This is a genomic window from Providencia sp. Marseille-Q8014 (assembly GCF_965112055.1).
Genome location: NZ_CBCOPT010000001.1, coordinates 2,883,573 through 2,941,243, shown reverse-complemented (window position 1 = coordinate 2,941,243; position 57,671 = coordinate 2,883,573). Strand labels below are relative to the sequence as shown.

The following is a 57,671-nucleotide window of genomic DNA, read 5'->3' as shown; positions in this document are numbered from 1 at the left end:
TCATCAATGCGCCGTATGATAAGCTCATTAGTACCAATGTGCGCTTTTGGAAGGATAGCGGCATCGCTTTCGATATGTCATCGCAAGGTATTCATGTGGAACTGGGATCAATAGCAACCTTACTTGCTGGTGGGGTTAGTTTTGATGTGCCAGCAGGTTGGGTACCCGGTGAAGGGGTGAAAGAAAATACGGAATTTAAACTCTTTGATAACCAAAGTAGTATCCAAAATTCCCTGTATACCGAGTATCAAGATTTTGTTCTGTTTTTCTCGGATTCAGTAAGAGGTTTACAGCCTGGGGCGCCTGTAGAATTCCGTGGTATCCGTTTAGGTACAGTAGCTCAAGTGCCTTTCTATACTGAAGGTCTTGATCAGAAACTAGATAATGACTTCCGCATTCCGGTATTAATCCATATAGAGCCAGAACGATTCAGGAAAGATGTGGGTGCTGACTTCAATCTGAAAAATGAACTGAAATTAGCGATGAAAGATGGGCTTCGTGCCTCACTGAAATCAGGTAACTTACTGACAGGAGCGCTGTTTGTTGACCTTGATTTCGTGCCTAACGTACCGGATTATAAAGGGCCTGATGTGGTGGCTGGTTATAAAGTGATTCCAACAACCAGTGGTGGTTTGGCGCAAATTCAGCAAAAAGTGATTTCAGTCTTGGATAAAATCAATAGTATGCCGATTGAGCCTATGTTGAATCAAACGACCCAAACACTGGCTGAAGGGCAGAAAACGATTAAAGAAGCGCAGGTGATGCTGGCTGAACTGAATAAAGTCATGGGCAGTAAAGAGTTCCAGAACTTACCTAGAGACTTGCAAAAAACCTTGAACGAGATGAATCGAGCAATGCAAGGGTTCCAACCTGGCTCACCAGCATATAATAAGATGGTTGATAATATGCAGCGTTTAGATCAGGTGCTTAGGGAAGTGCAGCCATTATTACGGACGTTGAATAATAAGAGTAATGCCTTAGTATTCGAGGCCGAGCCGTCGAAGGATCCTGTGCCTAAAGGAGTGAAAAAATAATGAGATATCTGGTATCGATATTTGTTTTAATGCTGGCGGCTTGTAGCAGCACCCCTGAAAAAATGTACTACCAATTGCCGGTAAAAGCGCCGGCAACACAAACAGCGGTAGTGATGGGGCAACAAAATCAAATTTGGCTGCAACGAGTTATGTTGGCTGATGTTTTGACATCAAACGGCATTACTTACCAGACATCGGATGTCAGCTACAGTAATGCAAGCTCACACTTATGGGCTAGTCCACTTGAACAGCAGTTAGGACAATCCATGGTCAGTGAACTATCGTCCGCGTTACCGGGGCGCTTAGTGTCTCTACAGCCGCTACAGAATTCACCTGATACGCTAGATATCACGCTGACCGCGTTTAATGGGCGTTATGATGGGATGGTTTTAGTACAAGGTTTTTGGACATTATCGAATGGTCGTGAAGTGATCCGCCGTAACTTTGATATACAGCTTGAACAAAAAGAAGATGGTTATCCTGATTTGGTGCGCACCTTATCGCAAGGATGGCAGCAAGTGGCAGATGGGATAGCGAAAGAGATCAGCAAACCCTAATTAACACTATGATTACGGATAAATGCGCCTCGTGTTTTCATCAACGGAGGCGCATTTTTTTTGTAAAACTGCTTATAAATCATTCAAATATAAATTATCGTACTATGAACTTCTATAAGGAATATGATATTAATATATTTAATATCAATTAGTTGTCACTTTTTGAATGTATATATCACATTTATAACATTTATGACATTCATATGAAATTCTTTACTTGATTTTCTGACCTGCCAGCGGTATTTCTATACTGTACCTAAATTAAGAGCCCTATGTAGTTTTAGGTTCCTGTCGCTAACAAACTAAGCTATCACCTAGGTTTTCTAGGTGCACACAGAGAACGTCGTTAAGTACAATCTGACTAATGACTTAACTTAAAGCTATTAAGGGTTTTAGGTGCTGTTTTCTTTTCCATTTAAACAATGAGGGAAGTAAGGCATGAAAAGACAGAAGCGAGACCGTTTAGAAAGAGCTTTATCAAGAGGTTATCAAGCAGGTATTGCAGGGCGTTCAAAAGAATTATGCCCTTATCAGTCGGTGGACGCGCGTTCGCATTGGTTGGGAGGCTGGCGAAAGGCCATGGAGGACCGGACGACACTCTCTGCATAGGCAGAGCATAGCACAGCATAACTTACTGATTAGAGAACCTAGATAAACGGTTTTTTAATTCCCTTTAAACCACAATTTTAAACCTCCGCGATTGCGGAGGTTTTAGATCATATAGCGTCAGTCGGTTTAGAAAGCACTTGTGTCTTTAAATAGACCAACTTTCAGGTCATTAGCAACGTAAATGACTTTACCATCAACTAATACTTCGCCATCAGCAAGTCCCATAATCAATTTACGATTAATAACACGTTTAAAATTGATACGGTAAGTCACTTTTTTCGCTGTTGGTAGAACCTGTCCGGTGAATTTAACTTCACCAACGCCCAATGCGCGACCTTTGCCTTCGCCACCCAGCCAACCAAGGTAGAAGCCGACCAACTGCCACATCGCATCCAGACCTAAACAGCCAGGCATAACAGGATCATTCACAAAATGGCAGCCAAAGAACCACAAGTCTGGATTGATATCCAGTTCAGCTTCGACATAGCCTTTATTGAAAGAACCGCCATCTTCAGTCATGGTGATGATGCGATCCATCATCAACATATTGCCAGAAGGTAATGGAGGCCCATTTTCGCCAAATAATTCGCCTCTTCCAGAAGCTTCTAAATCACTTTTTGTGTAGGAACTGCGTTTATCAACCATGTTCTTCTTATAGCCTTAATTAAGTTTAAGGATACAGGATAGCTTACACTTGTACGCTGAACAACTCCGATCTGATATTTTTTTACTCAACCAAGCCATTTCAGAAACCAAGGAAGCTTTGGTTTTTCTGGCGAGTTAGCTTGATTTATCCGTTCTTGAATTAAAGCTAACAAGTGTACGTTGTCACCTTCAGCTTGTTGCTCAAAGTAAGCTTGTTTGGTCAGTAAGGTGATCGCTTGAGCGACATGTTCTACTGGCCATATATGAAATTGACCTTCTTTGACTGCGTCAACAACGGTTTGATTGAGGCACAGATGGCGGACATTCGCCATTGGGATGATGACACCTTGCTGGCCTGTTAAGTGACGTTGAGCACATATATCGAAGAAGCCTTCAATTTTTTCATTCACGCCGCCAATAGGTTGCACATAACCAAATTGATCTACCGCCCCGGTTACCGCTATTTGTTGATCGATAGGCTGTAGTGCTAATGCACTAATGAGGGCGCATAGTTCAGCCAAAGAAGCGCTATCACCATCGACTTCACCATAGGACTGCTCAAAGACAATTGAGGCTGAGAATGGCTGTGGCTGCTCTAATTTTAGTTCATAATTTAAATAAGCTTGCATGATCATCATGCCTTTAGCATGGATATTACCACCAAGCTCTGCTTTTCTTTCAACATCCACAAATTCACCATCACCTAAATGTGCCACACAGGTAATGCGTGAAGGCTCACCTAACGCTTCAGGGTGACCGGGGTACTGTAAAACGGACAAACCATTAATTTGGCCGATAACTTCTCCCTCTGTTCGGATAAAAACCTGTTCCTGTAAGATGTCGTCTTGTGAGCGCTCAGAAAGAAAGCTATGACGCCATAGGCGATTTTCAAGTGCCTGTTTGAATGCTTCATCACCCATCATGTTATCGATTTGGTAATGAGACGCATCGGTTAATTTACGGATGAGCCATTGGCTATCAAGAGGTAAATTAAACTTGTCTTCACAAAACCGCGTAGCTTGTGTAATAAACGTCATCCAGCCATCGGAGGCAATTTCAGGCAAATGATTAGCGTCAATAAGTGATTTGATATAGCGCATCCACAGAACTAATTGTTCTTTATCATCAAAGAACATGATGGGTTCATATTCACCATAGATAGCATTCTCAAATAATTCTGAGTCGATATATTCAAATTCTTCTAACTCCAGCCTATCACCAACGATAATCAATTTTATATCAAGCGGTTGAGCATCAATTTCTATAGGTAGAGGCTGGTTATCAGAAAATGGCAACCATTCAAGTTGGCGACGAGCCACCATATTCTGTAATCTTTGCCACATCAATGGTTGGGCAATCAGTGATGATGCCGATAATATTAGGACACCACCGTTGATTTGATGTAATAATCCAGGAACTAAATGCAGTGAAGCTGTGATATAGCCAAACAATTGTTCTGGTTCTATCCAGTCGCGGTATGCAATCTTAGTCTGGCTAGAAAAGCGTCCGTCAATTTCAGGATGCCATTTAAAAGCGAGTTTATTGTCAGTGAGCTGATAATCACCCTTAATCGGCGAAAATTGGGTCAGTAAAGGGCTGATCGCTTCAGAAAATACCTGTAAATAATGCTCACTTTGCTCAGATTTGATAAACATGAAACGCGTGCGTGAGTTTTCTTTGATAAAACGTTCAATGCTATTAAATAGCCTAGGTTGAATTTCTGACAAAGTAGCAGGGGTCAGGGTATCTGAAGAGACAAAAGTTGCCTGATAAGGTGTTAGGTCAGGTGTTAGGCCTTGCCATGTTAGTTCTTGACTGATCACTATAATTTTTCTGCTATTAAAATGATTATAAGTAAAATGCCTGTTGGTGAGCAGGGCGCGTATGCCTGAATCCTGTTTGAATATTTTACATTGTTTTCAGGTCCATTTATTACCCATTGGGCAAGGTTGCTATATTAGCGTCTGAGCGTCAATCTTGCAGCAATAATTGACGTATAATCGACTAGAATAAAGCAAATAACAGTACAACAGGTAAAGACATTGGCCATGTAACGCCTATAAGTAGTGCACTGAGTAATCTCATAACTATGTTAGGGTCTTTTGTTAGGAGTAGTGTTATTAGAGCAGAGCATACGCCACCTATTCCATAAACGAGGAGTATGCATTCAAATGTGGACATGCTAATTCATTAATTTGTTAACAGATGAGGGCAGATTGTACACTATTTTGTGCTAAGTTGTTATCTTCTTTGTGAAGGGTCGTTTGTTGTTACCGCTGAATTGTGCTTCTTCAGTTAAAATTGCTAATATAAAACTAGATTCGATCTTCGTCGGGAAAAATTATGAAATATCAACAGCTTGAAAATCTAGAATGTGGCTGGAAATGGGATTATCTGGTGAAGAAGTCCAGAAGTGGTGAGGCAATCACTCGATATATTGAAAGAAGTGCAGAAGATGAAGCGATTGCCTTGCTGTTAAAAATGGAGAATCGGCCGACAGATGTTATGAAGTGGATTAATTTACATATGAATCCACAATTAGATAATCGTATGAAACAGAGTATTCGCGCTAGGCGTAAACGCCATTTCAATGCAGAGCATCCGCATACGAGAAAAAAGTCTATTGATCTTGATTTTTCTGTTTGGCAGCGATTATCTAATCTTGCCGTTAAGCGCAATAAAACATTATCGGAAACGATCATTCAGTTGATCGAGGATGCAGAGCATAAGGATAAGTATGAAAGCCAAATGAGCTTATTAAAAGAAGATCTGCAAGCGATTTTAGGTAATTCAAATACTAACAAGCCGTAATATTGATCGTTTGTTGTTATTGAATGATCAACTAAGATCGCGATGCTCTATGAGTAAAAGATGTAATCATTGACGCTTCACTGACTGGGATATAAGCAAAGCCTAGTTGTGACGGGATAAGACTTAGACTATCGCCTGCTTTAAGTGACTTTAGAGATAAAAAAAACCCCATCGAAATGGGGTTTTTTGTGTTCAGATCGAAATTCGACCGAGGAACTTGTTATTAAGCGCCTGGTTGAGTTACAACTTCAGTTGTACCTTGGATTTCGATTTCAACGCGACGGTCTGGTGCCAGACACTCGATCAGAGCAGCACGGCCTTTAACGTTGTCACATTTGTTACCAGTTACTGGATCTTCTTTACCACGACCTTCAGCAGCGATTGCGCTAGCTGGAACGCCTTTAGCTACCAGGTAGTCAACAACTGACTGAGCACGTTTTTGTGACAGTGGCAGGTTGTAGTTTTGTGAACCGATACGGTCTGTGAAACCAACTACCAGTACGCGACCTTGAGTTGGGTCGATGCTGCTCAGTTCGTTATACAGTTCGTTCAGTGCTTGCTGACCTTCTGGCTTCAGAGTTGCTTTGTTGAAGTTGAACAGAACGTCTGAACGCAGAGTGAAACGTTTGTTCTCAACAACTGGAGCTGGCTCAACAACTGGCGCTGGCTCAACAACTGGCGCTGCTTCTTGGTTGAAACGATATGCTAGACCAACGCTCAGCATGCCGTTGTCTGGACGTACGCCCAAGTTATCGTTATCACCGATGTTGCTCACCCACTGGTAGTCTAAACGAGTCGCCCAGTTTGGAGTGATTGCATATTCAACACCCAGTGCGTATACAGGAGAAACGCCAGTGTCGTTTTCTTTGTAATTTGGTTGACCTTCTTGATGTGCTTTAACATCAGTACGCCATACCATACCACCTAAACGAGTGTAAACGTCTAAGTCATCCATTACTGGATAGCTTAGTTTGGTCGTCAGAGAAACACCCATTGATTTCAGGTCGCCGTTGTTACCAGCACCTTTGTATTTCATTTTACCAAACCAGTCATAACCAAGCTCGAAGCCCATGTACTGGTTGTATTGGTAACCTGCGTATGCACCAGCACCGAAAGTATCACGGTCAGTACTGTTACCTACAGTTGCATTACGATCAACTGGAGTAAAGCTTGTGTCTTCATAGTGAGACCAACCCAGTTTAGCACCGGTATACCAAGTGTTGTCTTTTGGAGCTGCCTGCGCAACAGTTGCGAAAGCTGCTACTGCCACTGCTACTGCGATAGCTGTCTTTTTCATTTTTTACGCCTCGTTATCATCCAATATAGGCATGGCTTCAATGAGCCTTATTATTCGCCATTGGTTTAAAATACTTGCTAGGTTTCGCTGACATTATCTACAAAAATTTATAAAAAGTAAAAAATAATGCCATAACCTTAACAAGCTAAAGTCTACAACGAACTTAAAAAGATACAAGTAGAGCAAGCAAAAATCGTTATAAAAAAACATATTTTAGTGGATAAATCAGAGAGATAAACATAACCTAATTTTAGATTGATTATTATCTATCCCATTGATCTCAATTATTTTTTCTACATTTTTTGAGCTTGTTATATCCAAATGTCAAATTTACTAAGAATATTCTTAATCTTGGCTAGTGATAATAGTTAGAGTGAATTTTTAGGTTATTTAGCTGTCCAGAATGGATACTTGCAATATTATGTGTTTTTTGAGGGCGCATAATAAAGCCAATAGAATGACCTTCTTGAGCCGCGCTTTGTAATCGAGCAAAGTCCTGTTCATTTAATTCAGGAAGCCAGCCGAGTACGACACTGTAATTACCACTCTTTAATGCCTTTTCCATTGCATCTATTGTCGTTATTGACGGCATATTACTTAATTGCATGATTTTATTTATAGGTAAACCAGACTGCTCTAGCCAATGGCGACTCAACTTTTTATTTGGACTCAACCAAAGCAACCAGCGAGATTGCACACCAAATTGGCGCAACATTGGCAGTAGGATGTAATCCATAATAGGATGTTTTTCATCATAAACCAGTTCACTCACCATACCATGCTGCATGGCATCATGGATATGTGGTGTTGAAGGCATGACTTGCGTACTGTGGTTAACAGAATGTTCAGTTGCTTTGTTCCAAGAATAGATAGCCATAATTCACCTCACCAATCAAGCTGTATGAATATACAGTAACTGTATATTCATACAATATCAAGCCTATTTTTTCAAAGCGCTTCGCAACTTTGGTGTTTTTATCTGCAATATTCTTGGAGTTTTAGGCTGTTCATCCCAGAATAGGTTTCTGCTAATTGTTTGTAAAATTAGGATATTTATAGTTTCACATACAAGGATGGAAGTAGATGAATACTCATAAGGAGCTTGGGTGTATGTCTTTACTGGAAAAGAATGATCCTCGATTAGATCAGCTATTAAAACGTTTTGGTGAGTTTAAAAAGAAAAACCACTTTGGTGGATATTGTCTAATCATCGATAGTGCCATCATCGGGTTAACATTAGATGGCCTTTTATATTTACGTGGATGTCTTTTTGCAAGAAGCTACTTTGAATCTATTAAACTTAGGCGGCTAGTGTTTAGCAAAAAAGGCATACCGCTAGAACTGCGTTATTATCAGATCCCTGAGCAGATATGGGAAAATGAAGAGTTATTGCTCCATTGTATTGAGTTAGCTTATCGTTCTGCGATTGAAGAACGAAAACAAAAACAATCAGCGGTATTACGTATCAAAGACTTACCGAATATGAATATGTCAGTAGAGAGAGCATTAGGCAAAATCGGCATTCATAAAGTTGATGATTTACGAGCAATAGGTGCGAAAGCTTGCTTTTTGAAGCTAAAACAGTTGGGGCGATTTTCTCCTAGTATTAAATTACTGATTGGATTAGCGGGGGCAATAGAAGGCTATCATAGTGCTGTTTTACCATTACAAATGAAACAAGAATTGATCAATTGGTATAACAGTGTGGGGTAGGGCTAATTAAGGTGAGATAAACGATGAGAGGGGATGTCACTGTTTCGCCACATTTTGACACCCGCTCATCTGTTTTATTTATCGGCTAACTGACTTAATTTTGCTCGTGTACATAATGATTTGCTGACGTATTAATTTGTATGATCATAGCCTTGATTTCAGGAATAAGCTCCAGTAATAATCTTGCTTGTTCCATAATCAGTACTGTTTTTTCATCATCACTGACGGATATGCTATCAATGCGACGCGTAATACTTTCTCGTAACTGTTCTGATTTCTCTTCGGCTTGAGCGTCCAATGTCAGGATTTGCAATGAGGTTTCTACATAGCAAATAGCATCACTTAAAATCGTGAGGTTATCCTTATTTTGCATCTGCTCTCGATGTGCACCAAGGGCGGAAATATAGCTCAGCAATGTATGGTTAAGGCATAGAAGCCTAAATGCCTGTTCTTGGGTGACTTGATAGGACTTCGGGTCTGATGCCATATTCGAAACAATAGAAGCAAATTCTGCATCATTATTATGGGCATCTCGCCGTGCTACTCGGTATTCAAGGCTATTATCTTTACCTTGATAGTACTGTTGCAAAATCGCATCTAAATAACGGCAATTGCTGTCCATGGTTTTTTGTACCACTTGAGGTAATTGGCGAAATTTCCAATCAGGCCATATAAAGCTCACTGCAAGAAAGGCAATAAAACAACCGATTAAAGTATCAATGACCCGAGGAAGAGCAACCTCAAATCCTTCTCCTAATAGGTTAAAACAAAAGAGAACAAGCAAGGTAATAAATAGGGTTGCTTGAGCATATTGGCTGCTACGGAAAACAAAAAATAGCAAACCAGAAATAACGATTAAGGTCAGCTGTCCTTCCATTGAAGGCACAAAATTTAATAAAGGTAACCCAACGAGTATCCCGATGAGGGTACCGATTATCCGTAGTGCGAGTCGTCGTTTGGTTGCACTATAGTTAGGTTGGCAAACAAATAAACTGGTTAATAAAATCCAATATCCTCTTTCTAAATCAAATAACTGGATAATGAGATAGCCTGTACAGAGTAAGAGTGACATTCTAACGGCATGGCGGAAAAGTGCAGACTTAGGCGTTAAATGATGTTTAAAGCGGGCAATAATATCACTGAGACCTGAAGGGGACTCATCTGATAATTGTTCAATTTGTTTATTATGATGTTGCCGTGAATTCTGTTCAAGGCTAAGCCCACGCAATTGCACGTCAATACCTTTCAAGTTTTTGAGTAAGTTATACAACGCTTTTATTTCATGAATCGCTGGGGAGCGTTGCTTAAGTAATTGCAGTGAGTTTTCAAGGTAAGTGAAAGTACCTTCAAAGCGTGGATTATGTTGATATTGTTTACGCCATAGGACTGATTGAGCGACTTGCTGGCAAGCTCTTGCTTGCATACTCAGTAAACGTTGAAAACGGAATAATATATCGCTGTGGCGCAGGGTGCGACTCAGTTGTTGGTATTGAATGTGTGATGAGCTGGCACGTTCATGGATATCTTGCGCCACAAAATAATATTGCAACGTCGTACGGGTGCCTTTTTGTCCGCGATCACCTTTTAGTCGGCTAAGAAGCGCTATTTTTGCTTGATTCATCGTACTGACTAATGTGCTATTAACGAGTGCTAGCTCGTAGACTGACTGCGGGTAGTCATCTTCCAAATCGGGGTCGAATAGGTTAGCTTTAGCATCAAGATAAGCCGCTAATTGCTGATAACATTGCGTAATGGCATCTTGCAACGGCCTAACTGGAAATAGAATATGGCCGATTAAGGTCAAGACGTTATACCAAATAGCACCAATGAGTAGCAAAGCAGGTTGTTGATACCATGTATCAAAAATAGGCACTCCCAGCATGGTATAGATGGCAATTAATAGCGCACCAAAAGCAATCGTAGCATAGCGTTGACCTAATGCGCCCAATAGAATGAATCCACAGGTTGAAATTGCCAGACCAAAGAAGAAAAGTATTGGATGTGGGAATAACAATTCAATAGAGACGGATGCGATAAAAAAGCAACATAGTGTGATAACTAAGTTTTTTAAGCGGCCAGTTAATCTATCATCGAGATCCGTCAGAGCCGCCGCAACCATGCCTAAGGTTAAGGGAATTGTGACTTTGGGCTCTTGGTTTAATAACCAAGGAATGAGAGTCGTCCCTGTCAGGGCGATTAAGATTCGGATATAATATAAAATATGGCTGTTATATAAAACACGACGATAACTGGTAAGCAGCGTTAACACAAAGTACCTCAAAGGCAAACATTCCCTAGTCTATACTCGTCATATTTCAAGTTGCTTAGTTGTTGATGTGTTTTCAACCTGCAAATTTAAGTGCCTATATAATCTAGTTTTCTTTTCAACACATTGTTGAACATTTTCTAGATGCAACTCGAATTATGTAGAGTCTATATAGGATAGCGTGTTTATGAGTAATAAAAAACTGTTTGGAATCAAGCTACCGTTATTTTCATAATTGAACAACTCAGGTGCAGGATGTATGGAACTGAAATCAACACAGATTGGGCAGCGCCTGGCTCAGCATCCCTATAATCGGGTTCGCTTATTGAATGCTGGCATTGAGGTGAGTGGGGAAAAACATCAATACCTTATACCTTTTAATCAGTTAATTGATATCCATTGTAAAAGAGGCATTGTCTGGGGAGAGCTAGAGTTTGAACTCTCTGATGAGCAAGTCGTACGTTTACATGGTACTGAATGGAAGCAAACTCAACGCTTTTATCATTATTTAAATGATAAGTGGCAGCAATGGAGCCTAGAAATGAGTGAAATCAGTGCTGAAGTCCTGACTTCACTCGCAAAATCTATTCAGCAACAAACTCAACAAGATAGTTGGCTCAACTTACGTGAGTTAGCGTCCTTTCGGAAAAAAATTAGCGAAAAATTTTCGTCTCTCCCTTTGCCATTGGCTCGTGTTAGCCAATTTGAAAACTGTGCTGCCGCTTATCGTTATTGCTTACAGTGGCTAGAAGATGGCGAACGCTGTCGACAGCATATTAATCAACAATGGAGTGAATCAATATTGTCACGCTATGGTGACTTTTTTCAACATGTTGAAACATCACCACTGAACCCCAGCCAATCTCTGGCAGTGATTAATGGCGAAGAAAATATTTTGGTGCTGGCTGGTGCGGGGAGCGGAAAAACATCGGTACTTGTTGCCAGAGCAGGTTGGTTGCTTTTAAGAGGACTCGCTAAGCCTGAGCAAATCTTATTATTGGCTTTTGGGCGTAAAGCGGCTCAAGAAATGAATGAGCGCATTCATGAGCGCTTGCAACAAGAGGATATTGAGGCAAAAACCTTTCATGCATTAGCGCTACAGATTATTCGTGAAGGTAGTAACAAATCACCAGTTATCAGTGAATTAGAAATAAATTCACAAAAACGCAGTGAATTATTACTTAATGAATGGCGCGAACAGTGTAGTAGTAAAAAAGCACAAGCCAAGGGGTGGCGTGAGTGGTTAACCGATGAATTACAGTGGGATGTTCCTGAAGGTGAGTTTTGGCAAGATGAAAAAATCAGTAAACGGGTCGTTACTCGGTTAGATCGTTGGTTAAGCTTAATGCGTATGCATGGTGGCAGCCAAAAAGAGATGATCGAGGCCGCAGATGAACAGCAACAAAGCCTATTTCAAAAACGTATTCGTCTTATGTCGCCTCTTTTAAAAGCATGGAAGAGTGCGTTAAAAGAGGAAGGGGCTATTGATTTTTCGGGACTCATTCACCAAGCAATTAATTTATTGGAGAAAGGGCGTTTTATCAGTCCTTGGAAGCATATTTTAGTTGATGAGTTCCAAGATATCTCACCATTAAGAGCAAAGTTGTTACAAGCATTACGTCAGCAAAATAAGCAGACCTCACTCTTTGCAGTTGGTGATGATTGGCAAGCGATTTATCGTTTTAGTGGTGCAGAATTAGATCTCACAACATCTTTTGAACAAAATTTTGGGCAAGGAGCGCTATGCGCTTTAGATACAACTTATCGATTTAATGAACGTATTGGCGAAATAGCTAATCGCTTCATATTACAAAATCCGACTCAACTCGATAAACCGCTCAATAGCTTAGTGAAAGGCAGTAAGAAATCGGTCATTTTGCTCGATGAAAATGCACTAGAGCGTTTATTAGACAAAATGAGTGGCTACGTTACAGATAATGAAACTATTTTGTGTTTAGCACGTTACCATTACTTAAGACCCGAAATTTTAAATAAAGCTAAAACACGCTGGCCGAAGTTGAATATCGAGTTTATGACTATTCATGCTTCAAAAGGCAAACAAGCGGACCATGTCATTATTTGTGGGCTTAATAGTGGGAAAGATAGTTTTCCAGCGGTGGCGAGAGAATCTATCATGGAACAGGTTTTGCTACCGAAACACGAAGAGTTCGAGTATGCGGAAGAGCGACGATTATTATATGTTGCAATGACGCGTGCTAAACAGCAGGTATGGCTACTTTACCATCCTGATGAGCCTTCAGAGTTTGTGGATATCTTAAAGCAGTTAGGTGTTCCTAAACAGAAAAAACCATAATGGATGATAGGTGCCGGACACGAACTATCCGGCACTGATTCGTTATTTGGTGCGCTCTTGCAAGTATCGTTGATAATCAGGAATAACGACATCAATTTCACCATCAAAGTATGGTGAGGTAATGATAAAGTCTGCTGTTGCGGGGTTGGTCGCAACGGGGATATTCCAGACTGTTGCTAAGCGTAATAGGGCTTTAACATCGGGATCATGAGGAACCGCATTGAGTGGATCCCAGAAAAATATCATCACATCGATCTTTTGTTCAGCGATCATTGCGCCAATTTGTTGGTCACCTCCCATCGGGCCACTCAGCATACCGGTGACATTAAGACCAGTATGGTGACTAATTAGACTGGCTGTCGTTCCTGTCCCAAACAGTTTATGAGGCTTTAGCTGCTCACTATTTTTTGTCGCCCATGCTAATAGCGAGGATTTGCAGTGGTCATGGGCAACCAGTGCTATATTTTTCGGGGTTTTTATTCTACGAGTTGTTGATTCCATGATGTTCCCTTAAAAGTCGCGTGATATCACGCTAAGAGCATTAATAATACTTATTTACCTGTTGTGGCTGGTTGTTATGGAAATAATTAGGGAAATCAATTTATTATTTTATAACAAATGGTTAAAGTGGAATAAATACGTTTTCCCGTATTGCCAGCAACCTTAGCGTGATGGCCTATAATAGAGAAATTGAGTGATCACGCAGGACAAGGTATATCATATTGTGAGTTAATAGTTTACTGATTTTGGGAGATATTTTGATGGATAGTCAAGAAATTGCTGAAATATTACGGCGTGTTAACACGATTGCATTGGTCGGAGCAAGTGATAAACAAAATCGCCCAAGTTATGAAGTGATGGCATATCTATTAGAGCAGGGGTACACCGTGATTCCGGTTAGTCCTAAACTATCGGGTCAAACATTATTAGGGCAAAAAGTATATGAAAAGCTGAGCGATATTCCCCAACCTATAGATATGGTAGATGTGTTCCGTAATGCCGATGCTGCCGTTGGCGTCGCACGGGAAGCCGTAGACGTTAAAGCAAAAGTGTTATGGCTACAAAAAGGCGTTATCAGTGAAGAAGCTCAACAAATCGCTTTGTCTGCTGGTATGAAATTTGTCATGGATAAGTGTCCAAAACAAGAAATTCCGGCATTAGGCTTAGAAAAATAAGCGCCATAACGTAGTAAAGCAGCTAACGCGCTGCTTTACTGTGGATGAACGATAAAGGATTAGTTACGTAGGCGTGGTGCTTGTAATTGTGAACGAATAGATTCAGCTAATTCGTCCATAGAGGGTTGTTCTGGATGGTCATCAGCGGTTTCATAAGTAATTTGAGCTTCTGCCAAATAAGTATGAATAGCTTCGCCATTATCGTCTTCCATAACAACGTGATACCAAGGCAAATCACGTAATGTGCTGTTTGCAGCAATATCATCATCGTCATGCGGTTGTTCGAGCGAGTATTCAGCATCAACATCTACTACAACGCCTAGGTAGCCGAGTAATTTATGTCTAACTTGTTGCCCGATCCCATATTTACTGGTGATCATCATAGCCACCTCCTAAAAGCCTTGCTTATGCTATAACTTTATATCTGGGCAGTGTTCCGCGTTTTCAAGCCAATGTATGGACAATTATTCATAACGCAATACACTGTCTTATATGTAACATGAAAAGCAGTGCCTCGATCTCAGATTATCTGTTCAACGCATAAAACACAACTGTAATAAATAGGTTATTTATAAATAATCTACTGATAAAGGGGGCTAAAAATGACAAAAGCAGCCGGACGTTTGTTTTATATTTATGGCCGTGTACAAGGGGTTGGTTTTCGCTATCAAACATATCATTGGGCTAATCAGAATGGAATAAAAGGATATGTTTGTAATCGCGAAGATGGCAGCGTTGCGCTAGGCATTTACGGCTCAGAGCAAGATATCTGCTTTGTAGAGGAATGGCTTAATGCAGGTGGTCCCCCTGGAGCAAAAATCGACCATTATTTTAGCGAAAACTGGGCAACTGAAAAAATAGCGGATTTTTCAGTCCGCTATTAATTTTAGGGTAATGAGTTAAATGCATTTGACAGGTTTTGGTAACCCAGCAAGTTTCGTGGCTTGCTTTGCGGGACCTTTAGGGAATAGTCGATACAAGTAGCGGCTATTTCCTTTCTCCTCTCCAAATTGCTGTGAAACCGCTTTTACCAGCATACGAATAGCGGGTGAGGTGTTAAACTCTTCGTAAAAGGCACGAACAAAGCGAACAATTTCAAGGTGCTCTTCTGTCAGCGTAATATTTTCTTGCTCAGCGAGAAGAGGGATAAGCGCCTCGCTCCATTGTTGGCTATCAATAAGGTAGCCTTGTGAATCAGTCTCAATTTCTTGACCGTTAAAACGCAACATACAAATTTCTACCTAAACAAAAATAGAGTGCAAATTTAGCAAAAAATAGTCAATAACCCAAGTAACCTGTTAAATATGCCGATAATTTAGCCCAACGATACGCTAAGCGTCTATTTTTATAGCAATTGATAAAAATAAGGGTTTACATCGAAAGCCCAGATGTTTATAGTGCACGTCATTGCGGAGGGGTGGCCGAGCGGCTGAAGGCAGCGGTCTTGAAAACCGCCGATGGGAAACCATCCGAGAGTTCGAATCTCTCCTCCTCCGCCATTTCAACATCTCCTAGCGTTTTCTGAAATCTCCTATTATTCAGTAATAATCCAATCTCCTAACAAAATCTCACGCTAATAAAATCGACTATCGACTTTCTAAATCTCTGCAATTTGTTGTATCGAATTCCCTTCTACAATATTGGTGATTTATAAAGCTAACAGACATGGCAATCAAGCGTGCAAGTCAAAAGCAAAATCCTACACGCTGGCGGATGCCAACGGGCTATCTTTATTAGTTGAAATTAACGGCTCCAAAGGCTGGCGTTATCGCTATCAATTTGCTGACAAAACTAAAATGATATCGTTAGGTATCTATCCTGTTGTCACTCTCATTGAAGCAAGAGCGAAAAGAGACGAAGCACGAAAACAGGTTGCCAATGCTATTAATCCAAATGAATCCAGAAAAGCAGAAAAAGCGACCACCATTAATCAAACTGAAAACACCTTTAAAAATATTGCCCTTGAATGGTATGAGGGCAGAAAGGATCGCTGGTCTGTTGGGTATCGTGATGACATGATGGACGCATTCGAAAAAAGATGTATTTCCTTATATAGGTCATTACCCGATTGCCGAAATCAAACCCATGGAATTACTTGAAGTGCTTTCTATTATGGAAAAGCGCGGAGCAACTGAGAAGTTAAAGAAGGTGCGCCAACGTTGTGGCGAGGTATGGAAGTACGCCATTATCACGGGTAGGGCAGAGTATAACCCTGCACCAGATTTAGCTAGTGCTTTTGTTCCACATGCCAAAACTAGCCTTGCTAGAAAACTAGAGGTTATTGTGCAAAACGAAACCCTCACACTAAACAGTTAATTTGAGCTATTTTTAAGTAATATACTAATAAGTAAATAGTATTTAGTATCAAATAAAATTGCGCATTGATGCCAAAATTGCGCACTAAAACTGCGAACGAAATTGCGAATTTTGCAGTTGGTCATGAAATAGAAATGTAGTGTTGAAGCCTCTTTATGGCTGGCTTTATTCAATGATAGCCTGTTATCAATTGTTATGGTGAGTTGTTGAGAAATATCAAGGTTGTTCGCAGTTTGCTACTTCTTAAAACTTCAGGTTGAACTTAATTATCGCTATTTCATTTTAAGGGAAGTGGACAATATCTTTTGTACCGTTTTGATTGGTGTAATATTGGGTATTAGGTTATTTCTACATCAATATCGGACGATTCTTATATGTCTAATAATTACTATAGTTAGTATAAGATACACTTAAATTTCGTATATATATATGAAATTATTATAATTTATTAATTTTGAGCTATCTTCGATGAATAAAAAAATCTAATTTAAGTCTTATTTTGGTTTCACTGATCTTATTAAGTGGTTGTACCCAGAAACATAGAGATACCATATCAGACATAACTTATGCATTAACGGGTGTCCCTGGTGCAAAGCACAAAAACAATGGGAATAATAACACCACAATGAAATCAAAAGCACAGTTAGAAAGAGAAAAAGAAGAGTATGAATTCAAAAATCGCCGCTAAAGTTGGATTGGTAAATCTATAGATGACCTAATAATGCAAAGGGGCAGTCCTTTTGGAGTTCATAAGAGACAGAATGGGGGCTCTCAATATACCTTTAAGAAAACCCAAAATAGTTCTAATGACCCGTACCTTAATAACCCTCGCTTATGTGTAGATAACTTTATTACCGATAAAAATGGATTAATTAAAGACTGGTCATCTTCTAACTGCCTTTATTAAACAGAGTTCATATAGTTTTTCCTAATCTTTTTTTGTTAGACGGGCGAGTTAGTTAGCTAAAACCGCCCCCTACATGCTTTATAATTAAATGAGTTTTTCTATAATATCCTTGTGACGCTTCCACGCTGAATAAATATCCTTATCCCACACTTTACCGCCTTTCGTTTGATAACCAGCCTCATTAATTCGTTCAGTAATAAGCGCCCGTTATCTATGCCCTCTGATAGTGACCACTTCCACTTTATTTAATGCAAGCACCGTTAACGGGTACCACTCTCGATGATACCCCGGAGCCATATAGGATTTCATATTCGCCGTTCGACTCTCTTTACGACAAATTTCAGAACGGTATACCGTGTAAGGCGGTAATGCTTCTATCTCTTCAGGAAGAATCGCAGTGAAATGAATGTCTTTGCCATTTGTTGGCGACGTAAAGGTGTCATTTTTGCATATCCATGCAAAAAGAATACACTTAATAACGCAGTGAAAGCGGTTTTATAAGACAGAAGATAGCTTTCAAGATTAGCTTCAGGTGATACACGAGGCACCACATCAGAACCATTTATATGACGATAATGAGTAATGTCGGGTAAGCCATTAATCACAGTTATCGAATAAAGCCGAGGTGACCCGTAGGTATGCAAAACTGAATTAAGTCGATGCTCGTCGAAAGATATCATATTTGGGATTTCGGAAGTGCTTTAAACACCTTAGAAAACTCGGTAATGTTGCTAATGCTTCGCGGCAAAGCCCCTATATCTAGGGGCTAAATATATTTTATACCTTTTTGTTATCATTATTTTCTGTAGAAAAACCTAATAATTTTGCCTTTTCTATCAACTCTTCTTTTGCATTTTTTTGTTTAAAATATTTTTTGTGTAATTCAGCAAAGCAATTTGTGTCTTTAGTTTTACATTCGTTCATATCATTAGATTTATCTGATAAGTATTTAATCGTAGATATTATTTGAGCTTGTTTTTTATCTGCTTTCGATGGGTTTTTTAATGCATACTGAAAGGAATTATCAATATCATTTTTAATTTTTTCTTTTGCAACTTCTATTGGCGCACAGTTTTTTAATGTTGGAGAGCCAACAACAACACTGTCCCCTTTGCAATAAAATGCAACCTCTTGATTTTTATCTAAATCTATGGGTATATCTTGATAGTTTTTTGAGAAACTTAGCACTACTCCATGAAACTTATCTTTTGTTTTTAAATGAACTTGAGGGATATCACCAAGTCCAGAATGGATATTATCAACTATTCCGTTAATTATTATGTCTTTTCCTTTGAATTTTTTATCTCCTCTAGCTTCATTTTTAGAATAAACTTCCCTCATATCATGTGCTGAGCTGTAGATCATATTATTTGAAAATAAACTCTCACCACCAGTTAAGCTAGTTTCAATATCATCGTTAATCAGAGAGTTTAATATTTCATTTTCATTACTACTTAATTCAATCGCACTTTCTGAAAAAGCAAATGAAGATAAACCGAAAAAGAGAGGAATGGCGATTTTTTTGAATTTCATAATGACTCCATATTAAAAAATGAAAAACTAAAAGCTAGCACAGACGAAGGTTAAAATGAATTATCTACAACCCCTATAACATCATACCTTCTATGAACTTATCTAGCTTATTACAAACAGTTTCAGTAAAATGACTAGTTATGTAATCAGAGTTTATATACTAGATAAATTCATGTAAACACCGACAAGCAATTTCCTTTTCTACTTCCTGATCAAAGAAAATCAAAATCGATCCCCATGTGTGCACCAAATAATGATCAGTTCAGGAAGCAAAACTATGTCAGGTAATAGGAACCTGATTAGCTGCCCTAACCCGCGTAATTGTTTGTCTAGTTGTTCCAAATTCTTTAGCTATTGAGCTGATACTCTGGCCGTAGCCAATCCTCTTAATAACTTCCTTTTTTAGTCATCGCTCAACGCGAGGGGACACCCAAAATACTTACCTGCATTTTTGGCTCGCTCAATAACTGAATGAGTACGCTCAAGAAGTAAATCACGCTCAAATTCAGCAACAGCAGAAATTACTTGCATAGTCATTTTTCCGGCAAGGTTTATTAAATCAATGCCACCTAATGCTAGGCAATGATCCCTGATACCAGATTCAGCAAACTGCTCTACCGCTTTTCTAATATCCATAGCATTACGCCTAAGGTGGTCGAGTTTAACAACGATTAATACATCGCTAGTTTTCATACGGTCTATTAATCGACTGAATCCCAGTCTTTCACTTGCAGCAACAGAACCGCTGATATGTTCCTCAACTAAACGTTGAGGCATGATGGAAAAACCAGCAGCTTCAATTTCACGCTTTTGGTTTTCGGTGTTTTGTTCAAGGGTTGAAACTCGGCAATAAACAAAAACACGAGACATAATTAAATTGCCTATACGAAATGAATGTATCAATTATATTTCGAGTATGAAATTAACTATACTAGTTTTCGTACATGGTTATAACTATATGTACCAATCCGGCGGTTTCGTACACTATTAATTTAATAACGCATGTGAATTTTGTTTTGTTATTTTTAGCTCTCTTTTCATAATTAGCGTCACCCTAAGGATAGAAATTTATATTTTCATTTTATTTATTACTCTAAAATCAAATAATTCTATCCACATTAGCCCCTATACGATGTCCAAAAAACTATTGTCCTAACATGTCACTAAATCATCAACGTTTAAAGTCACTTATCATGATTTTTTCATGTGATATTTGGTGCTCCCTTTCGTTGATAAGGCCAATTATATATAACCGCCTCGGCTTATGCCTTGGCGGTTTCATCGTACTTATATTTTTTGATTAAATTTGTTGTTGTTCGCGTAAGGCATTTTATTATCTAGTAATTTAAAGCTAAAACTTTCTCTATCGACGTATCCAACAACATTATTTGAATCATATAGCTGAATGAAGAAATCAGCTAATTCCTCGCTAGAATGATATGTACCAAACACCTTATCATAATCATAATATTCTACCCCGTTAGCAACTCGACCAAAATCTGTTTTAGTAGCTGCCGGAGCCAGTAGTTTAACTTTAATTTTAGCGTTTAAGTTTAATAATTCATGTGCCACCCCCTCAGTAAAAGAGCTGACAAAGAATTTCGAACCACAATAGGTAACGGCTGTAGGTACTATAGTGTATCCTCCTGCTGAACTTACATTGATCAGCTGTGAACCATCAATATTCTGGTTATCGCGCACGAACATTAACGATAAAATCGCGAGTGTATTAATATTCAAATTTAATAAAGCTTTTGTATCTTTTATTGGCTGAGAAAATGCTTTCCCATAATACCCAACACCAGCGTTATTTACCCATACTCGAATATCAAAAACTTTCAGCTCTTCATAAAGTGAAATAGCATCATCGATAATAGATAAATCACATGATTTTGTGACAACCTCAATGCCTTCATTAATCTTGCCTAATTCGACTTTCAATTCATTCAACAAGGAGTCTCGCCTCGCTACTGCAATAATATTAAACCCGCGTTCAGCTAATTTTATTGAAATTTCACGTCCAATACCTGAACTCGCACCTGTAACGACCGCATAATGTTTATTTTTCATAACACACCCTCTTTGACAAAAGTCTCAAAATGGTAAAAGATAGAGTTAACTCTAGGTCAAGGAATTTCTAGGTAATACATGAATTATTCAATCAGTCAGTTTGCACAACTAACCGGATTCACCATATACACCCTTAGATACTATGAAAAAGAAGGAATATTGAAATCATCTAGGCAAACCAATAATCATAGGTACTATTCTGAAGATGATATTGAGTGGGTTAAGTTTATTACTCGCTTAAAAGAAACGGGTATGCCTTTAAAAAAGATTAAAGAATACTCGATACTAAGAAATATAGGCTCATCTACCTCACTTGAGAGAATGAATTTGCTGACTGAACACTACGCTAACCTTGAAAAGCAAATTTTATCTTTGAATGAACACTTAAGTAACTTAAAACTTAAGATTCAGCATTATCAAGAACAATTAAAAAATGAATACTAATTGACTTACACGACTAACTCACAAGCACCATATATTATTGTGGATGTGGTGCTTAAATGCTCCTGCTATTTTTAGAGCATTCCACCCACAATCTCTTTATATCATCACGCTTTCTACTGGCATTGTCCGCTTCCCCTAAAATAAGACAGCTATAATTAGAGAAAGATAAAATCGTCATTGATGCCATACAATCCGTTTTAGCTAAATCTCCACAGTCGGGATTCTGGAAATGCTATTTTCGACTGAGATTTCAAGGTTATCCTTTTAATCATAAACGAGTTTATCGCGTTTATTGTCGATTAGGATTAAATCTGAAACGACGGGTTAAAAAAGTGCTTCCGAAGCGTGAAAAAAGACCATTAGTCATAGAGAAAGTCCCGAATATTCAATGGGCATTGGATTTTATGCACGACAGTTTATATTGCGGCAAACGCTTCAGAACCCTCAATATTATTGATGAAGGAACGCGTGAAAGCCGAAAGAGGGTTGCCGAAACAGACCCGAGTCGATAATGGTCCTGAACTCATTTCAGTTAACTTATTGAATTATTGTGAAGATAACCAAATTTTTCTGTGCCATATTCAACTGGGAAAACCGTAGCAAAATGGGTTTATCGAACGTTTTAATGGTTCGTTCCGTCGTGAGTTTTTAAATGCGTATTTATTTGAATCATTAAGCCAAGTGCGAGAATTAGCGTGGTTTTGGCTGCAAGATTATAACCAAAATCGAACCCATGAAAGTTTAAATCACCTCCCACCGGAGGCCTATCGTCAACAGTTAGAAAACGCTAAATTGGTGTGTCTTAATTAAAGGGGAGTGGACATAACGTAATATTATAAAATTGATGTTGCCCTCACTAATGAGGGAAAGATAGATATCAACAATAACGAACTACGGCAAGATTAAACGGGGATGTTACGGGGAGGATTAAGCCGATAACGGTGAGATTACGGTGAGGTTTCTGGCGATCAATTTGACCGTTAGTAGTTACATCAATGAGTTGTGACAAGGTTAGTGGTCACTGTGACCTCTCGCAATAAAAACAATGTGTTGCCACCTCTTACCATTGGTCACTGAAACGATGACCAATGAGCGTTAATCTGGTTTTGTGACTGAATTAAACGTTATCAATTAGTCGTATTTTGATTCCGTCGTTTTAACGGAATTAAGTATAATCAACAGGTTATAGCCACATACAGGATAATCCCGTATCATCATGGTTAAATTAACGTTTCGATCACCTCTGATAATTAGATTGATTATCTATACACACAGAATCCTACCTGAATTATATTTTAACCGATGGCTTATATTGTGATGGTATCAAGATGAATAAACCAAAAATGAGAAAAGCGAAATCAATCAGGATCAACATGTCAGGAACGGTAATAAAAGCCTCTGAGAGAGTTAGAACCGCACAGGTAAAGTTATGGCCACAATGACTATTCAGGCGGAGAGTGATAAGCGTAGCCCGTACCCATTAAATCTAGTGGCATTCAATATTAACGCGCTGGAGCTAATGACCTGCCAGAAAGAAAACAAAGCCACGGTTACAGGTCGCTATGAATGGTTTAATGGTTATCAGCTAACAGGGGCGCAGATAGTTACTATTTAGTATAAGTTACCGTGATGCAAATATGTGTTACCTAATAAATCAATAGGTTATCTATGATGAGCAGCAAGATTGAAACAAAATCACAGCAGGGATTTACGGCAAGGTTAAACGGTGAGTTAACGTAAGAAGTTAAAAGAACAGGCTCTACAGGGATTTAGCAACAGATACGATGCTATTTTTGACTGTACTAATCGTATTTTTTATCAGTGGTGACAAGGGAATGATGTCGATTAAAGTATCAACAATATCACTGATATATTGCCCAAAATCGTTACGTGCTGAATTTTCCACGGATTGCGTCCGGTAAGTGTTGTTCAGTTGCCTAGCTACCTCCGCTACTAGCCTCTGTCGGTCAAGCCTGTATTAATTGCTCTGCTAAATCTCTAAATTAAAGAGGGGATTGTTAGATTGTTATGAAACCAAGAAAACGCATTGAAAAACAGTTGTTTCTATATGCGTTTGAACCTATTACATGAGTGAATTCTACTGGGCTTATAGCGGGAGAGTTAGAAAAGATCACAGATAAAGTCGATCATCATTTTCTACATACTGGCTTCGTTATCCCATCTATCTCTGATGCTTATCACGCAATACTGAGGCGAATCATGAAAGTAAGCATCGTATTGAGAAACTGGAAAGAAACATTCTTCACTCATAGTATAGGTATAATATATTAAATTTTCTTACGTTACTTTTCTAATTGATAACATACAACACAGCATTGAATGCGCTAACATACCTTCTTAAGTTCGTCTTCACTCCAGAGTATTTCATTCTATTACCTTACAATACATTTTATTTCTAGTTCAGCTAGTCTATAACGCTTATTATGCGTATTTATCGCCACATAAGGTAAATTAATAAAAATAATTGCTGGCTTATCCGTTAATCCCTATAATTTGAATAGTGTATTTAGGATATGGTCGTTTAATCTCAGTCTGTCTATCAATCGAATTCATCATTTGATGGGGGGCGGACGTTTTAAAATGGCATTTTTATTAATCTGGATTGATTTATTTGGACAACAATAGATTATTTTAACCTTATGGGCTTTGGGTGACAGCTAAGGGCGGTAGCGTATAAAAATATTAGAAATATTTCATTTTCGAGAGTTGTTGAACGCCTATCTCACCTTCGTGTCGCATTAGAAAAACGAGTTAACATGCCGATTATCTTTGCTTAAAAGGATCATAAAATGAAAATTTACCGCCCATTATGGAATGAAGGGGCATTGCTCTCTCCGCAACAATTTCAACAACAAGCTCAGTGGGAAGACTTTACAAACCAAGGTGTTTCAGGTTTATCCTCTCCCTTTACTTGGGGGATAGAAACAGTGGAACTTGACGAATCGCTCTTGTCGTCTGGTCGTTTACAAGTTCACCAATTAAGGGCATGGTTACCTGATGGGGCATTAGTCGATACGCAAGTCAGTGATATCACTCCTGAGCCCCGAGAATTAAATTCAGCCGCGTTATCTCAAACAGACAGTCTTGTTATTGTGTTAGCATTGCCACTTCTCCAGCAAGGGATCGTGAATGTTCAAAAAAAAGGGGCTTTTTCAGAACGCGCGTTACGCTATCGTGAAGAGTGGGTGAATGTGTCGGACTTATTTGGTCAAGATGATGAATCCATGGCCGTTGCTCGCTTTAATATCGCTATTCGTTTTCAACATGAAAATAATGAAGCTTGGCAAACGTGTCCCATTGCGCGTCTAACTCGTGATGGTCAGGGAGGGTGGATTATAGATAGAAAGTTTATTCCTCCGATGACTCAATTTTCTGCGAGTCGAGAGCTACAAGAACGGTTAGCCTTGCTGAATCGGCAAATACGCTCTCGTTGCCAACGACTGATGGCAATGCGTCGAGAAAGCAATGAACGTTTAGCCGATTTTGCCGTCGCTGATGTTTCTTTATTTTGGTTGTTAAACGCCTTAAACTCCCATGCTAATGTTCTGATGAATTATGAACGCTACCCACAGCGCCACCCTGAAATCATTTGGGCTGAATTGACGCGTCTGGCGGGGAGTTTATTAACCTTTTCGTTAGAGCATGATCTTGCAACCATTCCTGCCTATGTCCATGACGACCTAGAAAATACGTTCCCACCTTTGTTTGACTTGCTCAGTACCTTGTTAGAAACCAGCTTGCCTTCACGCGTGATTGCGCTTGAAATGACGCACCCAGACCCACAAACTTGGCGAGCTTCATTGCATGACCTCAGGCTTAGAGAGGAAGCGGATTTTTATCTGTCTGTTCGTTCTGATAAAACCGCGTGGGAAATTGCCGAAAAATTCCCAACGCTGTGCAAAATTGGTGCGCCTGATACGGTTAATACACTTTACAGTAAAGCATTAAATGGTATTCCACTCACACCGGTTGACCGAGTGCCTGCGGCACTCCCTGTGCGCATGGAAAACCAATACTTTGCGCTGGATATGGAGGCTCCGGAGATGCGTGAAATGTTGGAAGAAGGTGTCTGTATGCTGTATGTGCCATCTTTATTTGGTTTCTTAGAGCTAGAACTGTTTGCGGTATTACGCTCATGAACCAATACATCGATATCGATAAACTCATGGCAAAAACCTGGTTGATGGTGACCCAGCTAAAATACGGTCGGTATGACCACGATTCAGAGTCCCTTTACGATACGTGTTGTCAACAAATTGATGTCGTAAAAAGTGCATTGGGCCAAACAAAACTAGCTCCCGAGAATATTGAGCACATTATCTATGCACAGTGTGCATTATTGGATAAAACCGCGATGGAACTATTGGCTCGGGGTGATGAAGAAGGTGACGCATTCTATGCTTGGCGAGTTGCCCCCTTACAAGCGCGCTATTTTTCATCGTTGGATGCAGGGGAAGCATTATGGGATCGTATTCGCTCAGTGTTGGGGCAGGCTCAACCGAACGATGCCGTATTAACCTGCTTCCATCGAGTCTTAATGCTCGGTTTTAGCGCCCACGAGGCTACAACTGAAGCGCTAAGTCCCGAGCGAAAATTATTAATGGATAAACTGACTGCACAGATATCACCGCCGGAGTCTACTTTGCCGTTAGTTATCCAGTATCATCAAAAATCCAGTCTAAAATTGATGCGCTCTTTCGGGTTTTGGAGTGCATTGTTGCTTATTGGTATTACCGCCATCACTTGGGGCGGTCAAACATGGCTCAATCAATTGTTGTCAGTAGTGTAATCGCCTCGTCTTTACTTTCACTTCGTGTCCATTTCTGAGGGAATAGAATATGCCTAATTCAGTCATCAATGCATTAACACAAACGGTGAAGAACGCAGTTTCTCACGCCCGTTATCATTTAACGGTTCAGGACTGTTCTGATTTCTTAGATGTACTGAGCTTTGAATCTGAAGAGGCCCTCAGTCAACCTTGGCGGTATGAAGTGACAGTAACGTGCAGCAATGCACATATCACTCCCGAGCAGATGTTACTGAAGTCGGGGGCCTTTACCTATCAAACGTCATTATTGCCCAGTTTTCCTAATCAATCGGTACGAACGGTGTATGGGATTATCAGTGAATTCAAACACCTGAAAACGTCTACGGATGAAACGCGGTACAGCTTGATATTAATGCCACGTATTGCCTTACTTCAGTACACCAAACGCAGTGAAGTGTATTTAAATCAATCGGTCACGGAAGTGGTTGAAAAAGTACTGCGCCGTCATGGTTTGGAGGGGGCAGACTTTGAGTTTCAGCTTTCTCGTGAATATCCGGTCAGAGAACTGATTACCCAGTGGCGGGAAACGGATTTAGCCTTTATTCAACGACTTCTTGCTGAAGTCGGCATTTATTGGCGTATGGAAATGGACACTCAATTAGAATTGGATAAAGTGATTTTCCATGACGCCCAAGAACACTACCAGTTTGGCGTCTCACTGCCTTATCGCCATGAATCAGGTATGAGTGACAATGGGCAAGACAGTGTCTGGGGATTGCAAATTTCGCATCAGGTGGTTAGTGAGGGGGTCGCAACCCGTGATTATAACTACCGTCAGGCATTAACGCCTCAAGATAGCACTGAAGCAATTTCAGGGTTTGAGGGAGTCACTACAGGGGAAGTGTACCACTATGCGGAACCTTTCTTGAATGTCGGTGATATTGATACCCCAGAAAGTGGTGCCTTTTTTTCTCAACTACGCCATGAACGCATTCTTAATGCCCAATCGTGGGTGTCGGGGCAGTCGACCAGCCCAATGCTGGCGCCTGGTCAAGTCTTAGAAATGACTGGTGTCTTTCCTCAGCTGGCGAAAGACGGTGTGTTAATCACCCATGTTCGCCATCATGGCGCTCGAGATGCTAGCCTTCAGGTGCAGTTTACCGGGCAACTCTACCGTGAAACCTTATGCTTCCGACCTCCTTTACTCCCTCGGCCTATCATTGCCGGAACATTGCCCGCGCGAGTAGAAAGTAGCGAAAAAGGCGATACCTATGCGTGGCTCGATGAATTCGGGCGCTATCGAGTGAAATTGGATTTTGATAGAGAGTCGTCTGAGGCGGGATTTGCTTATTTATGGCTACGTTTAGCCAAGCCTTATGCAGGTGATACCTATGGATGGCATGCACCTTTATTGGATGGGACTGAAGTGTCGGTGCAATTTGACGGTGGTGACCTTGACCGACCGTATATTGCTTATGCGCAGCATGACTCTGAACATCCCGATCACGTAACACGCGATAATCATACCCGCAATGTGCTGAGAACCCCAGCCAATAACAAACTGCGCATGGAAGATAAGCGTCAGGAAGAACATATCAAACTGGCGACGGAGTATGGCAAGACCCAACTCAATCTAGGTCACTTGGTTAATGCGCAGCGAGAACAGCGCGGAGCAGGGTTTGAATTACGTACTGACGAACACGGTGCAATCCGCGCAGGAAAAGGGGTGTTTATCAGTGCAGATGAGCAATCAAAAGCTCAAGGGGATGTACTGGACATGACCCAAGCGGTGCAGCAAATCCAGCAAGCTAACCAACAGATGCAAACATTGTCTCAAACAGCGGAAAAAGCGAGTGCACTCGCCGCAGATGTTCAATCGCAAATCGACCTCTTAGATTCTCGTTTACAGCAGTTACAATCCGCCGTGTTACTTGCCAGTGCGCCGCAAGGAATTGCATTAACGTCTGGTGAACACCTTCAATTAAATAGTTTAGGTAACACGATGGTTAACGCAGGGCAGCATCTTGATATGGGCGCGATGCAAAACTTATCCGTCGCTGTTGAAAAAGCATTAGGGTTATTTGCACACAAAGAAGAAGTGAAAATCATTGCAAACCAAGGCGCTGTGGAAATCAGTGCCCAACACAATACGATGGAGTTGTTTGCCCAGCAGCAAATCACCATCACCAGCAGCGAAGATGAAATTGTGATATCGACACCGCAAACCCTGACCCTTAACGGCGGCGGCTCATACCTAAAATTGAGCGGACAAGGTGTTGAACATGGTTCATCAGGCGATTACATCATCTAAGCGGCGAATTATGTGGTGCCAGGCTCGGGGGCTGATATCGCATGTGAAACGTTGCAGTTTGATGTGACGGATATTGAAACACAGAAGTTAGTGTCTAATCGCGCATTACATGATTAATCAATAAGGATATTAAAATGGCAAAGTTAGTCCGTACTTTCATTTTTATCATAGCTTTATGGCCTATAGTAAGTTCAGCTAATGAAGCTATCAATAATGAAAGAGCAACTTCTATGCAAAATTCATTGCCTATATTACCACCAGAAAAAGTTGTTGAAAATTTTTATGAAGGTTATCTCAAAAATATAAATGAAGAAAGTTTAATAGAGCGCTATGTAACCCCTGAATTAACATTAAAGTTGTACCACTCATCAATATGCAATTATGACTCAGATGTAGATGAAAAAGAGTTGGAAAAAATCTGTAAAAAAGAACAAAAATGTAAAATAAATAGTGGAAATATTGCTTGTGACTGGGGGGGAGGGGCTTGGATTGAGACTGATGTTAATTATTTTATAAAATCACAGGATAATTATCCCTCTTGGGAAAAAAATATTGTGATATTAAAAAATGAACAAACTGCGACTCATTCGAAAATAGATTTGATTTTAGGTGATGGTACAGATCCAATATTAAATTTACAGATTATTTTAATTAAGCAGGGAAGTAACTGGAAAATCAATCAAGTGACAAAAATTTAAGGGAAAGGATTATGTGGAATATTGAGACAGCTGTCACTCATTTAAATAATAAAGCAAAATCAGGTAGTATCAGTCGTTGTGCAACATTTGTACGTGAAGCCATTGAAGCTGGAGGTATAAAAATAAGAATACCAGCGCCAAGATCTGGGTTATTGGCTTCAGCCTGTGATTATGGTCCCTCACTTGTAGAACAAGGCTTTAAACCAATTGAAAATGCAGAGCTAGTAATCAGTGATGGAATATATTCGATTTCCGGACAAACAGTTGGTGATGTTGTTGTTATAGAACGAATACCCGGTAAACATGAAGATGGACACATTGCAATGTATAATGGTCAGTCATGGGTTTCTGATTTTAAACAGGCATATGGGATCTATCCAGGAAAAGCATACCGAACTGCAAAAACACCTTTTGTATTATATCGTTACACCGGAAATCAACCCGAAGAAGAAAAGAAAGACGAAAAAACAGGCGCCAAACTAATAAAAATTGTGTATCCCATCCCTAAGAATGAACGGGGTCAAGAATTCTCAAACCTTGATGAAATCATGGCGCATGTAAGCGGGGAATCGACAGGAAACTACTTGTTGGGTCGTAATGGAATGTGGCATAGCGGTATCCATATTACCAATGCGACTACGCCTTGGTGTGCCTTAAGTGGCAATGCCATCACCGAAAAGGCGAGTTTCCCCATTCCTTATAAAGGGCAGCAAGCCATCCGCTGTATGGCGGATGGAGAAATCGTTGCCTATAGAATGAATCAAGATTATCAGCCCTTAGGTTGGAAAAACGGCAGCTTAAATTTATCCGGTTCGTTTGTATTGGTGCGCCACTATATCCAACCCGGTGAAACACAAAAGAGCGGACTGTACATTTATACCCTCTATATGCACCTGGCACCGTATTCCGCCTATCAAGCCAATCCTACATGGATTACGCAAGATAAACTGCCGACCTACTCACCGGAATGGAAAGTGGTTGCAGCCACGAATGCTTATAAAGACCAAAACAAACTAGACGCGCTACCAAAAGGCTCTGTTGTTTCTTGGGATAAAAATGATAACCAACGTCAACTTAAGGCGGCTAATGGGCGACTTTATGGTTTGGTGACGATTGAAAAGCTAGCTGGTACATCAAAATTAAATGTCGGAGAGCAATGTTGGACATTGGTGGATAACAATAACATTTTGCCTGAGAGAGAGCCGAGTTGGTGGAAACAGCTAGTCAGCCCATCAAAAGAGATGATGCAATTTGATAAGGTGGTCAGTTTAACGACATCAATAGCCATTAAGGCGGGTGAGAGTATCGGTCATATGGGCTTCTATCAAGCGCCGAAAGAACAAGGGATTGATTCGCGTTATCAGGTACATATAGAGTGCTTTAGTACCGATGACAATTTGCCTCAATTTTTGCAAAATCCAGAGAAGGTCGGGCACGATAAGCCCCAATATTTAAAATGTTTACCCGGCTTAATGTTATGGAATAAGCAAGGTGATGATTTTATAAAAACAGAGCGCGTGGTTGAGTGGGAAAAAATATTTAAACTGAGTGAGTTAAAAACAGAAAAAGGCAAAGATAATAATGAGTTTTATTTATTACCAGAATATTTAGGGGCAATACCGAAATTAACGTTAAATGAACTCAATGAAATTGAGAAACAAAAAGCACAAGAGTCGGCTTTCGGAGCATTAGGCAAAAAAACAAATGAACTCGGGGCTATGGGGCATCAAGACCAACTTATTAAAGAAAATATCGCCCAATATTCAAAATTTCTTTCCCAATACGACCTTGCAGAGCTAGGATTTAACGCATTAGTTTCAAATGTGGATAGATTCGATCACTTAAATGGCTATGTGCAACCCCAAGTCGAATTTATCAGCTCAGTTTATGAAAGTATTAAAGCCGAAATCACGGGTTCCTCTGTGCCGCAAAAGGGGATTATTGCCCATAATTATCAGCGGTTAATTAATAAGATTAAATCGGATAAACAAGAAACTTACTCACCCGAGGAATACCGCCGCGCTTTTCATAACCCGATGTTTTCCCATATTGTCAATAAAACCATAGTCAAACACCCTAGTGATTGGTATTACAAGAAAAGTGATAGTGTTTGGCAAAAATTTTTAAATATCCTCAGTGAAGAAGCACCATTATGGCGCTCTTACAGCGAAGAGTTTCTTGATAGTATGGTTTGGATGCAGGATGTAACTAAAGAAAAATTAGGTCCTGAAGTGTGGCATATGCATCCGTTAGTGTTTTTGGATTCATTCCATAGTAAAAAGTATGATTTTTCAACTAAAGAAGGCACGATCCATGCAATTATTAGTGAGTGTAAAAATCAGGGAATTTCTTTAAACACACAAATAGCATACATTTTAGCAACTGTAAAAAGAGAGACGGGGGATGCATTTCAGCCTGTACGAGAAGGAAATTACGGAGGAAGAACAGTTAGTGATGAATATAGAAAGAAAAAATTCAGGTATTACCCATATTATGGTAGAGGTTATGTACAGATAACATGGAAATACAATTATGAGAAATACTCACAAAAACTAAATATCGACATGGTTAATGAACCAGATTTAGCATTAAATCCAGAGTATTCATTGTTTATTTTAATTGATGGTTTTAAATATGGTGAATTTACAGGTAAGAAAATAACCGATTATATTAATGAGTCTAAAACTGATTTTTATAATGCAAGAAAGTGTATCAATGGATTAGATCAAGCAGATCAAATAAAAGGCTTTGCAAAGGATTACTTGGAAAAACTAAATAATGGCTTATTATCATGAAAAAAAATTATTTTATATGTCTCCTTCTATTTATACAATTTTCTGTACATGGGCAAGAAATTCGTTGTGGCTGGTTAGATAATCCTACACCAGGAAATCTTTGGCTTATCGATCGTGATGCTGAGTGGAGTATATCTCAGCAAGGAGGGTATGAATCGGAAGGAATTGAAAAAATTATTGATAATTCTATTGACCCTTCAGAAATAATTTACACTAACGGTAACTATGGTGTCAGGTGTGCCTGTTTATCTGTAGAGGTTGATAATAAATCAAAAACAATTATAAAGATATATTCTTTTGATCTGCTTAAAATCAAACAATGCCGTGATGATAAAAAAATACAACATTTTATCAATTAAACTTAATGGTGATTAGGCTTTGATATTACTGACTTAGTAGAAAACTAAGTGATAATAGTCATGAAATTTAAAAAAATGTTTCTTATGATGTTGCTGCCTTTAAGTGCTTTCTCAAATAATAAAATATTCTTTCAATGTGCGACTGAAAATGGCTCAATTAACTTGGCGTTAGTTGGTGAAAATTTAAAGTTAACAATGAAAAATAACGATTCTATTTTTATTGAGCAGTCTTCTAAATTATTGGAGAGTAAGGGCTTCTCATATAATTATTATTCTAGGTATAATACTGAGTATTACAGGGTTACTTACTCAAATAATAATATGGGTTACGCAATATATAAAAATTACGAAGATGGTCAATATAATGGTGGGTTACAAGTGACAGACTTGAATGTTAATAAAGAATATAATTATGATTGCAATAAAATACATGTCGATAAATTAGATAAATTATTAAATGTTCTTGAGTGTGATAAAGGAAGTGCTCTAGGTTGCATAGATTAATTAATATTACAGAGCAATAAAGAAAAAGTCGAATAATCTTGATGAATAATGCCATATACCATCACCAAAGTTTACGATAATAAAAAGGTTATATGATAACTATTGATGAAAGTTAAATTTTTACAAAGGAGGAGCTAATGAATAAAATCAAAATAATAGTTTTATTATCGCTATCTTTATTCAAATTAAATTCTCTAGCCACAATAAGTTGTACATAAAGTATCTCAGAGTATCCTTACAATACAAATCAGGAACCAATCGCTGAAAAGGTACAATCAAATGGTCGAGTATATTTTTTTCTTTACCAAAAAATGAATGTAAGACAAGTACCTTTTTAATAAATAACGATAAATTACTCAAATATAGAGAGGAAAATGGTTTTTCGTTTATAAATTATATAAATAAAAAGGGTGCGGTTGTTGATGGATGGGTACGGAGTGAAGATATTGTTTCCGATAATGTTGAACAAAATGGGCTTACGTACTCGGATTTTTCATGGAAGATAAATGGACAAAATGTCTATTTACTCGGAAAAGCAACTCCAGAGCTAAATACATGGGTCAAACAATCAAGATTAAAACTTCCTGAGCCTGAAAACCATGGTTTTAATTATGGGTTCGTATCCTGGACATTAACCATCCTAAATGAAATGATAATAATATCTCAAGTAAATGAAATTATTGAGAAAAGATTAGGATTTAACGACACATATGTCTCTGGAATTATATTTGTTGATGACAAATATGCAACAGCATGTGGTGTAAAAGTTGGCGATGATTGGAGTGCAGCCACTGCAAAATATGGAGTAAAAAGTAAATTAAATCCTGAGAATGATTGCCGGTTCTACCCATATTTTGATATGAAACTCAGTTTTTGCCTTGACCAATCGAATAAAGTACAGATCATTATATTTGAAAGCTACCCTGATAAACCGTATTTCTCTATACAAACAGACCAGTTAAGCTTAAGTGAGATTATTATTTAATTAATCTAAATGAATGGGACGCGAGCATATAAAACGCAAGCCAGGTTAGATATCTTAATTATGAAAGTAATATTATTATCGATATTAATTTTAACTTCTTTTAATCTTTCAGTAGCAAAAGATATCTGCCAAAAATTCAAGGTAATATCGGATAAAGAAAGGGATTTAATCGACTCGTCTCAATCAGGTTATAAGGTTATCAGTGAAGGGCGGAGCTATTTATATACCTCACCAAATATCAATTGTAAAGAACGGAATGTGTTTTTAATCAAAAATGATTTAGTAAATGCTTATGCTGTATATCGCGATTTCACTTTCATAATGTATTTAAACAAGGACGGTGAAATTATTGTAGGTTGGATTACATCAAGTCAATTAGTACCAACAGGAACAGGGATAGGGCCTGCTGATGAAAATAAGTAACAAGTTTTATCCTATATATCTATAAATTAATCATTAATTCCAAGGCGAAAAATTTAGTTATTGGTATTGTACTCCTATGGCCTACTTTAGCTTATGCCCAGCAAAGTTGTGACTATGTACTTAGTACCCCTACAGCTTCTAATCACAGAGAACTAGCTAAAATCGTTTCACCAAGTAGAGCTTATTTTTATAACGCACCAAGTAATGAATATCGTCGAAATGATTTTGTTATATTTAAAGATAGTCTAGTCGTTTTAGAAAAAGGTAAAGAGTTTAGTTATGCTGTGTATTTAGATAAAAATTCAAAAGTGACAAGTGGGTTTATCAAGAATGAAAATTTGTCAAAAACAGAATTAATATCTTGCGTCAATGAAAACGACTTTACGGTCAATGTTCATAATTTAATTTTTAAACTGAATGAGCCAACCAGTAAAGTAAAGAGTAATGTATTATCAATAACAGGGCAGGAACCATTACTATTCGATATTGGGCAAAATGATGATGGAGTAACATCATTTGCTTTAGATTATAAGTATAATAATCAGATTGTTATCTACTTATCTGCATTGAATAGTGATGTTTATAATATTGATGAAGAAACAATCACTCAAATGAATTTTACTACACCGAATCAGTTTACCTCTAGAGGGGTTGGTATTGGTGGCCATTTTAATGATGTATTAGAAATGTATGGTCATTGCGGTATCATCGAGCAACGTTCAGGTAGCACAACAATAACTTATAATTATTTTGAAAAGTCTCTTATTTTTACAATAGAAAAAGATACGATTATAGGTGTTACTTATTTAACCTTACAGTGGAATCAGATTAACTTCTGATTGATATAAATTAACATGAGAAATAAAATATTAATTTTTGTTTTTTTACTTTATTCTTTTTATGCTTATAGCGATGAAAATAAAGCAATATCTGTAGCTTATCAGTACATAAAAAATGAACTACCAGCACAGGAAGCCTGTGTTTCCTATCAAATGTATCAAGAAGATGATTATTTTTATTACATAAAAGTCAGAACTGAAAACAGAAATAAATCGTGTGCTGGAAATCCTAATATATCGGTGACTCTATTTAATTTTAAAATATCAAAATCAGATACCCAATTATATAAAGAAGATGAATTAGGTGTTAATGGTTATCAACCAATTAACGTTGAGAGTCAATATATCCACGGTGCGTACTCATATGAATATACAGGTGAAAAATTAAATGATGGTAACACATCTTTTATTAATTGGACGTTCAATTTTATTGACAATAGAACGGCAAAATTATCCATATCATCTTGGCATGAACTTTTTCGGTGTGATGGAAATTATGACATTCAGCACAATAAAAATGAAATTGAATTGATTTACAATAAAAATAATGAGGATGAGTGTGACGAAAACCCACCACAATTTACCATTAAAAGAGCTAATGGTAAATATTTTGTCAAAAGCCCATTATTCTACAACGATGTTTGGCATCCCTTGGAAAAACTGCCTAAATATTAATGCAAAGAAAAATCAGTATTATCCATAATGGCATCGATATTAATAAGGCTCAGTAAAGCATTGTTTAAAATCATATGAAATAAATATAGTGAATACATACTTCGTTATTAAATAATTCAGTCAGATCTTTAAGGACTAAACCATGCAACAAATTATTCGTAAAGGGGATAAAACCACCCACGGTGGCACCGTGCTAACGGGCTCTGACACCATGAAATTCGGGGGCATTGGGGTGGCACGCAAAGGCGATCAGGTTTCTTGCCCAAAAAAAGGTCATGGTCCCACGACCATCATTGAAGGCAATCCTAACTACCTCGATAACGGGATACCTGTTGCTTTTCAGGGGCATAAATGCGGTTGCGGCTGCACCTTAATCAGCTCCTTTTCTCCTGCCAAGGTAGGCTGACATGCCTGTTTGGCTTAACACCATTCCGCCTGCTGCCGCGAAAGTGCCTCGTCCTAATACACGCCGCTGGTTAGTGGCGTTATTGATTATCGTATTTATGGGTTTTGCGCTGACCTTATGGTTTTGGACAAAAGACAGAACGGGATTAATTTTTTGGTTTACTGCCGTGGGATTACCTATTTGTGGTTGGGGTTTAGCCTTCGGTGCGCGGCGGATGGCGTATAAAATGCAACAGGTGGCTGCAAGCACGTGGAATGACGAACGCGAAACACTGATCCAATCTGAAATCAAACGCGGTCAGCGATTCGCCTATTTATTGGATGCTTATATTGAAACGCCTGCGGGGCAAGGTGCAAATCGCAGCCTTGAAGCGATCAACAAATCGGTTCCCTTTGTGGCGTTACAACCTTCTCGTTCAAGCAATCAGCTTGTTCGTTATGCGCCTTTAGCGGCGTTTGACCAGCCAGACTCGATGTTGATGCTCACCGACTGTATCAATAACATCGCAGTAAAAATTCAACCGATATTACAAAAAATCCCCGATGATATCCCTTGTTACTGCGTATTGGAAATCGATAGTGCGTTACAGCCACTAACTGAGCCAATCTTGTTGGAAACCTTAAAAAAACAAAGCTCACACGTTTTTCGTCTTATATCGGGGCAAGGACTAGAGGCCATCGATGCATGGTTAGATACCCGCTGGGATGTTCCTTCACTGTTTCTTGTCGTGTCTATCGGCTATCACTCAAAGCCCGAGGAAGATAATGGTGAGGCCATTGGCAGTCTTCTCCTGAGCAATCGACTAATCCGCGATATCCCTTGTACCATTCGCTTTCATCGCCCAGAAAAAAGTCACCATGACAATCTGTCTCAAGGTTTATCTCAATCCATGTTATGGGGAAATGTCCCCCCTGAAACGATCTCTGCGGCATGGGTTGCAGGGCAGTCAGTAGACGAAGAGGGGGACTGGAGCAAAGCCTGCGAACACAACCAGTTGCAATTTAGCATGAGCAAGGCCAATAAAATGATTGACCCGGTTCTAGGGAATACAGGAAAAACGGCGCCTTGGATAGCCACGGCCTTAGCCGAGGCCAGTTTGAACCAAGACAATGCTTCTGCTGCCCAGCTGATAGCAGTTCAACCTAAGCTCGAAGATAACGAAATTTGGATAACGGTGATTTCACGCCAAACAGACAATAATAAGGAAAGCACAAGACATGTCTAAGGTGAAAGTAAAAACATTGATGGGTGCCACCGCCGTCGTGTTGATTTTTTTAATTATCATTGTGGCTTTCTTATTTTACGCTTTTCCTGAATCGATGGCGTCATCCCTCGGATTAGGCCCTTATGAGGGTGATCGCATTTTAACCGTGAGTTGTTTGGTCGCTGTATTCGTTCTGCTATTGGGCTGGATCACCGAAAAGCTGTTTACGCTCTCTGGAAAATCCGGGCTGTATGTTCAATGGGGTAAAAATAAGCAACAGCAATTATCAAAAAATGCCTCCGTGATTGGATTCGATGACGAGCAGGGTGAGGCGGTCATTGATGCCAATACGATACAAGTTCACCTTCGATTACGCTATGGGCGCTTTTGGCGACGCAAGGTCAAATTATTGTTGGTTCAAGGGCAAGATGCGGAGATTGAATTCGCGACCCCTGGATTAAAGCAAGAAGGTTGGCAAGAACAGGATGGCGTGGTGTTATTTTACGGCGGGGCTCCGGAGCAAGTTTTACCGGATCAATACCTTTCCTCAATCCAAGCGGTGAGTCCAACGCGTCCATTAGATGGTTGTGTTCTTGTGTTTGACTTACCATCTCTGCCTACGCAGGTTGAGCGAGATAATGTTTTACGCCGCCATCAACAGCTGTCTTCATCGCTGGGTTGGCGTGTGCCCGTTTGGTTATGGTTAATTGAAAAGTCGCTATGGAAGGAAGAAAGTGGCACATCATCGCCCATTGGTGCTGTTTTTCAGTCAAGGGCAACACCTGAACAGGCCGTCGCAGATTTAACTGACTTAGTCACACCTTTGCGGGACGCGGGCATGGAAGTGCTATTGCAATCACCTCAGCAGAGTTGGCTATTGCGTATCAGTGAGCAGTTACAAAAACAACTCCAATCTCAATTGGGAGCATTACTCCAACACATCATGGCAGGGCATGCTTCATTACAGGTTCAAGGGGTGATCCTCAGCGCGGAGCAACGCTTTCCTCACCGCCAGAGTAATGCGCTTGGGAGTTCATCCGTCTGGCAAACCTTCTTCAATACCGCATCCGGCCTCAAAGCCAAAAAATTAGGTTGGAATGCAAGGCAAGCCGCTCAGGTTACCATCCTCACCTTATTATTGTTGTGGTGTGCAGGCGCAATCACGTCATTCATCGTGAACCAAACCGCTATTCGGCATGCAGAAGAAACCGCTCGCATTGCCGCAGATAAACAAGTTCCACTCGGGGAGCGTTTGAAAAATCAGTATGTGCTTCAAGAAGACATTGCCCGTCTGCAATACCGTAAAACGCATGGGGCACCGTGGTACACCCGTTTTGGGTTAAATCAAGACAGCCAAACTTCAGCAAGGCTCTGGCCGCTATATACACAAAATCATCAAGCGTTAATGAAAGCCGCGACGATGGATGAGCTAAAAATGCAATTAGCGGCGTATGTCGCATTACCGCCAGCGAGCAGTGCACGGGAACAAAATACACAGCTAGCCTACAACGCCTTGAAACTCTATCTGATGTTAGCTTCAACCGACCACGTTGATACCACTTGGCTCACACAAAATCTCTTGACGATTTGGCCTGAACGTAGTGGCGTTTCGAAAGGGGAATGGCAACATCTCGCCCCATCGCTATTTCAGTTCTGGGCAGACAATCTTCCTAAGCATTCTGAACTGTCTCTCAAACCCGACATGACCTTGGTAAACACCACGCGTAAGATTTTGTTAAAACAAATCGGTCAACAAAATGCGGAAGCGGGTCTGTATCAAGAAGTCTTAAAACAAGTTGCCAGCAATTGGCCCGATTTAACCTTAATGGACATGGTGGGTGATACCGATGCACAACTGTTATTTAGCACTGATGAAATAGTCCCTGGCGTGTTTACCCGGCAGGCGTGGGAAGAGCAAGTCAAAGCCGCCATTGATGAGGTCGTCAATAAACGCCGTAATGAAATCGACTGGGTATTAACCGATAAGACCCAAGCGGTGGATAACGAGGTCTCACCCGAAGCTTTAAAAGCCCGACTCACAGAGCGCTATTTCGTGGACTTCGGTAACAGTTGGCTCAATATGATCAACAGCATTCAATGGCACCAAGCGGATTCGTTATCGGAAGTGATTGCGCAGCTGAATGTGTTAGCTGATGTACGCCAATCCCCACTGGTGGCGTTAATGAACACCTTAGCGTGGCAAGGTAAGACGGGGCAAAAAACCGAGGCGCTTGCCGATAATATTGTGGATTCTGCGGTGAAATTGCTAGACAAGAAAAAGCACGTTAAGCAATTTATTGAACAAAACCAAGCGCCTAAAGGCCCGCTGGATGACGTATTTGGTCCGATCCTGGAGATGATGGACGGTAAGGATGGTACCGGGAAAAATGGCAATCTCAGTTTCCAATCGTGGCTGGCTCGTGTCACCCAAGTCCGTCTGAAATTACAGCAAGTGAGTAATGCGTCAGATCCGCAAGCGATGGCAAAAATGTTAGCGCAAACGGTTTTTCAAGGTAAAACTATCGATTTAACTGACACCTTGGATTACAGCAACTTAGTGGCAGCCAGTTTAGGGCAAGAATGGAACAGCTTTGGGCAGTCTCTGTTTGTGCAGCCGTTAGAACAAGCGTGGCGACAAATCTTATCGCCAGCTGCGGATAACCTTAATACCCGCTGGCAAACCACCATCGTGGCACAATGGAACAAAGCTTTTGCAGGGCGTTATCCGTTCAACGCGACAGGGAGTGATGCGTCATTACCGTTACTTGCCCAATTCTTACGTAGTGATTCAGGGAGAATAGATCAATTCATCAAAAGCAATCTGGGGGGCATTGTCCATAAAGAAGGCAATCGCTGGGTGGTAGACCCGTCGATGAGCCAAGGCTTAACCATCAACCCGGAATTCCTCAAAGCCATTAATCAGTTGGCGGATATCGCTGACATTGTGTTTGCACAAGGTGATGCCAATATTCGATTTGAATTGATGGCGAGACCGTCCAAAGGTGTCGCTCAAGTTCAGCTGGTTCTTGATGGTCAAAAACTGGATTACTTCAACCAAATGGAAAGTTGGAAAAGTTTTATCTGGCCGGGGGAAAGCTATTATCCGGGCGTGACGCTCAATTGGCAAAGTGTGCGTTCGGGAATGCAAATCTACGCAAACTATCAAGGTAATTGGGGATTGATACGCTTATTAGAGCAAGCCGAAGTTACACAACTCGACAGTAGCCGTTATCAGTTGGTGTGGCGCACGAAAGGGGGCGAAACATTACGATTTATTTTACGCAGTGAACTCGACAGTGGTCCACTGGCCTTGTTAAAACTCCAGCAGTTCCGCTTGCCTAATAATATCTTTCTGAATACCTCCGATGTTGTGGGTGACCTTGTTGACCCACGTTGACTTAATTGATGAGAGGCTCGGTCAAGAGCCTCCGCTATTTTCATTTTTTAATAGGTTTTAGGAAGTCCTAAAATGGATGATTTGACGCTACGCTATTACGAAGCTGAATTACGTTACCTGAAAGAAGCGGGTAAAGAATTTGCCAATGCACACCCTGATAGAGCGGCGATGCTCAACTTAGATAAACCCGGTGCGAACGACCCGTATGTCGAACGTTTATTTGAGGGGTTTGCCTTTTTGATGGGGCGCTTACGGGAAAAACTGGATGATGACCTGCCTGAGCTGACAGAAGGACTGGTGAGCTTACTGTGGCCCCATTATTTGCGCACCATCCCATCACTGTCTATTGTTGAATTTGCGCCAGAGTGGCAACATTTACGCCAAGCTGAATGCCTACCTGCGGGGTTTGGCGTGATTTCAAGACCCATCAGCGCCCAGCGCACGCGTTGCCAGTACCGCACCACGCAAGATGTGTTATTACGCCCACTTTCCATTGCCAACGCCAAGTTACAGACCGAACCAAATGGGCGTTCCACCATTTGCTTACGCTTTGCCTGCCCTGAAAAAGTGGATTGGTCGAAGACTTACCTTGATAGCCTACCGATTTTTCTCAGTGCAGATGCGCCGATCAGTTCCGCATTACACCTTGCGATGACGCGCCAAGTGCATGGCATGTACCTTCGCCATGCAGAAACAGGCGAAGAACGTATTCCCTTTGACGGTTGGTTTAAACCGATGGGGTTTACCGATGACGACCATTTATGGCCGAAAGGGGATACGGCCTTTAGTGGGTATCAGCTGTTGCTGGAATACTTTAGTTTTCGCCATAAATTTATGTTTTTGGCGTTACAGGGATTAGAGAAAGCCAAGTTTACGGAAACGACGACCTGGTTTGAAATTGATATCGTGCTCAATGAAACCTGGTCCGCAGATTTACCTTTTGAAACGGAGAACTTCCGGTTGCATTGTGCGCCGGTCATCAATCTTTTTCCGTTGGAAGGTGATCCGTTAACCGTCAATCCACTGGAGAATGAATACCTGCTTCGTCCCCTGCGATTACAAGACGGCCATACCGAAATTTACAGCGTAGACAGCATTCACGGTTCAATTAAAAATGGTAAACCGAAATACGTGCCATTTAGCAGTTTTCGTCATCGTGGGGGCATGATGCGCCATGATGCCCCTGAACGCTATTTTCATACCCGCATTAAACGTGGGCCCTCCGGTCTTTACGATACGTGGCTGATTTTAGGCGGTAAAGAATTTGAACTGGCTCAGCTTGCCGAAAAGCCTGAGCTATTATCCATTCGTTTAACTGGCACCAATGGGCAACTCCCCCGTAAAGCCCTTGAAAGCACAGTGCTAGATAGCGTATTAAAAGCGGGTAAAGTGCCAGTGACAGTCCGCAATCTTACCGCACCGACCATTCCGTTATATCCGCCAGCGAACGACCGTTTTCACTGGCGAGTGATGAGCCATCTGGGATCTAACTTTTTAAGTATGATGGATAACCCGGAAGTGCTTCGCGGCACTTTGGCCCTATATGATTGGACCGATGATGAAATGAATCGTCGCCGACTGGAAGCCATTGTCGGGGTGAAACACACGTTGATACGCCGTTTCGAACAAGGCTACATGATGCGCGGGGTCGATATTGAAATCACGCTAAACGGCAATAACTTCGCAGGTGAGGGGGATATCAATTTATTTGGCGAAATGCTTCAGCGCTTTTTTTCGCTGTATGCGGATATCCACCTGTTTAACCAATTAACCCTTGTTATTCAACCCACAGGAAAGCGCCTGAGATGGAAAGAGAATCACAGTCAACACGTACCCGGCTGATAAAACACATTGAGCCGACGATTTGGCGTGCGAATTTCTACCGTTTTTGCCAATTACTGGAAAAAGCCGCACCGCAATCGCCACTACTCGGCACCACTAACGACATTAAAGATGATCCACTACGGTTTCGTCCTTGGCCGGGTATGGGATTTCCGGCGGGTGAACTTCGCACGGTGGAACAAAACCCGAACAACCTCGAACTCCCATTAACGGTTCGCACCAACTTTTTAGGGTTGTACGGTGTCGATTCACCGTTACCGACCAGTTATCTCGATGATATCGCACAAGGTGTGGAGGGGACGGAAGCCTTAACGGAATTTCTGGATATTTTTAATCACCGTATCACCACTCAGTATTACCGTATCTGGCGCAAATATGCGTATCCCGCGACCTTTGAAGCCGGAGGCACGGATGCCACTTCTCAATGTCTATTGGGATTGATTGGCTTGGGGATCCCCGGCAGTGCGGAGAGGATCGCCACGCCAATATCACGCTTTTTAGCCTTGCTGAGCACCATGCGATTACCCACACGCAACAGCGAAGGGGTCAAAGCATTGGTCTCTTTGCTGGCACCGAATACTCAGGCGGTCATTAATGAATACGATGTCGTTAAAGTCCCCGTCGACGAACGAACGGGGTTAGCCCGCCATCAACGTGTTTCATTGGCAACGCGGGCGACACTGGGTAAAACCGCCCGCGACACCACAAGCCGAATTCTAATCTCCCTCACCACACACCACCCCCAAGAGGCACAAGGCTGGTTGCCGGGCGGACATTTGCATGCCGACCTTTTAGTGCTATTACGCGTGTATTTGGGGTACCGCAGCGATGCGCGCTTAAAACTAACAGTTCCCGTGAGAGTGCTTCCCGAGCCGCGTTTACAAAAAACGTCGCGTATTCAATTGGGACGAACAGGGTTATTAGGGCTAAAAGGGGGCAAGCTCAGTGATAACCGGCAATTTCTGACCGTGAATTTAGGGCGTTATCACGGTATTGAGCATGCAGGGCGACCTGAAGCCGAGCGAGGGGATTATCGTTTTGAATAAGCGCGAACAAATGAGGGATACATTAATGAAAGGAAAATTGCATCCGTGAAAAACATTAGCCAAAAAATAGTGGTGCTTGGTCTGTGCGGATTACTGGCAGGTTGCGGATTAGCACAGGCAGTAAAAGAAGGGACAGTCAGCATGAAAGACGCGATCCTTTATAAAAAAATTACCACATTGCGCTTAGATTTCACCCCGCGTTCAGGGCTAAATGCCGATGAAGACCAAACACCGCTCGCCACCATGGTGTGGGTGTATCAACTGAAAGACAAAAAAGCCGTCGAAGGGGCGATGTATCAAGCACTGTTAACGCAGTCGGATGAAATATTAAAAAAGGATACCCTCAATGCTACTTCGGTCATGGTGATGCCCCAAGGGCAAGTTTCTCTGGATGAGCCCCTCGAAAAAGAGACCAAATTTGTTGCGGTGCTCGGCATGTTTCGCAATCCCGACTTATCAGAAAACACCTGGCGTTTGGTGATTAACCGTGAAGACTTAGATGCCGATAAACCACGTGTAATTGAATTGGGTGACGGTTGGCTGAGATTGTTACCGCTAAAGGGTTAATAGCATGATAGAAACAGTAAACGCTTTTCTTGCCCATCAAGCTTATCAACTTGAGATCCAAGATGCTGGATTTGATATCGATATCCTAAAATTTGAAGGTGTAGAAAAATTGAATGCGACCTCATCATGGCGGATTGAATTTACGTCAACGTTCGATTCAATCCTACCTGAGCAGGCGCTATTAAAGCCAGCCACGTTCAGCATGGGGCCAAATAAGCGCGTGTCGGGGTTAATCACCCGTTTACAATGGTTATCCACCAGCGCCGATGAGTCCCATTATGCCGTGTTGCTCGAACCTCGTTTAGCGTTACTCGGTCATACCGAGCGCAGCACCATTTACCAAAATGTCTCGGTTATTGAAGTCATTGAAAATGTGCTGCAATTCCACGGTTTTGAAGGGGCAGATTATGAGTTTAAGTTAGAACAGCAATACCCCGAGCGAGAACTGATAACTCAGTGGCGTGAAACCGATTTAGCCTTTATCCAACGTTTACTCGCTGAAGTCGGGGTTGGCTATCGCCTTGAATACTCGGCAAAGACCGATAACGACAAAGTGCTATTTTTCGACAGCCAACTCAATTACCAATTTGGTGAAAAATTACCGTACCAGCTGCCATCCGGTCAACACGATAACGGGCAACTTTCGGTATGGGATGTGCAACTGGCTCATCAAGTGGTGACAGGCAACGTCACGGTAAAAGACTACAATTATCGCACCGCACTTTCGCCGATGGAAACGAGCACGCTGCATCCACTCAGTAACACAACACTGGGTGATGAGTATCACTATGCGCCGCCTTATTTGAGTGCCGGGGATGAACACGCAGAAACCCTCGACGCCGAAAGTGGCGCATTTTACAGCCGCTTGCGGCAAGAGCGTTTCCTCAATCCCTCCGCTGAATTTGCACTACAAACCAACGCCTTTTACCTGATGACCGGCAGTGTGTTGGAGATTGCAAATGTCCCTATTAATGAACTGAAAGACGGCGTATTTATCACGCAAATCACTTACCATGCGGCCCGTGATGTGTCGTTACAGATGACCCTCAAGGGCATGCCGTACAGTGAGCAATACGCCTATCGCCCTGCTGAAATACCGCGCCCGAAAATCGCCGGAACCTTGCCAGCCCGTATTGAAAGCCGTAATAGCAACGATATTTACGCATGGCTGGATGAGCACGGGCGCTATCGCGTTAAGTTGGATTTTGACCGCAGTCAGAGCGAATCCGGCTATGCGTATCTTTGGTTGCGTTTAGCCAAACCGTATGCGGGGGAGACCTACGGATTGCATGCGCCGTTGATTGCCAACACTGAAATCGCCATTGCCTTTGATGATGGGGATATTGACCGACCGTATATTGCGTTTGCGTTTCATGACTCAGAACACCCTGACCATGTTAACCGTGATAACCACACCCGCAATGTACTTCGCACCCCCGCCAACAATAAATTACGCATGGAAGATAAGCGGGAAAAAACGCATATCAAGTTAGCGACGGAGTACGGTAAAACGCAACTGAATCAGGGGCATCTCGTCGATGCGCAAGGGAAAATGCGCGGCGCAGGGGCTGAACTGCGTACCGATGAATGGGGCGCTATTCGAGCCGGTAAAGGGCTGTTTATCAGTGCCGATGAACAGCCAAAAGCGCAAGGTGAGGTATTGGATATGGATGCCGCACTTAAAGAAATCGCTCATCTTCTACAGCAGCGCGAGCAACTCAACATTGCAGCGAAACAAGCCAAAGCCCTGCAAGCGGATATTGAAAGCCAAAAACAACTGTTACAGCAACGTTTAGAGCCACTGAACCAGAGCCTGTTATTTTCAGCCCCTCAAGGAATGGCGTTTACCAGTGGTGAACATTTACAACTGTCCGCCAGTGAAAACCTGTCCATCAATGCTGACGGTGATATCAGTGTGGGCGTTATCGGCAATATGACCATGTCCACAGGGGATAAGTTAGGACTGTTTGCGCGTACTGGGAAATTGGGGGTGATTGCAGGGGAAGGCTCACTGACCGTTCAAGCGCAGAATAATCGTTTAGATATCTTCAGTGAACAAAAGCAGACTATCACCTCGGGGGCTGATATCAATTTTACCGGCAAAAAACGGATTATCCTAAACGGCGGCGGCAGTTATCTCAAATTGGAGAACGGAAAAATAGAGTACGGCACCTCAGGGGATTATTTGCGCAAGATACCGAAGATGGCCACCGCAGGGCCGAATACTTTACCGATGAAGATGGCACAATTTCCGGCATTGCCTTTACCCATTTGTATTCCGTGTTTACTTAATGCCATAGCAGGCAATGATCCCCGTGTTGACCTTAGGAAATTTTAGCCATGGAAAATTTAGTTCAAGCGGCAAATCAATCACAGAAAAATATTTACCTGTTAATCGAGGGCGGGGCGTTTGCCGAACAGACCATTGAGCCTTTTCAGCAAAAACATACGCGTTCTCTGTATTCCCTTTATCAGCACCCTCAGCTAATTGAAGCCAAATGGGTGGGACCCTGGCTGTATCAGGTGAAAAACAACGCAGATTTAGCCGCTGAAATGGCGCAGTTTCAGCAAGTTGCCACCGTCATTTTTTCATCATTAGCGCTCAAACCCTTGGCGATGCAATTGGCGTGGGGATGCACCTTAGTAAAACCCGATCTCGAAACGATAGTGAGCCGGTTTTATATTCATGCGGTGATGCCAGTGTTAGCCCGTTGCCAGAAAGAAGATTGGCACTACTACCTGTTTTCGGGCACAACCACGTGGTGGCACCAGACATTGTCGGGCTGGCAACCGACCGATATCGCTACTAAAGCGCAGCCCAAAACCCACGACAGAACGGTGTATTTGGATGAGACGACTTGGCAGCAAATTGATGATGATCCAGAAGTCAAAAGTGTTTTAGCCCAATGGCAACAGATGCCAATGAGCCAGCATTTTCCGCCGTGCATTCAGCGGCAGAAGGTTATCCAAACTCTCAAAAAAGCAGAGAAAGCAGGTTTAACCGAAAGTGATGATAGAACAACCTATGCTTTACTGTATTTGGAAGGTTATCAATCTCTGCTAACGCAGTTGTTAGATGCTCCCTATATAGAAAATATTCAGCAAGGGAAATACTCCCTTGCCCATGCAATAAAAGAATTTGAACGCAAAAATAAGGCGGTTATTTAATGCAGTGGATTAAACGATGTAATGAAAAATCATTATGGTTTTTATTGTTACCCTTTGTGATAGCGATTGGGATATGGAGCTTGTTTCTACCAACAGCTAGTGCGGAGACATCTATCGAAGATGAAGAAGTTCGATTAATTATTCATAATTGGCAAGATAGACCTATTTTTAATTCTAGCGTAAATAGTATTTGGGGGGGAGGGGTATCGGCTTATACTTACAATCCATATAGCAATGGTATGGGGCCAACAACATGTTGCGGCATCATTAAAGGAAAGGAGGTAATAGTCAAATGGACGCTAAGCGTTAAAGGTTCACAGTATGATGCTGGTATGCGCCCTGAAAATTATCAAATGAAGGTGCTTTTGCCTGAACGTAAGGCAGGAGAGAAAAATCTTCATGTTCATTTTCTACCCATGAAAAAAATTAAATTAGAGTGGAGCTCAAAAATAAGCTCTTCTTACAATCCCTTCGATGAAACGCAACGTTTAACGGAGGAAAGCCATGAGTAATGAAAAAAGGGCAAGCACTGACGCTATTATAGGCGCGAGTAATCGCGCAAAACATGCACGCGAGGGGAAATTAGGAAATTGTTCGAAAACATTGCACATTGGCTTATTTTTTGATGGTGTAGGCCGTAATATAGAAAAAGATAAACCTATTGGAAAAGCAAGTAATATTGCTAAATTATATGATGTGTTTAAGAGATCTGATAAGAATACAGAAAATGATATTTATTGGAAATATTATATTTCAGGCCTAGGAACTCCTTATCAAGCTCTTACGGATAAAAAGGCAGGTCAGGTCGCATCGGAAGTCTATAGTGATTTTAAAGATGAGACTAAGGATGAAATTGTCAATGCTGAGATTGATGCGTTTAAAGATATTGGTATTGATACTTTATTTGGTGGCGGTGGAGTTAAAGAGATTGAAGAATTATTATCTCCTAAAGGGCAAATGAAATTGATGGGGGAGACTCTTATCGATTATACGGCCAAAATAACCAAAAAAGGCATTGAGGCAGCACCTTTTTTAAGAGATAACGAGTTTATTGCCTATAATTTTTTGACTGGGGTTGAAACACGGATTAATGATTTAAAAGAAGTCATAAAACAGGCTTATCAAGAAGCGAAAGATACAGGTGACATTCCACTTCATCGCATATCAGTTTCAGTCTTTGGCTTTGATATGGGCGCGACACTAGCCCGATACTTTATCGGCGTATTAATTAACCAACTTTGCCAAAAAGATTATGATACGGGCCTCTATTTTTACGGGGGGATTCACGGTGGTGCTTGGGTGGATATTCCTTTTGTTGGTTTATTTGATTGCTCTCGTGACACGCCTCAAAGTGATGACAATGGGCTGGACTATGGGCTGAAAGCACTAACGATAATGGCAAAAAGCAATAAAGTGACAGAGGTTGCGGTTGATTCATTAATTACTACCGTTGCAGGGCGTAAGTACATTGACCATATGACTCCGTTACCTAAGCAAGTTAAAAAGTCTTTACATTTGATAGCTGCCCATGAAAAACGCAAATGGCGTTGTCTCTATTTAACGGGCAGAAGTGGGGAGCATCATCAAGAGGAACTATTACCTGGTTGCAGTGAGGATATTGGCGGGGGATTAAGAAATAATGAACAGAAGCCCAATGAAGAACTCGCTAAGGTCGCCTTAAACAAAATGCATTTAGCTGCGTTTCATGCAGGGGTCCCGTTTCCTGAACTCGATGAACTTCGCGAGACGGATTTCGAAACATGGCTCTATTTTCAAGATGAACAAGAAGTGAAAGGAAAAAATGCAACAGAGTGGGTAGATTATTATCAATCAGGCATTCCATTAAAAAAATTGACATTTACGGCCTTGAATGCTCACCTCGACAGTTATTTTGCGTGGTTAGGACAAAAACATTATGAATATAAATTCGAGCTACGAAGACTAGAGAAACAGGAAAGCGACGCGTGGCTGTCACCAGGTTCGCATCAAGGTGGGTACAATATTTCACCTACATCCAAAAAAGAAGCTCTTAGTGCATCTCAACAGATTGCATTGCTGAAAAAAGATTGGGGATGGTTATCAAAAGTAGCAAAAGAGGCTGGTCAAGTCGTCACTCAACAATTTGGCAAAATGCCTGATTCAATAAAGAGGAGTCTTTATTATCCCGCAATAGTGCGTGCTCAAAATTATATTGATTGTGGTACAGCTGGTTATGACGGTAAGTCGTGTCCGACTTCACGTGTTCCTATATTCAATGAATTGTACGGTTGGTTTGTCCATGATATACAGCGAGCTGAAGGGATCAATTATCGTTATTTTTATATTCGTTTAATGGAGCCACTCTCTGGGCAGTTTGCACCGGATGAGCCTGAGGTGTATATTCCACCACAAGCCCCTCAAGGTGTTGGAAATGATTTTATATTTACCGGATTTCCTAAGTTTTAAATATAGTAGACTTTATTACTTGAACTGATCCTAATAACGACATCAAAAAGGGAGCATATGTCAGAAGGAAAAATAGGCACCGCATTTTTATATACCAAAAGAAAGTCACTTTCATTTTTTTGTTATTATATTTTAACTGCTATTTTATTGACACTATCAATTAAGGTGATTAATTCTCTATTTGTAAGTGCTAATTATCGATACACTCATGAGGCTCTATCAAAAAGTATTGACTTGGATTTGGGGTTTTCCATTTCATTTGCTTATGGTTTGGTTATTCTTATCATTTATGGTCTCGCTTATTGTACTTTTTCATTACTGGAAATTCAGCGATTGCGTAGTATTGGTTACCGACATCCGATTGCTATCTGTTTCATTATGTTCTTACTGAATAGAGTATCTAATTATTTTTATACACTAGCAGGTTTAAATTGGATTTCGATTGTTATCGGTGTTATTTCACTCATTTATTTTATTGCATTGATTTTCCTTTCGGAAAAAGAAGTTTATATTTCCAATAAATAACTTATTTGATTGTTAAATAGTGAGATACCCTTGGCTATCGATGAAAGGATCGTAACTAAAATGATGAAACAGTGCCATTTCAGGAGAGATCCGGCTTGATGAACGCTTAACGAAAGAATGGCAAGAGCGATTTGATGCAGAAGGTGAAAAATTAGACAATCCAGAATAATTTGTATGACTGAATTGCGATACTAAAATAACGCCCCAAGTGCCATGCTCAATGTGGCATTTTTGCTTTTTTATTCTTATCGACGAATGGGACACCATTCGCGCGGGTAAAGGGCTGTTTATTAGCGCAGATGAGCAGTCAAGCAGACCATCACCTCGGGGGCAGATATCAATTTTACTGGCAAAAAACGGATTATCCTGAACGGTGGCGGCAGCTACCTCAAATTGGAGAACGGAAAAATAGAATACGGCACTTCGGGGGATTATTTGCGCAAGGTGCCGAAGATGGCCACCGCAGGGCCGAATACTTTACCGATGAAGATGGCACAATTTCCGGCAGTGTCTTTACCCATTTGTATTCCGTGCCTGCTCAATGCCATAGCAGGCAATGATCCCCGTGTTGACCTTAGGAAATTTTAGCCATGGAAAATTTAGTTCAAGCGGCAAATCAATCACAGAAAAATATTTACCTGTTAATCGAGGGCGGGGCGTTTGCCGAACAGACCATTGAGCCTTTTCAGCAAAAACATACGCGTTCTCTGTATTCCCTTTATCAGCCCCCTCAGTTAATTGAAGCCAAATGGGGAGGACCCTGGCTGTATCAGGTGAAAAACAACGCGGAGTTAGCCGCTGAAATGGCGCAGTTTCAGCAAGTTGCCACCGTCATTTTTTCATCATTAGCGCTCAAACCCTTGGCGATGCAATTGGCATGGGGCTGTACCTTGGTAAAACCCGACCTCGAAACGATAGTGAGCCGATTTTATATCCATGCGGTGATGCCAGTGTTAGCCCGTTGCCAGAAAGAAGATTGGCACTACTACCTGTTTTCGGGCACAACCACGTGGTGGCACCAGACATTGTCGGGCTGGCAACCGACCGATATCACTACTAAAGCGCAGCCAAAAACCCATGATAGAACGGTGTATTTGGATGAGACGACTTGGCAGCAAATTGATGATGACCCCGAAGTCAAAAGTGTTTTAGCCCAATGGCAACAGATGCCAATGAGCCAGCATTTTCCGCCGTGCATTCAGCGGCAGAAGGTTATACAGGCATTACAGAAAGCAGATGGAGCCGGAATGCGGAACGGGGCTGACAAAAAACTCTATGCATTGCTTTACCTTGATGGTCAAAAATTAATTTTAACTTCTGATTTTGTGACCTCCAGATTAGAGCAGATTAACCAAGGCAAGTTCAGTTTACAACGCGTTCTTTTTGATTATGAAAAAGTAAGAGCAGGTAGTTAGTTATGAATATAAAACAATGCATTCTGAGCATTTATCAGTTTTCAGCAAAGTATAAAAAAAGGATGTTAGCTTTTGTATTGTTTCTTTTTTTAGTATGGGCAAGCTGGTTTGTCTGGTTAGTTTTATGGGGGCCACCTCAAGGTGGGGTGTCATTGGTCATTCATACTCAAATTGACAGACCTATACTTGGATTCAGTGTCAACGGTGTGGCAGGAGGGAATGCCTTCGCCTATGACCCCAGTAATATTTATGCTGGCGGTAGTGGTGCAACGACCTGCTGTGGTTCAATCAGTGGCGATACAGCTGAGGTTATTTGGACACTGAGCACAACACGGGCGCAATATGATGCAGGTTTAAGAAAAGAAACCAGAAAAACTACAGTCCCTCTTCCCATTAGAAAACGGGGCGAAAATAATCTACATGTGTTCTTTTTACCGAATGATGAAGTACTTCTTTGGTGGGGAGAGGGACTTATCACGCCGTGGAAACACGGAATGTCAAAAGAAGAGTTGGCTTGGGCGTTAGCGCAATAAATAATTATTGATGAGGTAAGTAAATGGATATTTTAACATCAACAAATAATTTAAATGCTGAGTTGAATTTAGATAAATATATTGCAGCAACAAACCGAGCTCAACAAGCAGAAGAGTATCAATTGGGTAACTGCGACAGAATCTTACACTTGGGGTATTTTTTCGATGGTACAGGGCGAAATATTGAACAAGATGCGTCGGAAGCACGCCTCAGTAGTATCGCAAAACTTTATCGAGCATATCCGGATGAGCCGTAAAATACCCATTCACTCCTTTACCGTAAGCACTACTTTTCAGGGTTAGGTACCCCGTTTGAGGATGAAGTGCCGGGAAAATTGCAATCGATTATGGATAATGGATGGCAACATTTTCTCGATGAAATGAAAAGTCTTCCGGAGGATATCGCCACAGACATGGTTGGTGATGTTATTAAAAATGGGGACTGGCAGGAAGCGTTATCCAACCCGATAACTAAATTAACGAACCCCAAAGAATGGCGGAATTTACTGGTTGAAAAAGGGGCTCCCTCGTTGTTTTTTGCCCTTGTTGAAGCTATGCCTATTCTGAGAGACAGTGCATTAGTTTCTGATTTTTTATTATCTGGCGTTGATACGCGAGTTAATAATGCCCTGTTTTTATTTGAGACGTCAGTTAAAGAAGCCAAAAAAAATGAGATCCCCTTAAGCTTGATTTCTGTGTCATTATTTGGGTTCGATTTGGGTGGTACGCTCGCTCGCCAATTTTTGGATAAACTGTTAAACCAACTTTGCATCAAAAATGATGATGGAATAGTCCGTTATCAGGGAATCCCTGTCGATATTGCTTTTGTGGGACTTTTTGATTGCTCTCGTCATACGGGAGCTAGTCAAGACAACGGGCTAGACACGGCCTCTTCGTTTGGCCCGATGGGGGTTGAAATAGTTGGCAGCGCGCTCGGGGCGCACGCGATAAAGCATAATACTTCGCTTCCTTCTCTGGTTAAGCAGTCACTTCACTTGGTAGCAGCGCATGAACGTCGATTATGGCGTCCCGCTTTTCGAACGGGGTTGAATGACGATAATCACGTTGAACAATTGGTGCCAGGGTGTAGTGAGGATGTCGGTGGCGGATTGATAGCCAATGAGCAAAAACCCAGTGCGGAATTGAGTTTGTATTCCTTGAGGAAAATGTATCGAGCGGCGGAAATGGCATGCGTTCCTTTTCCTATATTTAGTCAATTAAACAAACTTGATAAGGATGTTGCGGAATATTTTATCATCCGAGACCGTGTGAAAAGTCCTAGCCAATCGCCTAATGAAGCGGGTAAATCAGTTAGACACTGGGTGGCTGAATACCAAAAAATTTTGCTAAAAAAATATTTCAATGTACCGTGGATGAATCAGCATCTGAACAGCTATTTTATTTGGCTCGGTGAAAAATTTTATGAATATCGGTTGGAATTACAGAAGCTAGAAGCCCGTAAAAGAGAAGAGTTAGGTTATGTTGGTATGACTTATGGTGCGATTCAAGCTGATAGAGACACTTTCCAAGATACATCAAAAGAAGTGGCAACATTGAAAAAACACTGGGGATGGTTGGATGACGTGAATGATGAAGCTGTTAAACTTTATCGAGATTATCATCAACGGGGTAATTATTACCGTCGAGGGGATATGCGTTTTCATCATGAAGGGTTACTGAAGAATATATGGTATCCCGCATACTGTAGAGCTGAATGGTTCATGGAGTGCCAAGTAAGTGCAAATAAAGGTTTGCCTTTCCCTCGACGTCCCTCTTGGGCTCCACCTGTCGATAACGTTTTGTTTGCTTATTTTGTGCATGATATTCAGGCAAAAGATAAAAGCGAAAGTATTACAGATAACTTTTTTGCCATTCGTAAGTTGGAGCTGCCCGGGGATGAGGAGATTAGAATTAAACAGGAAAAAATTGGGCAGCCAAAGCAAGTCAAAGAACCCACCGCTTATGATCCGAATAAAAGCATTGAGCAATTTTGGGGGCAGTTGGGTAAGCGGTTCTAATTCCCTGTTAAATTAGATGTTGGCCGTGATCACAGTAAATCAGGGAATACTTATCTTTGGTCGACCCTATATTGCCTTTGGCTTTCATGACGCATTATCCCGTTCTCGTTAACGGTGATAATTACGCCTGAAATAACCTTAATTTTATTGTGTAGAACAGTTTCAATTCTTAATGAATGAAAATAGAGTCGAATAATAAGGATGAAAAGTGGAATCCGATACAATTGAAACAAGATGGACTTGTATTGAATGTTATAATGTAGAAATAGAACCGCATGGAGATTATTGTGAGGAATGTAATAAAAAATTCTATACCCAAATAGATGGCTGGTTATGGTTTCCTTTGATTAGCTTACTGTTAACGATTGTATCATCGCTATATTATTTTTTTGATTATATGATAGCGCTAGGCTACTACGGTTCATCGACAGTAACATTAAACATAATGGCGATAATTAACTGTATTAATATCATTATATCTGTAATCACTCTACATTATTTTCTTAAGCGCTCCCATAAGATCTCTTATGTTTTTTATGGCTTCATTTCTTGGAAAATACTAGCACCCATCATTATCGGTATTAGTATTTGGCCATCATATTTTAACTGGGGATTTTCAATTTCTATAATTGTAGATGTGATATATGCTATTTTTTATGGTTTGATCTGGGGTTTTTATTTTCATAAATCAAAACGTGTCAAAAAAACATTTATATATTAATGATTCAATAAATGAAACTTTCAAAATTTAAAACATTAATATTAACAAAATAATTAGGGTGCTATGATGTGGGATATCCATCAAACCATGAGTGATTATGTATTACTAACACAATACCTTTCTCCTCTAGAAGCAAGAATTCAGGCTGGTTTACTGAGAACTGAAGGTGTCACACCTATGTTGTTAGATGAGAATATGGTTTGGAATAACCAGATGTATTCTCAAGCTGTGGGCGGTGTTAAGTTATTAGTGAATAAAGATGAATTAACAATGGCATTAGACATTTTAGAAAAGTTACATCAAGGTGAGTTTGCAATCACGGATGACGGTGAACATGAGGTGTTAGTATCGCGGCCTGTATTAAAAAATAGTATCTCAGATTATTTTAATATGACGATAGTCTTTTTGCTTTTTATTACTACCGGAATAGCATTGCCGATAGCAAAAACTAGAGTATGAAATAAGCCGTATAATAATACCTGAATTCACGAACAAAATTAATCAGATGGAATTCATAAATATGAATAAATATATTGTACTCTCTATGTTTTTATTTGTTTCTGAGCCGTCATATTCAAAAAACATTTTTCCGATTGGAACTGATTATCCAGTTAAACAGCTTTATCAAGGAGCAGTTGCAAAACAAGTCGATCTAACCGATGAATTTACAAGAATGTTTCGCACTCGCTTCAAAGCGGCATTAAGTGGAAAAATTACTTTTGCAGGTTTGTATGCAAGTACCGTTTGGGGTTGTGGTTCAAGTGGCTGTCATTCAACTGCGTTTATTAACAAACAAACAGGGAAAGCATTAAATAAATCGTTTACGGTATATTACTCAATGCAAGGTGAGGTTATTGGTGAAAAAATTGAGTATATAGATAAATATAGTCGATTAATTATAGCTGCTGGCACTGATGAAGATACGCATGAAACCTTTCGATATTATTATTTATTGGAAAATGGAGAGTTAACGTTGATAAATAAAACTCCCATTGAAAAAATTATTGATGTTCGATTTGAGATGAATTTTTAATATTATTTTGGTTTAGCTTCGAATGCTTTATTTAGCTGTAGACTGAAATAAAATTTAAAAAATATACTTTATTGGAAATACTATGAACTTTACTAAGTTTAATGATTTAGTTTTCTTCCTGAGGAAAAGGTGGCTTCCCTTAGGTGTTAAGATGGTTGAAATTAACGATCATGAAACTCATTTTTATTATGAAGGTTTTATTCTAACTCTAGCAGATTCACTGCACCCAGAAATTGAGATGCAAATTAATCCTGATGCTGAAGATTGGGGATGTGATGAAGAAGAGATGGGGATGAATTGGGAGAGTGATTATTTGTCTATATCCGCGGCTCCAGTCGATGAAGGTGTATTTATGATAACTGTAAATGAACTTGAAGGGAAAATAAAACATCTTGAAAAATTTATGCAGGTATTTTTAGCTCAGCAGAATAAAGGCTAACAGTAGGTTTAATGATATATTTTAAATGGCTGAGACTGTGTAGCCAAAAAACTTAAAGTTCAAATTTAAAATAACATTCAACTTTTAGTTAACTTGAAATTTTTTAGGGGGGATGTGAACCACTTAATAGATTATTACACTTATTAAATCACTAAAGTACCATTAATGTCATTGGGCGTGCACAATATTAATTCTGGTTAGATATATACTGATATACACAACCCAATTTAAAAAATCACATCATTTTAATATATGACATAAAAAATAATGAGTTCAATATTATAGGTAATAGCACACCGCCCGATCTCATTCGAGCAAACGTCAAAACACATGAAAGAAGAATTAGCATGATGCTCACATCATACTGGTAAATCATGATCCTCACCCAAATCGAAGGAGAAATTACATTAGTCATTGTATAAATGTGGAATATAACAAATGGTATAACAGAAAATAACCAAATGATTGTTTTGTTTTCTTTTTGGATTGCGCTAAACACAATGCCTCTAAAGATGACTTCATAAACAATGGGGCTTATGATAAATGTTAGAATGAATAACAATATGTTATTGATAACTCCCTCATCAAATATGAGGAGTTCTCTTGTAACCATATCACCGCCTAATTTAAAATAAGCAATAACAAGCACAGATAGAAGAATGGTTAGAAGAAATGGGATAACTGATTTTATTGAGAATACCCTTCCCAGCGCTATTTCACCAATGTTTTTGCTATACCATCGAAAAAATAAGAATAGTAATACAAATAGTGCAATTGATGTTAATCGGTATATTAGAATAAAAAATGCTTCTAGATGCAATGGTTCCACAATATATGCCAAAA

At 40.4% G+C, this 57,671-nt stretch carries 52 protein-coding genes, 1 tRNA gene and 6 pseudogenes (2 of these 59 cut by a window edge); 44 read left to right on the top strand and 15 right to left on the bottom strand.

What is annotated here, in order from left to right:
* From pqiB to rmf, 3 genes are all read left to right on the top strand, one after another.
* Positions 1 to 1,034, top strand: partial view of an intermembrane transport protein PqiB gene (gene pqiB, locus ACWPW6_RS13045; RefSeq protein WP_163862606.1) — the 3' portion only. The gene continues 616 nt to the left of window position 1, outside the view; only the last 1,034 of its 1,650 coding nucleotides appear in the window; the start codon falls outside the window, past its left edge; it ends in the stop codon at positions 1,032 to 1,034.
* A complete protein-coding gene (pqiC, locus tag ACWPW6_RS13040; RefSeq protein WP_154623431.1) occupies positions 1,034 to 1,591 on the top strand; it encodes a membrane integrity-associated transporter subunit PqiC in 558 nt (185 codons plus the stop codon). The genes pqiB and pqiC overlap by 1 nt, the downstream gene beginning before the upstream one ends.
* 438 nt (positions 1,592 to 2,029) lie before the next feature.
* Positions 2,030 to 2,200, top strand: a complete 171-nt coding sequence (gene rmf, locus ACWPW6_RS13035) for a ribosome modulation factor (RefSeq protein WP_154623228.1) — start codon at positions 2,030 to 2,032, stop codon at positions 2,198 to 2,200.
* A gap of 126 nt (positions 2,201 to 2,326) precedes the next feature.
* On the opposite strand, the gene fabA is transcribed toward rmf, so the two are convergent.
* From fabA to ACWPW6_RS13020, 3 genes are all read right to left on the bottom strand, one after another.
* Positions 2,327 to 2,845, bottom strand: coding sequence for a bifunctional 3-hydroxydecanoyl-ACP dehydratase/trans-2-decenoyl-ACP isomerase (fabA, locus tag ACWPW6_RS13030; RefSeq protein ID WP_154623227.1), 519 nt, complete (start codon positions 2,843 to 2,845; stop codon positions 2,327 to 2,329).
* Positions 2,846 to 2,931: 86 nt separating this feature from the next.
* Complete coding sequence (locus ACWPW6_RS13025) at positions 2,932 to 4,668, bottom strand: AAA family ATPase (RefSeq protein WP_163862603.1); 1,737 nt, start codon at positions 4,666 to 4,668, stop codon at positions 2,932 to 2,934.
* Positions 4,669 to 4,849: 181 nt separating this feature from the next.
* On the bottom strand, positions 4,850 to 5,026 hold the full coding sequence (locus tag ACWPW6_RS13020; protein WP_249999118.1) for a GhoT/OrtT family toxin: 177 nt from the start codon (positions 5,024 to 5,026) through the stop codon (positions 4,850 to 4,852).
* Positions 5,027 to 5,188: 162 nt separating this feature from the next.
* On the opposite strand from ACWPW6_RS13020, the gene matP reads away from it, so the two are divergent.
* Positions 5,189 to 5,656 carry a macrodomain Ter protein MatP gene (matP, locus tag ACWPW6_RS13015; RefSeq protein WP_154623224.1) on the top strand — a complete coding sequence of 156 codons (468 nt, stop codon included), beginning with the start codon at positions 5,189 to 5,191 and terminating at the stop codon, positions 5,654 to 5,656.
* Positions 5,657 to 5,879: 223 nt separating this feature from the next.
* Here matP and ompA read toward each other — a convergent pair whose 3' ends face one another.
* Positions 5,880 to 6,953, bottom strand: a complete 1,074-nt coding sequence (gene ompA / locus ACWPW6_RS13010; protein WP_163862600.1) for a porin OmpA — start codon at positions 6,951 to 6,953, stop codon at positions 5,880 to 5,882.
* Between the two features lie 355 nt (positions 6,954 to 7,308).
* A complete protein-coding gene (gene sulA / locus ACWPW6_RS13005; RefSeq protein ID WP_154623222.1) occupies positions 7,309 to 7,830 on the bottom strand; it encodes an SOS-induced cell division inhibitor SulA in 522 nt (173 codons plus the stop codon).
* Between the two features lie 206 nt (positions 7,831 to 8,036).
* Here sulA and ACWPW6_RS13000 point away from each other — a divergent pair, with 206 nt between their 5' ends.
* Positions 8,037 to 8,666 carry a TfoX/Sxy family DNA transformation protein gene (locus ACWPW6_RS13000; protein ID WP_154623221.1) on the top strand — a complete coding sequence of 210 codons (630 nt, stop codon included), beginning with the start codon at positions 8,037 to 8,039 and terminating at the stop codon, positions 8,664 to 8,666.
* Between the two features lie 94 nt (positions 8,667 to 8,760).
* Here ACWPW6_RS13000 and yccS read toward each other — a convergent pair whose 3' ends face one another.
* On the bottom strand, positions 8,761 to 10,935 hold the full coding sequence (gene yccS / locus ACWPW6_RS12995; protein WP_249999117.1) for a YccS family putative transporter: 2,175 nt from the start codon (positions 10,933 to 10,935) through the stop codon (positions 8,761 to 8,763).
* Between the two features lie 256 nt (positions 10,936 to 11,191).
* Here yccS and helD point away from each other — a divergent pair, with 256 nt between their 5' ends.
* On the top strand, positions 11,192 to 13,246 hold the full coding sequence (gene helD, locus ACWPW6_RS12990) for a DNA helicase IV (protein ID WP_154623219.1): 2,055 nt from the start codon (positions 11,192 to 11,194) through the stop codon (positions 13,244 to 13,246).
* A gap of 42 nt (positions 13,247 to 13,288) precedes the next feature.
* Here helD and ACWPW6_RS12985 read toward each other — a convergent pair whose 3' ends face one another.
* Positions 13,289 to 13,747: a methylglyoxal synthase gene (locus ACWPW6_RS12985; protein ID WP_154623218.1), complete on the bottom strand. Its 459-nt coding sequence runs from the start codon at positions 13,745 to 13,747 to the stop codon at positions 13,289 to 13,291.
* A gap of 260 nt (positions 13,748 to 14,007) precedes the next feature.
* On the opposite strand from ACWPW6_RS12985, the gene ACWPW6_RS12980 reads away from it, so the two are divergent.
* Positions 14,008 to 14,421 (top strand): CoA-binding protein, encoded by a 414-nt coding sequence (locus ACWPW6_RS12980; RefSeq protein WP_154623217.1) that lies wholly within the window; start codon positions 14,008 to 14,010, stop codon positions 14,419 to 14,421.
* Positions 14,422 to 14,480: 59 nt separating this feature from the next.
* Here the strand turns inward: ACWPW6_RS12980 and hspQ are convergent, their stop codons facing one another.
* Positions 14,481 to 14,804, bottom strand: coding sequence for a heat shock protein HspQ (gene hspQ, locus ACWPW6_RS12975; RefSeq protein WP_195848159.1), 324 nt, complete (start codon positions 14,802 to 14,804; stop codon positions 14,481 to 14,483).
* A 219-nt stretch (positions 14,805 to 15,023) separates the two neighbouring features.
* Here hspQ and ACWPW6_RS12970 point away from each other — a divergent pair, with 219 nt between their 5' ends.
* Entirely contained in the window at positions 15,024 to 15,305 is a 282-nt protein-coding gene (locus tag ACWPW6_RS12970) for an acylphosphatase (protein ID WP_154623216.1), read from the top strand.
* Positions 15,306 to 15,320: 15 nt separating this feature from the next.
* Here ACWPW6_RS12970 and tusE read toward each other — a convergent pair whose 3' ends face one another.
* Positions 15,321 to 15,650: a sulfurtransferase TusE gene (tusE, locus tag ACWPW6_RS12965; protein WP_154623215.1), complete on the bottom strand. Its 330-nt coding sequence runs from the start codon at positions 15,648 to 15,650 to the stop codon at positions 15,321 to 15,323.
* A 182-nt stretch (positions 15,651 to 15,832) separates the two neighbouring features.
* Between tusE and ACWPW6_RS12960 the strand changes: the two genes are divergently transcribed.
* Positions 15,833 to 15,920: transfer RNA gene (locus tag ACWPW6_RS12960), tRNA-Ser, on the top strand.
* Between the two features lie 151 nt (positions 15,921 to 16,071).
* Positions 16,072 to 16,686, top strand: a pseudogene (locus ACWPW6_RS12955) (tyrosine-type recombinase/integrase); the annotation flags it as partial.
* Positions 16,687 to 18,018: 1,332 nt separating this feature from the next.
* On the opposite strand, the gene ACWPW6_RS12950 reads toward ACWPW6_RS12955, so the two are convergent.
* The 4 genes and pseudogenes from ACWPW6_RS12950 to ACWPW6_RS12935 all read right to left on the bottom strand — a co-directional run bounded on the left by ACWPW6_RS12950 (position 18,019) and on the right by ACWPW6_RS12935 (position 21,247).
* Positions 18,019 to 18,324, bottom strand: coding sequence for a hypothetical protein (locus ACWPW6_RS12950; protein WP_249999115.1), 306 nt, complete (start codon positions 18,322 to 18,324; stop codon positions 18,019 to 18,021).
* A gap of 97 nt (positions 18,325 to 18,421) precedes the next feature.
* On the bottom strand, positions 18,422 to 19,177 hold the full coding sequence (locus ACWPW6_RS12945) for an OB-fold protein (RefSeq protein WP_454209819.1): 756 nt from the start codon (positions 19,175 to 19,177) through the stop codon (positions 18,422 to 18,424).
* A 280-nt stretch (positions 19,178 to 19,457) separates the two neighbouring features.
* A pseudogene (locus ACWPW6_RS12940) lies at positions 19,458 to 20,047 on the bottom strand (recombinase family protein).
* 417 nt (positions 20,048 to 20,464) lie between these two features.
* Positions 20,465 to 21,247 (bottom strand): SDR family NAD(P)-dependent oxidoreductase, encoded by a 783-nt coding sequence (locus ACWPW6_RS12935; protein WP_154624581.1) that lies wholly within the window; start codon positions 21,245 to 21,247, stop codon positions 20,465 to 20,467.
* 78 nt (positions 21,248 to 21,325) lie between these two features.
* Between ACWPW6_RS12935 and ACWPW6_RS12930 the strand changes: the two genes are divergently transcribed.
* The 3 genes and pseudogenes from ACWPW6_RS12930 to ACWPW6_RS12920 all read left to right on the top strand — a co-directional run bounded on the left by ACWPW6_RS12930 (position 21,326) and on the right by ACWPW6_RS12920 (position 23,306).
* On the top strand, positions 21,326 to 21,691 hold the full coding sequence (locus ACWPW6_RS12930; RefSeq protein ID WP_249999112.1) for a MerR family transcriptional regulator: 366 nt from the start codon (positions 21,326 to 21,328) through the stop codon (positions 21,689 to 21,691).
* A 158-nt stretch (positions 21,692 to 21,849) separates the two neighbouring features.
* Positions 21,850 to 22,501 (top strand): annotated as a pseudogene (locus ACWPW6_RS12925) (integrase core domain-containing protein); the annotation flags it as partial.
* A 619-nt stretch (positions 22,502 to 23,120) separates the two neighbouring features.
* A complete protein-coding gene (locus ACWPW6_RS12920) occupies positions 23,121 to 23,306 on the top strand; it encodes a hypothetical protein (protein ID WP_231131865.1) in 186 nt (61 codons plus the stop codon).
* Between the two features lie 144 nt (positions 23,307 to 23,450).
* On the opposite strand, the pseudogene ACWPW6_RS12915 reads toward ACWPW6_RS12920, so the two are convergent.
* Positions 23,451 to 23,688, bottom strand: a pseudogene (locus tag ACWPW6_RS12915) (GTPase family protein); the annotation flags it as partial.
* Positions 23,689 to 24,501: 813 nt separating this feature from the next.
* On the opposite strand from ACWPW6_RS12915, the gene tssK reads away from it, so the two are divergent.
* The 31 genes and pseudogenes from tssK to ACWPW6_RS12760 all read left to right on the top strand — a co-directional run bounded on the left by tssK (position 24,502) and on the right by ACWPW6_RS12760 (position 56,828).
* Entirely contained in the window at positions 24,502 to 25,851 is a 1,350-nt protein-coding gene (gene tssK, locus ACWPW6_RS12910) for a type VI secretion system baseplate subunit TssK (protein ID WP_247047771.1), read from the top strand.
* The gene (gene tssL, locus ACWPW6_RS12905; protein ID WP_196714075.1) at positions 25,848 to 26,501 is read left to right on the top strand and encodes a type VI secretion system protein TssL, short form; all 654 of its coding nucleotides are present in this window, start codon (positions 25,848 to 25,850) and stop codon (positions 26,499 to 26,501) included. The genes tssK and tssL overlap by 4 nt, the downstream gene beginning before the upstream one ends.
* A 49-nt stretch (positions 26,502 to 26,550) precedes the next feature.
* Positions 26,551 to 28,908: pseudogene (locus tag ACWPW6_RS12900) on the top strand (type VI secretion system Vgr family protein).
* A 17-nt stretch (positions 28,909 to 28,925) separates the two neighbouring features.
* Positions 28,926 to 29,489: a DUF3828 domain-containing protein gene (locus tag ACWPW6_RS12895; protein WP_196714073.1), complete on the top strand. Its 564-nt coding sequence runs from the start codon at positions 28,926 to 28,928 to the stop codon at positions 29,487 to 29,489.
* 11 nt (positions 29,490 to 29,500) lie between these two features.
* The gene (locus ACWPW6_RS12890) at positions 29,501 to 32,284 is read left to right on the top strand and encodes a glycoside hydrolase family 19 protein (RefSeq protein ID WP_249999110.1); all 2,784 of its coding nucleotides are present in this window, start codon (positions 29,501 to 29,503) and stop codon (positions 32,282 to 32,284) included.
* Entirely contained in the window at positions 32,281 to 32,643 is a 363-nt protein-coding gene (locus ACWPW6_RS12885; protein ID WP_249999108.1) for a DUF4087 domain-containing protein, read from the top strand. Before ACWPW6_RS12890 ends, ACWPW6_RS12885 begins: the two co-directional genes overlap by 4 nt.
* 60 nt (positions 32,644 to 32,703) lie before the next feature.
* Positions 32,704 to 33,147: a hypothetical protein gene (locus tag ACWPW6_RS12880; protein ID WP_249999107.1), complete on the top strand. Its 444-nt coding sequence runs from the start codon at positions 32,704 to 32,706 to the stop codon at positions 33,145 to 33,147.
* 649 nt (positions 33,148 to 33,796) lie between these two features.
* On the top strand, positions 33,797 to 34,132 hold the full coding sequence (locus ACWPW6_RS12875) for a hypothetical protein (protein ID WP_249999105.1): 336 nt from the start codon (positions 33,797 to 33,799) through the stop codon (positions 34,130 to 34,132).
* A gap of 60 nt (positions 34,133 to 34,192) precedes the next feature.
* The gene (locus ACWPW6_RS12870; protein ID WP_249999103.1) at positions 34,193 to 34,555 is read left to right on the top strand and encodes a hypothetical protein; all 363 of its coding nucleotides are present in this window, start codon (positions 34,193 to 34,195) and stop codon (positions 34,553 to 34,555) included.
* A 284-nt stretch (positions 34,556 to 34,839) separates the two neighbouring features.
* Positions 34,840 to 35,394 carry a hypothetical protein gene (locus ACWPW6_RS12865; protein ID WP_249999102.1) on the top strand — a complete coding sequence of 185 codons (555 nt, stop codon included), beginning with the start codon at positions 34,840 to 34,842 and terminating at the stop codon, positions 35,392 to 35,394.
* 15 nt (positions 35,395 to 35,409) lie between these two features.
* The gene (locus tag ACWPW6_RS12860; protein ID WP_249999100.1) at positions 35,410 to 36,069 is read left to right on the top strand and encodes a hypothetical protein; all 660 of its coding nucleotides are present in this window, start codon (positions 35,410 to 35,412) and stop codon (positions 36,067 to 36,069) included.
* A gap of 142 nt (positions 36,070 to 36,211) precedes the next feature.
* Positions 36,212 to 36,475, top strand: a complete 264-nt coding sequence (locus ACWPW6_RS12855; RefSeq protein WP_006662537.1) for a PAAR domain-containing protein — start codon at positions 36,212 to 36,214, stop codon at positions 36,473 to 36,475.
* 1 nt (position 36,476) lies between these two features.
* Positions 36,477 to 37,700: a hypothetical protein gene (locus tag ACWPW6_RS12850; RefSeq protein ID WP_249999098.1), complete on the top strand. Its 1,224-nt coding sequence runs from the start codon at positions 36,477 to 36,479 to the stop codon at positions 37,698 to 37,700.
* Positions 37,693 to 41,076: an ImcF-related family protein gene (locus ACWPW6_RS12845; protein ID WP_249999096.1), complete on the top strand. Its 3,384-nt coding sequence runs from the start codon at positions 37,693 to 37,695 to the stop codon at positions 41,074 to 41,076. The genes ACWPW6_RS12850 and ACWPW6_RS12845 overlap by 8 nt, the downstream gene beginning before the upstream one ends.
* A 72-nt stretch (positions 41,077 to 41,148) precedes the next feature.
* The gene (tssF, locus tag ACWPW6_RS12840) at positions 41,149 to 42,918 is read left to right on the top strand and encodes a type VI secretion system baseplate subunit TssF (RefSeq protein ID WP_154624969.1); all 1,770 of its coding nucleotides are present in this window, start codon (positions 41,149 to 41,151) and stop codon (positions 42,916 to 42,918) included.
* Positions 42,882 to 43,964, top strand: a complete 1,083-nt coding sequence (gene tssG, locus ACWPW6_RS12835) for a type VI secretion system baseplate subunit TssG (RefSeq protein WP_249999094.1) — start codon at positions 42,882 to 42,884, stop codon at positions 43,962 to 43,964. Before tssF ends, tssG begins: the two co-directional genes overlap by 37 nt.
* A 45-nt stretch (positions 43,965 to 44,009) precedes the next feature.
* Complete coding sequence (gene tssJ / locus ACWPW6_RS12830) at positions 44,010 to 44,531, top strand: type VI secretion system lipoprotein TssJ (RefSeq protein ID WP_249999092.1); 522 nt, start codon at positions 44,010 to 44,012, stop codon at positions 44,529 to 44,531.
* 4 nt (positions 44,532 to 44,535) lie between these two features.
* Positions 44,536 to 46,869, top strand: coding sequence for a type VI secretion system Vgr family protein (locus ACWPW6_RS12825; RefSeq protein WP_249999090.1), 2,334 nt, complete (start codon positions 44,536 to 44,538; stop codon positions 46,867 to 46,869).
* A 2-nt stretch (positions 46,870 to 46,871) separates the two neighbouring features.
* On the top strand, positions 46,872 to 47,699 hold the full coding sequence (locus ACWPW6_RS12820) for a DUF4123 domain-containing protein (protein ID WP_163862563.1): 828 nt from the start codon (positions 46,872 to 46,874) through the stop codon (positions 47,697 to 47,699).
* Positions 47,699 to 48,211: a hypothetical protein gene (locus ACWPW6_RS12815; protein WP_163862560.1), complete on the top strand. Its 513-nt coding sequence runs from the start codon at positions 47,699 to 47,701 to the stop codon at positions 48,209 to 48,211. The genes ACWPW6_RS12820 and ACWPW6_RS12815 overlap by 1 nt, the downstream gene beginning before the upstream one ends.
* A complete protein-coding gene (locus ACWPW6_RS12810) occupies positions 48,204 to 50,144 on the top strand; it encodes a DUF2235 domain-containing protein (protein WP_163862558.1) in 1,941 nt (646 codons plus the stop codon). The genes ACWPW6_RS12815 and ACWPW6_RS12810 overlap by 8 nt, the downstream gene beginning before the upstream one ends.
* A gap of 57 nt (positions 50,145 to 50,201) precedes the next feature.
* Positions 50,202 to 50,669 (top strand): hypothetical protein, encoded by a 468-nt coding sequence (locus tag ACWPW6_RS12805; RefSeq protein ID WP_154635722.1) that lies wholly within the window; start codon positions 50,202 to 50,204, stop codon positions 50,667 to 50,669.
* 318 nt (positions 50,670 to 50,987) lie between these two features.
* Positions 50,988 to 51,080 (top strand): annotated as a pseudogene (locus ACWPW6_RS12800) (DUF2345 domain-containing protein); the annotation flags it as partial.
* Between the two features lie 179 nt (positions 51,081 to 51,259).
* Entirely contained in the window at positions 51,260 to 52,084 is an 825-nt protein-coding gene (locus ACWPW6_RS12795; RefSeq protein ID WP_249999087.1) for a DUF4123 domain-containing protein, read from the top strand.
* A 2-nt stretch (positions 52,085 to 52,086) separates the two neighbouring features.
* Positions 52,087 to 52,617 (top strand): DUF3304 domain-containing protein, encoded by a 531-nt coding sequence (locus ACWPW6_RS12790; protein ID WP_249999086.1) that lies wholly within the window; start codon positions 52,087 to 52,089, stop codon positions 52,615 to 52,617.
* 23 nt (positions 52,618 to 52,640) lie between these two features.
* Positions 52,641 to 52,874 (top strand): hypothetical protein, encoded by a 234-nt coding sequence (locus tag ACWPW6_RS12785; RefSeq protein ID WP_249999084.1) that lies wholly within the window; start codon positions 52,641 to 52,643, stop codon positions 52,872 to 52,874.
* A gap of 66 nt (positions 52,875 to 52,940) precedes the next feature.
* Positions 52,941 to 54,635 (top strand): DUF2235 domain-containing protein, encoded by a 1,695-nt coding sequence (locus ACWPW6_RS12780; protein WP_249999083.1) that lies wholly within the window; start codon positions 52,941 to 52,943, stop codon positions 54,633 to 54,635.
* Positions 54,636 to 54,843: 208 nt separating this feature from the next.
* The gene (locus ACWPW6_RS12775) at positions 54,844 to 55,356 is read left to right on the top strand and encodes a DUF2569 family protein (protein ID WP_154635721.1); all 513 of its coding nucleotides are present in this window, start codon (positions 54,844 to 54,846) and stop codon (positions 55,354 to 55,356) included.
* Positions 55,357 to 55,419: 63 nt separating this feature from the next.
* Complete coding sequence (locus ACWPW6_RS12770) at positions 55,420 to 55,815, top strand: hypothetical protein (protein ID WP_257759842.1); 396 nt, start codon at positions 55,420 to 55,422, stop codon at positions 55,813 to 55,815.
* Positions 55,816 to 55,876: 61 nt separating this feature from the next.
* Positions 55,877 to 56,389: a hypothetical protein gene (locus tag ACWPW6_RS12765; RefSeq protein WP_249999081.1), complete on the top strand. Its 513-nt coding sequence runs from the start codon at positions 55,877 to 55,879 to the stop codon at positions 56,387 to 56,389.
* 151 nt (positions 56,390 to 56,540) lie between these two features.
* The gene (locus ACWPW6_RS12760; RefSeq protein ID WP_163862543.1) at positions 56,541 to 56,828 is read left to right on the top strand and encodes a hypothetical protein; all 288 of its coding nucleotides are present in this window, start codon (positions 56,541 to 56,543) and stop codon (positions 56,826 to 56,828) included.
* Positions 56,829 to 57,063: 235 nt separating this feature from the next.
* Here the strand turns inward: ACWPW6_RS12760 and ACWPW6_RS12755 are convergent, their stop codons facing one another.
* Positions 57,064 to 57,671 carry the 3' portion of a CPBP family glutamic-type intramembrane protease gene (locus ACWPW6_RS12755; RefSeq protein WP_154635717.1) on the bottom strand. The gene runs 115 nt beyond the window's last position, so the window shows 608 of its 723 coding nt (coding positions 116-723); its start codon lies off the right edge, out of view — the gene reads right to left on this strand; the stop codon is at positions 57,064 to 57,066.

Bases quoted from the DNA above. Each gene is read 5' to 3' on its own strand.
- ACWPW6_RS12980 (WP_154623217.1), top strand. From the start codon at position 14,008: ATGGATAGTCAAGAAATTGCTGAAATATTACGGCGTGTTAACACGATT.
- ACWPW6_RS12860 (WP_249999100.1), top strand. From the start codon at position 35,410: ATGAGAAATAAAATATTAATTTTTGTTTTTTTACTTTATTCTTTTTAT.
- ACWPW6_RS12765 (WP_249999081.1), top strand. From the start codon at position 55,877: ATGAATAAATATATTGTACTCTCTATGTTTTTATTTGTTTCTGAGCCG.
- ACWPW6_RS12820 (WP_163862563.1), top strand. From the start codon at position 46,872: ATGGAAAATTTAGTTCAAGCGGCAAATCAATCACAGAAAAATATTTAC.
- tssK (WP_247047771.1), top strand. From the start codon at position 24,502: ATGAAAATTTACCGCCCATTATGGAATGAAGGGGCATTGCTCTCTCCG.
- ACWPW6_RS12920 (WP_231131865.1), top strand. From the start codon at position 23,121: ATGGCCACAATGACTATTCAGGCGGAGAGTGATAAGCGTAGCCCGTAC.
- ACWPW6_RS12785 (WP_249999084.1), top strand. From the start codon at position 52,641: ATGGATATTTTAACATCAACAAATAATTTAAATGCTGAGTTGAATTTA.
- ACWPW6_RS12850 (WP_249999098.1), top strand. From the start codon at position 36,477: ATGCCTGTTTGGCTTAACACCATTCCGCCTGCTGCCGCGAAAGTGCCT.
- ACWPW6_RS12935 (WP_154624581.1), bottom strand. From the start codon at position 21,247: ATGAAAAATAAACATTATGCGGTCGTTACAGGTGCGAGTTCAGGTATT.
- ACWPW6_RS12950 (WP_249999115.1), bottom strand. From the start codon at position 18,324: ATGATATCTTTCGACGAGCATCGACTTAATTCAGTTTTGCATACCTAC.
- ACWPW6_RS12845 (WP_249999096.1), top strand. From the start codon at position 37,693: ATGTCTAAGGTGAAAGTAAAAACATTGATGGGTGCCACCGCCGTCGTG.
- matP (WP_154623224.1), top strand. From the start codon at position 5,189: ATGAAATATCAACAGCTTGAAAATCTAGAATGTGGCTGGAAATGGGAT.
- ACWPW6_RS12875 (WP_249999105.1), top strand. From the start codon at position 33,797: ATGATAATAATATCTCAAGTAAATGAAATTATTGAGAAAAGATTAGGA.
- rmf (WP_154623228.1), top strand. From the start codon at position 2,030: ATGAAAAGACAGAAGCGAGACCGTTTAGAAAGAGCTTTATCAAGAGGT.
- ACWPW6_RS12895 (WP_196714073.1), top strand. From the start codon at position 28,926: ATGGCAAAGTTAGTCCGTACTTTCATTTTTATCATAGCTTTATGGCCT.
- ACWPW6_RS12885 (WP_249999108.1), top strand. From the start codon at position 32,281: ATGAAAAAAAATTATTTTATATGTCTCCTTCTATTTATACAATTTTCT.
- helD (WP_154623219.1), top strand. From the start codon at position 11,192: ATGGAACTGAAATCAACACAGATTGGGCAGCGCCTGGCTCAGCATCCC.
- ACWPW6_RS13000 (WP_154623221.1), top strand. From the start codon at position 8,037: ATGAATACTCATAAGGAGCTTGGGTGTATGTCTTTACTGGAAAAGAAT.
- tssF (WP_154624969.1), top strand. From the start codon at position 41,149: ATGGATGATTTGACGCTACGCTATTACGAAGCTGAATTACGTTACCTG.
- ACWPW6_RS12810 (WP_163862558.1), top strand. From the start codon at position 48,204: ATGAGTAATGAAAAAAGGGCAAGCACTGACGCTATTATAGGCGCGAGT.
- ompA (WP_163862600.1), bottom strand. From the start codon at position 6,953: ATGAAAAAGACAGCTATCGCAGTAGCAGTGGCAGTAGCAGCTTTCGCA.
- tssG (WP_249999094.1), top strand. From the start codon at position 42,882: ATGGAAAGAGAATCACAGTCAACACGTACCCGGCTGATAAAACACATT.
- hspQ (WP_195848159.1), bottom strand. From the start codon at position 14,804: ATGATGATCACCAGTAAATATGGGATCGGGCAACAAGTTAGACATAAA.
- ACWPW6_RS12970 (WP_154623216.1), top strand. From the start codon at position 15,024: ATGACAAAAGCAGCCGGACGTTTGTTTTATATTTATGGCCGTGTACAA.
- tssL (WP_196714075.1), top strand. From the start codon at position 25,848: ATGAACCAATACATCGATATCGATAAACTCATGGCAAAAACCTGGTTG.
- pqiC (WP_154623431.1), top strand. From the start codon at position 1,034: ATGAGATATCTGGTATCGATATTTGTTTTAATGCTGGCGGCTTGTAGC.
- ACWPW6_RS12870 (WP_249999103.1), top strand. From the start codon at position 34,193: ATGAAAGTAATATTATTATCGATATTAATTTTAACTTCTTTTAATCTT.
- ACWPW6_RS12930 (WP_249999112.1), top strand. From the start codon at position 21,326: ATGAATTATTCAATCAGTCAGTTTGCACAACTAACCGGATTCACCATA.
- ACWPW6_RS12760 (WP_163862543.1), top strand. From the start codon at position 56,541: ATGGTTGAAATTAACGATCATGAAACTCATTTTTATTATGAAGGTTTT.
- ACWPW6_RS12795 (WP_249999087.1), top strand. From the start codon at position 51,260: ATGGAAAATTTAGTTCAAGCGGCAAATCAATCACAGAAAAATATTTAC.
- ACWPW6_RS12790 (WP_249999086.1), top strand. From the start codon at position 52,087: ATGAATATAAAACAATGCATTCTGAGCATTTATCAGTTTTCAGCAAAG.
- ACWPW6_RS12880 (WP_249999107.1), top strand. From the start codon at position 32,704: ATGAAATTTAAAAAAATGTTTCTTATGATGTTGCTGCCTTTAAGTGCT.
- ACWPW6_RS13020 (WP_249999118.1), bottom strand. From the start codon at position 5,026: ATGTCCACATTTGAATGCATACTCCTCGTTTATGGAATAGGTGGCGTA.
- ACWPW6_RS12985 (WP_154623218.1), bottom strand. From the start codon at position 13,747: ATGGAATCAACAACTCGTAGAATAAAAACCCCGAAAAATATAGCACTG.
- sulA (WP_154623222.1), bottom strand. From the start codon at position 7,830: ATGGCTATCTATTCTTGGAACAAAGCAACTGAACATTCTGTTAACCAC.
- ACWPW6_RS12945 (WP_454209819.1), bottom strand. From the start codon at position 19,177: ATGAAATTCAAAAAAATCGCCATTCCTCTCTTTTTCGGTTTATCTTCA.
- ACWPW6_RS12770 (WP_257759842.1), top strand. From the start codon at position 55,420: ATGATGTGGGATATCCATCAAACCATGAGTGATTATGTATTACTAACA.
- ACWPW6_RS12890 (WP_249999110.1), top strand. From the start codon at position 29,501: ATGTGGAATATTGAGACAGCTGTCACTCATTTAAATAATAAAGCAAAA.
- ACWPW6_RS12855 (WP_006662537.1), top strand. From the start codon at position 36,212: ATGCAACAAATTATTCGTAAAGGGGATAAAACCACCCACGGTGGCACC.
- tusE (WP_154623215.1), bottom strand. From the start codon at position 15,650: ATGTTGCGTTTTAACGGTCAAGAAATTGAGACTGATTCACAAGGCTAC.
- ACWPW6_RS12825 (WP_249999090.1), top strand. From the start codon at position 44,536: ATGATAGAAACAGTAAACGCTTTTCTTGCCCATCAAGCTTATCAACTT.
- ACWPW6_RS12805 (WP_154635722.1), top strand. From the start codon at position 50,202: ATGTCAGAAGGAAAAATAGGCACCGCATTTTTATATACCAAAAGAAAG.
- fabA (WP_154623227.1), bottom strand. From the start codon at position 2,845: ATGGTTGATAAACGCAGTTCCTACACAAAAAGTGATTTAGAAGCTTCT.
- ACWPW6_RS12815 (WP_163862560.1), top strand. From the start codon at position 47,699: ATGCAGTGGATTAAACGATGTAATGAAAAATCATTATGGTTTTTATTG.